Source organism: Paenibacillus antibioticophila (assembly GCF_000455265.1).
GTDB classification, from domain to species: domain Bacteria; phylum Bacillota; class Bacilli; order Paenibacillales; family Paenibacillaceae; genus Fontibacillus; species Fontibacillus antibioticophila.
Genome location: NZ_HG005140.1, coordinates 640,751 through 698,421, shown reverse-complemented (window position 1 = coordinate 698,421; position 57,671 = coordinate 640,751). Strand labels below are relative to the sequence as shown.

Below are 57,671 nucleotides of genomic sequence, written 5' to 3'. Positions count from 1 at the left end.
GTAGCGCTGATTTGGGGATGGTTGCTAAACCAGAATGGGGTCGTGAACTACGTTCTGGCAAGCCTGGGGCTGATGGAAGAGCGGATTACCTGGCTGTCCAACCAGCATACGGCGCTGTGGACACTGATGTTCATTACGATGTGGAAGGGCCTTGGATACTATATGATGATTTATTTGGCCGGCCTGCAATCCATTCCCAAGGATATGGTGGAGGCGGCGATGATCGACGGGGCGAACCGGTGGCAGTCCATTCGCAAGGTGACGATTCCGCTGTTAAAGCCGTATGTCTTCTTCTGCTCGCTCATTTCGTTGATGGCCGCGATCCGCGTCTTTGACGAAGTATTTGTCCTGACGCAAGGCGGGCCGGGCAATGTGACCCTGACGTCCAGTTTATATATCTATCAGCAAGGCTTTCAAAAATTCAATTTCGGCTACTCTTCGGCACTGGGCTTGATCGTCAGCATTTTGATCGCCGCGCTCAGCGTGATCGTGTTCAGATTCAACCGGAAGGGCGGTGTCAATCCATATTGATGGATGCGTGATATGAGAAGAAAATCATTGGGATTCGCAAAATTAACACTGCTGTACGGATGCTTGATTCTGTTCGCCATCTTCATGATGGGACCGTTTCTGTGGCTGCTTAGCGTATCGTTGATGCCCGGCAAGAACGTGTTCAGCTTTCCGCCGGCGATTTTCCCTACCTTCGTTGATTTTGAGAATTACGTTCAGGTGTGGAATTACATGAATTTCCCGCGATATATAGGAAATACGCTCGTGATTGCCTTTATGGGCGTCGTTATGAACATCTTTTTCTCCTGCTTAACCGCTTATCCGCTTGCTGTATTCCGCTTTAAAGGCCGGGATCTCATTTTTACTTTATTGGTGGGGACGATGATCATTCCTGCCGCGGCCGGCATGGTGGTCAACTACTTAACGGTGAAGGGGCTTGGACTGATGGGCGGCTTTCTGGCGGTCGTGCTGCCTTCGGCGATTACGGTGTTCAATGTCTTTTTGATGAGACAGGCATTTATGGGGGTACCGCATGAATTGCGCGATTCCGGCAAAGTAGACGGGGCCAGCGAGTTCCGCATTTGGCTGCAATTGGCGTTGCCGATCGTCAAACCGGCGATTGCCGTTATCGGTTTATTGGAGTTTATGGGGATGTGGAACAGCTTCCTCTGGCCGATGATCGTGCTTAACGATACGAACAAATACCCGATCGCATCCGCCCTTAGCTTTCTGAACGGTCAATTCGCTTACAATTTCGGTTGGATCGCCGCAGGAACCGTCATTTCGGTCATACCGATCATCATCGTGTTTTTATTTACCCAACGCTACTACATGGAAGGCATTTCCGGCGCGGTAAAAGGATAGCGCAACCGGAAGGATAGGAGGATGCTGCGTGAAGAAGATCATTTACATTCCGTTGGACGAACGTCCTTGCAACTACGAGTTTCCGGTAATGCTTGCCGCAGGAACCGAGTATAGCGTTGTGCGTCCCGATTTGAGCATGATGGGGCTTAAAAAGCGTCCCGGAGATGTCGAGAGGCTGTGGGCGTGGTTATTCGAACAGGCACGCGATGCGGATGGAGCGATTATTGCCCTGGACACCTTGTTGTATGGCGGCATTATTCCTTCAAGACTGCACCGGATAACGGCGGAACAATGCAATGAACGATTGGAGAATGTCCGCGAGCTGAAACGAATCAATCCGTCCTTGCAGCTATTCGCGTTTCAACTCGTTATGCGCTGTCCGCGGTATTCCAGCAGCGATGAAGAACCGGATTATTATGCAAATTGGGGCCGGGAGATTTTTCAACGCGGCTATATTCGCCACCGTGTGGAGCTTGGCATTGCGACAGAAGACGAGCATCGGGAGTTGCGGCAGATCGAGGAGGCTTTACCCGAGGAGGTATGGCAGGAATATACGAGCCGTCGTGCCGTGAACCTGGAGGCAAACAAGCGGGCGATCGAATTGGTGAAGGATCGGGTCGTTGATTTTATGGTCATTCCGCAGGACGATTCGGCTCCTTATGGTCTGACCGCGCTCGATCAGCAGGAGATCCGGGAACGCGTCAAGGCATGCCGGCAGCAATTTTCCGTGTATATGTATCCGGGGGCCGATGAAGCCGGCTGTACGCTGCTTGCCCGGATGATCAACCGGTTCGAGCACCGAAAGCCGCGGGTGCACGTTCATTTCTCCAGCGTGCAAGGCCCGCTGATCACGCCGTTATATGAAGACCGCGTGTTATACGAATCCGTCAAATATCACATTATGGCGGCCGGAGGGCTGATGGCGTCTTCATTGCCGGAAGCGGATATGGCCCTTTGCATCAACGCGCCCGGCGACAGCATGATGGAAGCGGTCAACCAGGGGCAGCCTCATTTGAGCTACCAGGTATCCCGCAACCTCGTCGAGCTGGTCGAGATGGCTGACGATATCGTTCGGCGGCTTGGCAAGCCCTGCGTCATTGCGGATACTGCCTACGCCAACGGAGCCGATCTGGAGCTGCTGCAAATGCTTCGCGATAAGAAGCTGCTGTTCGAATTGGCCGGATACGCCGGCTGGAATACAACCTGCAACACGCTCGGAACCTGCATTGCACAGGGCATGATTTATGCCATTTACGGGGACACACCGCAGCACCGCGATTTCCTGTCGTTGCGGTATGTCGAAGACGGGGGTTATTGCGCTTTGGTGCGCAGGGAGGTGTCAGGCCGCATATTGCCTGGGATGGGGCTCGATTATTTTGGCGTCGACGGACAGCGGGGACGCGTAGCCGAGCAAGTTAGAGCGGAATTAAATCTTTTTATCGAAACCTGTTTGCTTGACGGAGAGGACGAATATGAGATCGTGATCGACGATTGCTATATGCCTTGGAGCAGGATGTTCGAGGTTGGTTTGAAAACGCATGTACGCAATAAAAAGAAAGGCAATGGGTAAGGAAAATGGAAAACAAATTGATAAACCGGCAGCAGCTGTTTGACCAAGTCCGCAATGGGCTGATCGTATCCTGCCAAGCGCTTGAGGACGAACCTCTGTACGGAGCGGAGACGATGGCCAAAATGGCAAAATCGGCCGCCATCGGAGGCGCCGTCGCCATTCGCGCCAACGGTTTGCAGGATATCGCTGCGATTAAGAATGTTACGAACCTGCCGATGATCGGGATCATAAAAAGAGAGTATAGCGGCAGCGCCGTTTATATTACGCCCACGCTAAAAGAAATTCATGAACTGATGGAAGCGGGAGTCGACTTGATTGCCTTGGATGCGACCCGACGTTCCCGGCCGAATGGGGAGTCGCTGGAATCGCTGGTCGCCTATATGAAAGAACGGGGCCAGAAGGTAATGGCCGATATTTCGACTTTGGAGGAAGGGCTCTATGCCGCTTCGCTGGGCGTGGACTGTGTTTCGACGACGTTATCCGGCTATACGCCGTATTCGCCCCAGCTGTCCGAACCCGATTATGCCTTAGTGCGGGAGGCGGCCCGGAGATTAACGATTCCGGTCTTTGCGGAAGGGAAAATTCAAGCGCCGGCGCAGGCGGTGCAGATGCTCTTGAGCGGAGCCCATGCCGTTGTTGTCGGCTCAGCCATTACCCGTCCGCAATTGATTACGGAAAGGTATGCGGTTGAGATCAGAAAAGCGGTAGAACAACGGATTTGAAGATTCGAGTCGAAGGGAGCGGGTTCCTATTCACATCATCGGAATTGATATTGGCGGCACTTCGATTAAAGGGATCGTTGTGAACGAACACGGGGACGCTCTGCACGAATCCGGGATTCCGACGGAAGCGGGGCGCGGTAAAGATCATATTGTTCTTCACACGGAAACAGTGATCCGGCAGTTGTTGGAGCGTTATCCGGACACAGCGGGCATCGGCATCGGAACAGCAGGCCGGGTTGATGTCGATAAGGGGCGAGTTATATATGCGACCGATAATTTGCCGGGCTGGATGGGGTTCGAATTGCAGCAATGGTGCGAAGCGAGGTTTAGCCTGCCCGTAGTTGCCGATAACGACGCCAACACAGCGTTGGCCGGGGAAGCTTGGCTCGGGGCGGGCGCGGGTCTGTCCGATTTGACGATGCTCACGCTTGGTACGGGCGTCGGCGGTGCCAATATGATCGGCGGCAGGCTGCATCGAGGGGCCCACTGGAACGGCGGCGAGTGGGGACATGTTGTCTTCGTTCCGCACGGTCGTCCCTGCAATTGCGGCATGCAAGGCTGCATTGAGCAGTACATTTCCGGAACGGCCTTGACGCGGCTCGCCCGGACGGCGGCAGGGCGGGACTATGCTTCAGGACGCGAGTTGTTCGCCGATTATGAACGGGGGAACGAGGCCGTCATTGCCGTCGTCGAGCAATTCGCGGACAATCTGGCGCTTGTGATCCATAACATCCATATCGGCTTGAACCCTCAAGCCATCATCATCGGCGGCGGGGTTGCAGATGCGAGAGCTGTGTGGTGGGACTTATTGGAGCACCGGCTCTCCGTGCTGGATCCCGTCTTGGACGTACGTCCCGCATCACTTGGCAATCGGGCGGGAGCGATCGGTGCGGCTCGTCTGGCGATGAATGCGCTTATAGAGCTATAGAGCGTCAGAATAAAGGTAAAGGAGCTTGCGACATGAATAACGAACGATTAGCGGACATCGTCGTCCTCGGCGGCGGCCTGGGAGGCTGTATGGCGGCGCTGGCCGGGGCCAAAATGGGCCTGCGCGTAATTCTGACGGAGGAGACGGATTGGCTGGGAGGCCAATTGACCAGCCAGGCAGTTCCGCCGGATGAGCATCAATGGATCGAGGAATTCGGCTGCACGCAAACGTATCGCGAGTTCCGCAATCGTGTGCGTGCGTACTATAAACAAAACTATCCGATGACCGGGGAAGCGAGAAGCAACGAGCGGCTTAACCCGGGAAACGGCTGGGTTAGCCGGCTATGCCACGAGCCGAAGGTGGCGTTGCGCGTGATCGAGGATATGCTGGCTCCTTACGTGAGCAGCGGCCGTATCACGGTTCTGTACCAGTTCTGTCCAACCGCTGCCGCCGCCGCTGCGAATGGAGACCGGGTGGAGGCCGTAACGGTTACGCATGTGAGTACGGGCGAGGAAATGGTGTTAAGAGGGGCGTATTTCCTTGACGCGACCGAATGCGGGGATGTGTTGCCGTTAGCGGGGGTGGAGTACGTGACAGGCGCGGAATCCAGGCGCGAGACGGGCGAGCCGCATGCGCCCGAAGAAGCGAATCCGCTTGATATTCAGTCGATCACCCATGTTTTTGCACTCGATTATATAGAGGGCGGCGACTTTACAATTCAGAAGCCGGAGCAGTATGATTTCTGGCGGCAATTTGTGCCGAAGCACACGCATTTTCCGCTGCTGAGCTGGTATGCCAATGACACCGACGATACGACGCAAATGAAGGAGTACGGCCTGTTTCCCGATGGGCGCAAAGACGTCAACGGACGCGATATCCTGCCGCTTTGGACGTATCGGCGCATCGTCGACCCGGCTCTGTTCGAGCCCGGATTCTACGATGGAGATATCACGCTGATTAATTGGCCGCAGAACGATTATTTTCTCGGCCCCACAATCGGCGTCTCTGCGGCCAAGCGGCAAGAGCATTTGAAGAATGCCAGACAGCTGAGCCTTTCGCTCGTCTACTGGCTTCAGACCGAAACGCCCCGTCCCGACGGGGGACGAGGGTTTCCGGGCATTCGGCTACGCACGGACCTGTTAGGAACGGAGGACGGACTGGCAAAATACCCGTATATACGCGAATCGCGGCGAATCCGCGCGTTGTATACAATAACGGAACAGGATGTCAGCAAGGAATTGCGCGGAGCCAAGGGGATCCGCCGTTACGACGACAGCGTCGGGGTCGGCAGCTATCCTCTCGATGTGCATTTGACCACCGTCACGAACCGGACATTTTATATTCCCAACTACCCTTATGAAATTCCGCTCGGCGCATTGCTGCCGGTTCGGGTAACAAATGTGCTGCCGGCCTGCAAAAATATCGGCACCACGCAAATTACGAACGGCTGCTATCGTCTCCATCCCACGGAATGGAATATCGGCGAATCCGCCGGATATTTGGCGGCCTACGCGCTGCAGAACCAAGTAACGCCGCATGAGGTGCGCGCGGATCGGGCACATCTACGCGCCTATCAAGCGTTGCTGCAGCGGCAAGGCGTCCAGCTTCATTGGCCGGATGATCTCGAATGCAATATAGAGTGAACGAAAAACCCCTCCGGGCAGGTTTGTGAGCTGCGGAAGGGTTTCTTTGCCGTGTGCGCCCGACATGGGCGATAACCTGGTGCTGAAAAGCCCTTAGGCTGTCGCCCGCCTCGGCCCTTAAATCTCTTTCCGACGAAAATAAATCAACCCGGCGGCGAAGAAGAGCACGAAGCTGCCGACCACTGTGATCATCAAGCTCTCGATCGGCAGGTTGAAGGCGCCGAAGTTTCGCTCCTGATGGGGCATCATCGCCAGTACGGGCTGGGCCCACGGGTAGAACGGTCCGATCTTAGCCGAGTTAATGATCAGCATGCTGGGAATGGTCAATGACACATTCACGGCAAGCGGAGCAGCGAAGCTGGCCCAGCTCAGCGATACGCCAAGCTGCAGGGCGACCAGAGGCAAGCAAGCCACCCAGCCGCCAAGCAGGTTCGTTGCCAGCAATCCCCATGATACCGGAACGGTGACGTGCTGAATCCAGCCGGCCAAGAGGATTGCACCCAGAAACATGATCTGGCAGAAGGCGAGCAGCAGGGCGGATGTGAGCAGCTTGCCCAAATAGACTGCCGTGCGCGATACCGGCAGCACCAGCAATTGCTTCCATCCGCCGCCGGTATGCTCATACCGGCATAGAAAGGCGGGAAGCAGTCCCGACAGTATGGGCAGGAACAGAAGCGCATGAAGCACGACCATGGAGCCCAGAATATAGGTCCAAGGGTTACCATCCTCAGGGATCTGTGTAAGGACGCCGATGGGAACCGAAATAATCGGACTGGCCAGCAGGATCAACCAGATCCAGGACTTAGACATTTTCAGCCGTTCGGCGGACAATACGCGTAGCAGGCCTCCCATTTTAATCCACATCCTTTCTGTTAAAATGCAGCATACCCATGACCATAATCACAAGACCGCAGAGGGTCCCTGCGACCATAAACCACCAGGCATGAGGGCCGCTAAAGGCGTAAACCGGCCAGTTGAGCGGGAACCACTCCGGCAGCTGAAGCGTGAACGGCGAGATTACCGCGGCACCTACACCCAAAGTTACCGGCATCGACTGATTGCGGAAGGTGAGCGACAGCCATAGCTGCAAGGCCAGCATCGGCAGCACGGCTGCAAACGAAGCGAAGCCCATCCGCAGCAGATCCAGATAAGGCAGCTCAGCTCCGAAGCCGAGCAGCAGGCCAAGCAGTGCCGTACCGATAGGCAGCAGCAGACAGGACACACAGAGGACCAGGAAGCATAGGGTGAATTTGGCGCTAAATACCGAAATCCGCGAAATCGGCAAGGCCAGCAGCTGCTTCCAGGAGCTCATCTGATGCTCGACGCCCGCTACCAGCGAGCTGACGAGCGTTACGCCGAGATAGAGAGAAATCGGAACGAAGAAGGAGATATTTTCGATCAATCCGCCCCACAAGTCATCCGCATACTGCTTCATTAAATAATCCAGCCGAAGACCGAAATTAAGAGCCTGCATGGCGACAAGTCCGATGGGGGCGATGAAGATCAGCAGCCAAATGCCCTTTTTGCGAATTTTGAGAAAATCAGCGGACAAAGCGCGGAGCATCATAGCCGGTCACCGCCCCCGATGACTTGCATGAAGATATCCTCCAGCGATTTCCGGTGCTCCTCGACCCGGTAAATATCATGACCGTTCTCAACGAGCCGTTTAACCAGCAAAGGAACATTCTTGTCCGCCATGCCCGGGAACACGAGCGCCCCCTCTTTCACGGTTCCAGCCACGCCCAGCCCAGTATCTCGAGCCAGCCACAGCGCTGCTTCGGGATCGGAGACAACCAGGGATATCTCGGACGAAGCCTGCTCTTTCAAATTCCGAATCGTATCCTGGAATACCATGCGTCCTTCGCGGATAATACCGACCCGCCCGGCCATTTGCTCTACTTCGCTAAGCAAGTGGCTGGAGACCAGCACGGTAATGCCGTATTGCTCCGGCATGCTCTTGATCAGCTCACGGATCTCATGGATCCCGGAAGGATCCAGCCCGTTGGTCGGCTCGTCCAGAATGAGCAACTCAGGGTTTGCAAGCAAAGATGCTGCGATGCCCAGCCGCTGCTTCATGCCCAGCGAGAAGCCCTTGACCGGGCGCCGTGACTCGCTGGTCAGCGAGACGATCTCCAGCACCTCGTCGATTCTGGATTTGGGCACGCTGAGAATGCGGCGGATAGCTTCAAGATTATCCACAGCGCTCAGATGGCCGTAGTAGGAAGGATACTCAACCAGAGATCCGATTCGGCGCAAAATATCGAGCTTATGCTTGTTAAGCTCCTGTCCAAAGATCGAGATACTGCCTGCCGTCGGCTGAATCAGTCCAAGCAGCATGCGGATGGTTGTTGTTTTCCCGGCCCCGTTCGGGCCAAGGAAGCCGTAGATATCACCTTTTGCAATATTCAGATCCAGTTGATCCACGGCGCTGCGGCCACGGTATTTTTTCGTTAAACCCTTTGTTTCAATAATCCATTCACTCACGTAAAATCACCTCGGTATTGATCATACCGAGGGAAGTTTAAAGGGAAGCTCTGGCCAAGTTTAAATTTTGGTTAAATTATTGCTAGGAGCACACAGTTGCACCGGAAAGACAACCGAAACAAACGAAGATTTTTATCCGGACTCGCAGTCCGATAGCCTGTGGCCCGAAAAGGGTCATGAATGTTTGTTTTTGGATCTGAACAGTAAATAGATGAAAAACGGTACACCGATGATGGAGATGACAATGCCAACCGGCAGCTCGACCGGGGTGAAGAGGGTTCTACCGATCAGGTCTCCCAGCAATACCATGAGCATGCCGATAACGCCGCAAACGGGAATCACGTATTTGTATGGAATGCCGACCAGTCGTCTGGCAATATGGGGGGCAATCAGGCCGATAAAGCTGATGCTCCCTGCTACGGATACGCTGGCACCGATTAATCCAACACAGCACAGAAGCAGAACCATTCTCTCACGAGCCTTGTTTACACCGATTCCGGATAGGGTCACCTCGTCCAGATGGAGCAAGTTGAGAATATGCGCTCTCATCCAGATCAAGGGGACGAGCAGGATTATCCACGGCAGAAGGGCGGCAATTTGCTCCCAACTAGCACCGTAGATACTGCCTGACAGCCAGACTGTGGCCATCTCGAAATCCTGGGGGTCCATCTTCAGAGAGAGGTACAGCGTCAATGCGCCGAAGCCTGAGCTAAAGGCAATCCCCGATAAGATCAGCCTCTGGGGGTCAAGCACGCCCTGCTGGCGGGCGAAAATCAGCAGCAGCAGGGCGGCGATCAGGCCTCCGACCCAGCCAAATAGCGGCATCATCATCGTTGACAGCCAGCCGATTCCCTTTAATGTGCCTTGAAAGAAAAACATGTAGCCTACAATGGCCAGGCCTGCAGCAGACTGGATGCCTAGAATGCCCGGATCGGCAAGCTGGTTCCGCGTGATGCCTTGAAGCACGGCACCGGCAGTTCCCAGTGCAAATCCTACCGAAGCCCCGATGACGATTCGGGGTAAGCGAAAGTCGAATATAATCAGGTCGTATTGCTCGACCGATTGAAGGCGCAGCAGGGTTCGAGCGACATCCAGCGCAGGTATATCGAAGGAGCCGTTCGTGATGCTGATATACATGACTAGTAGAGACAGGGCCATAGCGAACAAAAATACGAGCGAGGCCCGTACCTGCTGTTTCTGCTGCTTCTGCTGGTTCATGCGCTTCTTCCTCCCTTCGTTTTGATCAGGTAGAGAAAGAACGGAACGCCGAATATCGCCGTAACGACACCGACAGGTGTCTCAAAGGGAGCATTCAGGAAGCGGCTGATAATGTCCGACCAGGCCAGGAACAAGGCGCCGAGCACGGCGGAGCAGGGAACGATTTTACGGTAATCCGCTCCGAAGAGCATCCGGGCGATATGCGGAATAATCAGGCCGACAAAAGCAATCTTCCCGGCCATGGCAACCGATACCCCCGTCAGAATGACAACGCTCAGCATAATCAAGGCCTTCATCAACGGAACGCGAACACCCATCCCGCGGGCGATGTCTTCGCCCAAGGATAGGGCGGCCACGGAGCGAAGGACCAAGAAGGCCAGAGCAAGGCCGACGATGGCAAAGGGAATCGTCCATTTGATCAGGACGGGGTCCATTTGATGCAGTCTGGCGTTGTACCAGAAGCTAATGTTCTGGGACACTTGAAAGTAAGAGGCGAGCGCCTGCGCTGTTCCGTTAAGCAAGGTTCCGATGATGGTTCCCAGGATGCTTAGGGTTAGTGGTGTCATGCCTCCTGGCAGCGCACGCGCTATAGCAAATACTAATGCGGCGCCTAGAGCCGAGCCGGTGAGTGAACATATGATCAGTGTTACAGAGGAAGAACCGGGCAGAAAGACCATGCACAGGGTAATGATAAATACGGAGCCGTCGGCAACGCCCAGAATGGAAGGGGAGGCCAGATAATTCCGTGTCATCCCCTGCATCAGAGCGCCGGAGACGGCCATAAAGGCACCGATGAGCAAGGCGCCGATGCCTCTGGGGAGGCGCGAGGTTTGCAGGATCAAGTGATCCATATTCTCCGGGTCAAACTGTACAAAGCTTTGCCATACCGTTTCCAAGGGGATGATCTTGGAGCCCAGGGAGACGGAGGCCATGATGGTAACCATGCATAGGAGAGCAAACAGGCTGATCCGGACTATGGCTCTACCGAACTCCAGCATTCTTTTAGCTCCTATCTATTGCTTTGCCAGCAGATTTTGCACGATTTCCAGAAATTGAATCCGACTGAAGGCAGTGCCGCCCTCCAGCAACGGGTCCAACTCATTGACAAATACCTGATCTTGCTTGAAGGCCTTAATGTTCTGAATGATCGGCTTCTTCTTCAATTCCTCGTAGGCCTTCTCGGCTTCGTTATTCTCACTTGCTGCGAATTCGATGAACAAATAATCCGGATTCATCTCCGCCAGTTGCTCATCGGAAATGGCTTCCTGTGTCTTGGCCGCACTAATCTGTGGAGGAACTTCCAGACCAATTTCGCCATACAGCACCGGGTTCAGGTAGATATCGGCAGGATATACATAAGCCTGTGCTCCGCGAATACGGATAGCCGCGACGGTATTGCCCTGGAGCTTGGCCTTCAATGAAGTATTGGCCGCTTGTGCGTCACGCTTGTACTGAGTCAAGATGCGCTCGGCTTCCTCCTGCTTCCCTGCCAGCTCGCCCATCAGCCGAAGATTGGCCTCCCAGTTGGTCGAGATGTGGGATACGGGTATTGTGGTTGCGATTTTTTGCAGCTTCTCAAGCACTTCAGGCTGGAATTTAGTCGTACCCAGAATGACATCCGGGCTAATCTGAACGATCTTCTCGAAGTCGGGCTGCTGCTTCTCCCCGATGGACTCGGCCTCACGGGTGATTTCTGCGAAGACCTCCGGGAATTGTCCGCCTACAGAGATGGCTCCGGCCAGTTGAACGTCAAGCGCCGCTGCATCCTCCATGGCTTCCATCGCTCCGGTGACGACGATTTTTGTTACATTTTTAGGCAATGTATAGGTTTCGCCAAGGTACTCGATGGTTCTCGTGTCGCTATCAGATGCCGTATCGCTCGTTGCTTGCTTGGTTCCCGCGTCTTCAACTGGTGTATCGTTCGCAGTGGCGGGTGTTGCCGCATTGTTCTGCTGTGCTCCACATCCGGCTATTGCCAGAACAAGGACAAGCAGCATGGCCAGGCCTGTCCACTTCATCTTTGTGTACTGTCTCTTATTCATTTCTTTCGTGATCCCCTTTCGATTCGTTGTAAAAGTAACCTGAAAGCGTGATGAACAGGTCTAAACGATCCCCAAATGTTCGCGGAGGGTGTTGCCCTTGTACTCGCGTCTGAACAAGCCTCTCTCAGCAAGCCGGGGGATCAGTTCCTCGAAAAATAATTGCAGTGACGTTGAAGAGCCGCCCGGCAGTGCGATGAATCCATCCATGGCCCCGGCTTCATGCCATGCGAGAATTTCTTTCAGAGCATCCTCCACCGTCCCAATGACTACCCAGTGTCCGGAATTGACAACCTCCGGCCTTGCGATCAGTTCCTGAACCGTGGGCTGTTCCCGTTCAATCAGCGTGCGGAGCAGGTCGGTATGGGTTCTGCTCCGCACAGCCACAGGCGGATCGGGAAGCAGGCTCAGGGTTATCGGCTGGTCCGGAGCGAAATGCCGCATATCTATACCTAGCAGGGCTTGAATGGATGCATAACGCTGCTCAACAGATAGATGCGCATGTGTCTCCCGGTGCAGGTCCAATGCCTCATTGCGTGTGTGCGCAAGGAAGAAGTGCATGCCCGGCAGCACACGGATCGCTTCCGGTGACCGTCCTATCTTTCTTGCCCGGCTCTGCAAGCTTTGACGCAATTGGAAGCTTGCGGCCATATCGGGCGCTGCTGCAAATATACCATCCGCTGCTGCGGCGGCGAAGTCCAGTCCTGCGGCTGATGCTCCAGCTTGAATCAAGGGAATTTCACCTGCCGGGTAGGTAGGTAAATTCAGAGGCCCCTGAACACGGAAGAAATTCCCTTGGTGATCAATAGGCAATATTCTGGACGGGTCCGCAAACTGTCCGGCGTTGCGATCAACGATCATTGCTTCACCGGGGAAGCTGTTCCAGAGCTGGCGTACCACCTGTGTGAACTCCGTTGCCTTGGCGTACCTCTCCTCTGATGGAGGCATATCACGAAGCCCGAAGTTGGCGGCGCCATCAATCGCAGTTACTATGTTTAAGCCGGCGCGCCCCTGGCTGATCCAATTCAGGGATTGGGCTTGCCTTGCTGCGAGGTAGGGGGGTGTAAATGTTGAGGACACGGTAGTTACCAGACCGATGTGCCTGGTGGACTGCGCAAGCGCTGCGAGCAGCAAGGATGGATCAAGCCCACCGAAGCCTGGAGAGCGCTCCAGTGTTTCTACAGGAAGAGCCATCACATCCGGCTTAAATACGAAATCCAGCTTGGCCCGCTCTGCTTGTCTTGCCAGATCGGTGTAGAAACTGCTTGAGAAGATTTGTTCCGCACGACTGTCCTCCCTGCGCCAGCCTGCTCCTTTGAGCCAGGTTGGCGATAGAGACAATCCAATGCATAGCTGCTTGTCTACATGCAAAGTCAATCAACCCTTCCCTGTTACTATCATTGATAATCATTCTCAATGATAGTAACAGGGAAAGCTCATATGGGGAATGCACGAATCAGAAATAGGACATGCATAATTCTGAAATAAGAGGGGCTTATGGCTCCAGCTGCCGGATATATTCAGAGGGGGAGACACTGAACTTTTTCTTAAATACCCGGCTAAAATACAGCGGGTTGGCGTATCCGACGCTGGCGGCCACATCGCGGACGAGGAAGGTGCCGTTTTTTAGCAGCTCTTTTGCTCTTTCCATACGGTAATGAATCACATAATCAATCGGCCCCCATCCTGTGTATTTACGGAAGTAGTAGGAAAATCGTTGGGGGGGCATGGCGTAGAGGCTGGCCAGCTCATCCAGTGTTAGTGGATTCATATAATATTCATTAATATAGGCCAGTGCCTGTTCAATGGTCTTTTTGTCGGGGGAGCTCCCGCTTGCCCGATATTGGCAGTTAGCCAGCGTCTGGTGCATCAGGCTTAAGAACAGCTCCTTGGCCCGGAGCTTGGCGATGCTTGTCTCTGACATACGAATATTGCGGTGAAGCATAGTGAGCAGCTCGGGGACGGATGGACTTGGCCCTGGCTCAAGCAGGAAATGCTCGCTGGCTTCACCGATGCTCTTGAGCATCTCCGGATGGTCAAGTGTGTAGAAGAGGGAGAAATACTCAAGCTCGGACTCGCCTAGCAGCTGTGCATTCAGTTCCAGTCCTGGGCTGGCATGCAGCACCGTCCCCGGATGCAGGGCGTAATGGGTGCCATTCACCTTCATTTTGGCCTGGCCTCGTATAACAAACAGAAAGCCGTGGTGGGAGGTTCTCCACTTTCTGAGAACGCTCTTGGGCTGAATGATCAAATGGTATACCCCGTGAAGCTCATAGGATCGTCCGGCAAAAATGTCCGCTAGCTTGTCCACGATGCTCATCATGAAAACCTGCCTTCCCGCACTGATAATTATTATCAATAATAATATATGTGTGTTCTATTTGGTACTCCTGCACTCTCTTCCAGCGCAGAATTTCGAAATCGTTCATATTCGTTTTAGGATCAGTTCATTCCAACTTGAACCGGGGTTTGCTACACTGATTGTTGCACTTAAACAGGTTATGCAGAACGAGATTGTGGCCGTTTGATTACTCACTTTAGGAGGACAAATATAAGTGAAAAAAATTGCAATCTATGGCAAGGGAGGCATTGGCAAGTCTACTACCGTTTCCAACATATCCGCAGCCATGGCTGCTATGGGATTAACGGTGCTGCAAATTGGTTGTGACCCCAAGGCCGACTCCTCCCGTACCTTGACCGGTGGGAACAACATTCCAACCGTGCTGGATGTTTTACGAGAGAATGGGGATGCGGAGCTGGAGGAACTGGTGGTGCAGAGCAGTACGGGAGTGCTGTGTGTGGAGTCCGGCGGCCCGGTGCCTGGAGTCGGGTGCGCGGGGCGGGGGATTATTACTGCCTTCGAAAAGCTGGAGGAGTTGGAGGCTTATGAGATCTACAAGCCGGATGTTGTTCTGTACGACGTATTGGGCGATGTGGTATGCGGCGGATTCGCCATGCCTATCCGGGGCGGATATGCGGACGAGGTGTGTATTGTTACCTCCGGCGAGATGATGGCTTTGTATGCCGCCACCAATATTGCGCATGCGGTCAAAAGCTTCGGGAAGCGCGGGTATGCTTCACTGCGAGGGCTGATCCTGAATGCCAAGAACATTGAGCGAGAGGACGAACTGGTGGATCAGGCGGCAGCGGAGATGGACGCCTCGGTTATTTACAGGCTGCCCCGCCATCCCTTGGTTCAGGAAGCTGAAGCGCAGGGCAAGACGGTGGTGGAGGCCTTCCCGGATTCAGACATGGCGGAGCATTATAAGAGATTGGCCTTGCGCCTGCTGGAGGGAAGGGAAGCGGAATGAGCGAGTTGAAGCATGTAAAACGCTTGTCGTCGGTGAGGTCGAATGCCGGTGTTAAATTTTTGACTCCGGCGGCTTTTCCCGGAAACCATTGCCCGATGCATACAGCGCTGGCGATCAGCTCGAATATCAATGGCATGTCCACGCTTGTGGTAGGTACGGCGGAGTGCGGCATTTACAGCCGGAAGGTAGTAGAGCATGCCAGCGGCAAAGAGGGTGTGTACCACTGGATGTATATTCTGGATGCCCATGAGGTGGTGTTTGGCTGCCGCGAAGGGCTTATCGGGGCAATCCGGGAGATGGACCAGACTGGAACCAAGGCCATTATGCTGGTGCTGACCTGTGTGCCGGAGGTGATCGGCGAGGATATCGAAGGGATTGTGCGTGAGATACAGCCGGAGGTCAAGGCGCAGCTGAGCTTTGTTCTGATGGGCCACTTCAAGTGCAACAGTTATCCGTCCGGCTATTGGAAGACCTTGGCTGCCTTTGGCGAACTGGTGGAGCAGGCGGAAACTTGCCCTGATATTGTTAACATTCTGGGGCGCAGTCCAAGGGAGGAGCATGTCCCTGAACCGGAATTGCTTCAAGCGCTCAAGGAGAGAGGCTTCCGGCTGCGTATGCTTGCCCCCAAATCGGACATTGCCGATTTTATTGATGCTGGAGATGCACGGCTGAACCTGGTGCTCTCTCCATATATGAATCCGTTGGCGGAGCTTATGAAAAGGCGCTGCGGAGTGCCTTACATCAGCCTTCACGAAACGTATGATGTACCCGGAATTGATCGTCTCTATGCGGATGTAGCGGAAGCGCTGGATATTCAGTGGAATGACGAGTTTGAAGCAGCGAGGAAGGAGGCTGCCTCATTGCATGAGCGAGCACGCCAGGTATTTCAGGGGATAAGCTATATCGCTACGCATCAAAATGCGCTGACGCCTCTGCCGCTTGCCCTGTATCTGGCCGAGCTTCATATGAAACCGCTTCTTTTGCATGTTGAGGAATTCTATCCGGATGATCGAAAGTGGGCCAAGGCATTGAAGGGTGTCGGCGAAGACCCGTTGATATGCCACATGGTAAATGAGGAAGCGGATGCTAAGGTGCTGGAACGAATGAACCCCGCTCTATCCTTTGGGGAGATTCCGGGCGGAACAGGAGCAATTCCTTGTATATCGCATTTATATGAGCTGTACGGACGAATCGGCTATGAGCGAACCTGTCTGCTAATCAACCGCATGCTGGAGACTTGGCAACAGGCACAGAGGATGCGAATCGGGAGGAATATATATGGGACTGTATAAGCTGAGGCCGCCTATGTCCGGTAGAATGGGAACGCTGCGGACGCTGGCATCTATTCGCGGTGCGGCGCTGGTTGAATACGGATGCATGGGTCATATGCTGTATGGACGGGTATTTCTGGAGCAGGTTGGGGTCGTGGATGCCTGCCGGTTGTATTCCACTCATATCGATGAAACGGATATTTCACTGGGGGATACGGGTCGACTTCACCGCACAATCGCTGAGATTATAGAGCGCGATCATCCCGAGATCGTATTCCTGCTGCCCTCTTCGGTGCCAACGGTAATCGGTACGGATTTGCCTGCAATATGCCGGGAACTGCAATTGGATTTCCCCGAGGTGCCATTGCTGCCATTTGGTGCAGGGGGCTTCGATGTATTCGGATATCAGGGGGTGCGGGAGGCACTTCTATTGCTGGTTCGGACGCTGCCACGACAGGCGGAGAAAACGGTGCAGCCCACCTATAATATTATAGGCTCTTGCGCGGACCTGTTTCGCTTTCAGGCGGATGCGGAGGAGCTTGTGCGTATTATGGAGGGAGCCTTTGGCATGAGACCGCTTTGTATACTTACCTCGGATACCCATGTGCATGATATCGAGCAGATGGGTGGTGCTCATATTAATCTGGTAATCCGCCGCGAGGGGGAGGCGGCAGCACAGCATTTGCGCGAGCAGTTCGGAACCCCCTATTTACCGGCAAGACCTTATGGCATCAAGGGAACGCTTCGTTGGATTGAGCAGATTGCGGAGCTTTGCGGTCGGCAGCCCAATCGGGAATTTGTGCAGGCGGAGACCGAGCGGGCGCAGGGCCTGCTGATCCCGTCCCGCCGCGTCTTTCAACATATCGTTCGTTCTCATCCTGAGGAAGCAACGGTTTCCCTGGGGGGACATGCGGATGTGGTGGAAGGAATATTGGCTTATGCCCGCGAGGAGTTTTCGCTAAGCCCGGGTGTTTGCTGGTGTGATTCTCCTGACATGGCTAGTACAGATATTCCCTATTACACGGAGGATGAGTGGACGCGTGTGGTCGTCGCACATAAGCAGGGGGTGCTAATGGCCTCGGGGGAGGCACTGAAATGGTCGGGGCGCAGTCTTGAGCTTCAAATCGGCACCCCTGACGTAAGATGGCGCTTAAGCCCATATGACCCGCCCTTTGTGGGCTTCCGAGGGGCGAATCATTTAGCGGGACTATGGCTCAATACTCTACTGGAGCAGGATGAGGACTAGACGAGGGCACAGCCTCGGTCTGACGACAGAAATCACATAGAAGGCATGATGAGAATATGAAGATCGAAGATCCATTCAGCGAGAAAAGGAACAAAAAGAGGTGACAGTCAAGATTCTCGATCACACGGCAGGATGGGGTTTCTGTAGTAGGATAGATTATAAGCTATAGATTAAGACATTGAAATTGCCATCAACATCTATACAACAGGGAGGCCGAGGCGATGAAGATTGAAGCTGATTCCGCATACCCTTCCTTCAAAGTCACCGGAGATAGCGGGCTGTTTAGCTCGAATGTGCGCGTCCAGGATGAGGCGGCGGTGAGACGGCGCCCCAAGGAGCGGCACGATGCGAAATACAGAACGGGACTCCGTGAGCAAGGGGGCGTGGGCAGTGAATATGCTACGAGTGAAGCGTGTCTATACTCCGCCTGAGGATACTGATGGGATCAGGGTTCTGGTCGACCGTCTCTGGCCGCGGGGCTTGAGCAAGGAAGCAGCCCGGCTGGATGCCTGGCTGCGCGAGGTGGCCCCATCTCCAGAATTGCGCAAATGGTTTAACCATGAGCCGGACAAATTTGCGGCATTTGCCGAACGCTATGAAGCGGAGCTGGCCAGGGAGCCAGCCGCGGGCGAAATGGCCCGGATCTGGCAGTGGGCGGAATCTGGCCGCCCTGTCACGCTGCTGTATGCAGCGAAGGATGAGCAGCATAACCATGCTGTGGTGTTGCAGGGAGCCCTGATGCGGTGGCGGACGGGCTCTGGCTCAGATGGAAGGGACTCTTCAAGGTAGGCCCTTTCATCTGAGCTTTCTCTTACGGGCAGGCTTGTAAATATGCATGCCCGTGAGAAGTAGCAAAAAACAGCAAGTGCCGGGGAGTTACTCGTGGCACTTGCTGTTTTTGTTGTTGTTGGTGTCTGTGCTGGACCCGGAGGCCAGCCAGACAACGATATTGCATTCGCGGCGGTCAGGCGCGCAATGAGGGATGTACCGGGGGAAGCACATCCCCCGGGATCGGGCAGGCATAGCCTTCGATGCCGCCCCGGCGGCGCAGCTCCTGCGTCGCCTCCAGCACGGCCGAGGGCTCTGCCATCAGGGCTGCTGCGGTGGCCGCCATAACCTTGGCGGCGTGCAGCATGCCCTTATGGGCGGCGCTTGACCGCCCCTGGGCCACCATCTGCCACGAGTGGAACGGCGTGTCACGAGCGAAGCACACGGTCTCGAGCTGGGCTGTGGGAATGATCCAGCTCACGTCGGCCACATCGGTGGAGCCTAGCATGCTGCCTGCCTCCGGCTCGTAGGCATCCAGCGTCTCCGGCAAGGGTAGAGGGGAGGGGGTGTTGACATTCCCCCCTTCCGACTGTTCCACCAGCGTGGCGGAGATAGCCGCGGCGTAACGTTGTTCTCTCTCTGTAAACGTGGGTACGCCAAGCTGCTCGAAGCAGTGCTGCATGATCTGTTCCAGCGTGATGTTCGGAATGAGATTGGAACAGGCCTTCTCAAACCGAATCTGTACCTGTGTTCCGGTCATTAAGGCTGCCCCTTGGGCGATGTCGTTGATCCGGGCATAGACGGCTTCAACATCGCGAACTTCGGGAGCGCGAATGAGGTACACGACCTCCGCCGTGGCTTGGACGACATTGGGGGAGAAGCCGCCGGTGTTGGTCACGGCGTAATGGAAGCGGACGCTGGGCGGGACGTGCTCTCGCAGGTAGTTGGCGCCCACGTTCATAAGCTCCACCGCGTCCAGCGCGCTGCGTCCCGTGTGCGGACTGGCGGCAGCGTGGGAGCTGCGCCCCTCAAAGCGGTAGCGCACCTGGTAGTTCGCCGCCGACGTCATGGACACGACGGCATTGCCGTAGCCCGGGTGCCAGGTCAAGGCGGCATCCACGCCGTCGAAGGCCCCTTCCCGCACGAGGAAGGTTTTGCCGGAGCCGCCTTCCTCGGCGGGACAACCGTAGTACCTGATGGTACCTGGAAGCCCGGTCTCGGCCAGGTACTCCTTCAAGGCGATGGCGGCGGCAAGCGAGCCTGTCCCCAGCAGATGGTGGCCGCAGCCGTGGCCATTCCCATTATCATTGCCGCTGTCGTCTTGCAGCGGCTCCCGCTGAACCACTCCATCTCTCTGGCTCAGCCCAGGCAAGGCATCATATTCCCCTAGCAGGGCGATGACCGGACCATCGCCCTGCCCAAATGAAGCCATAAAAGCGGTCGGCAGCCCGCCGATCCCGTGGCTGACATCAAAGCCCGCTTCCTCCAGCATGCCGGCCAGGAGCCGGGCGGAGCCAAATTCCTCGAATTTGGTCTCTGCCAGCTCCCAGATATGGTCGCTTAGAGCGGTTAGCTGAGGGCTTAGCCGATCAATACTGGCAGCTATTTGCTGTACGCGAGAGTTCTCCTCCTGGGAGGGATGAGCGTTCGCCATCATTGTTAGCGCGTCAGCGCCAGCACTTCTTCGGTCGTCATATTTGCCCCGGTTTGCAGATACTCCATGTTCAGCAGCGCCATATTGTGAGCCTGCCGGCTAGTGCCGATCACCGCATCGGATACGACATGGAAGTGATAATCATGCTGATGAGCGTCTACGGCCGTGAAGCGTACGCAGATATCGGTCATGCCGCCGATCAGGTACAGACGCTTGACGCCCAGGCACCGCAGGAGCAGATCCAAGTCCGTAGCGAAGAACGCGCTATACCGGCGTTTTGTGATAATGTATTCGCCCTCGATTGGAGCAGTCAGCGGATGGAATTCCTCGGCAGGCGTTCCTTCCAGACAGTGGACCTTCTCCACGCCATCGAGCTCGCGGCCGAAGTCGCTATGATCGGCACGGTGCAGCTCGCGAATTTGAATCACGGGCAGTCCCAGCTTGCGAAAATGACCGATGACCTTCGGCGAGTTGAGCATACACGTACCGCCTTCCATGATCGGGATAGCGTCGCTTACCGTTACAAAGTCATTCTGAATATCGATAACTAGCAACGCACTGTGTTCGGGAATTTGGGTCATGGGGAATCTCCTCCTTTTTTATACAAGCTCTTACTGGAACAAATCTTCGACAGAAATGATGGAGCCAGCCTGATGATACTCGATATTGTCCAGTGCTGCCTGGGCCACCTCATCACTGCTTGGCGTGCCGCAGGCTTCCTTGAACACATGAACATGATAGTTGTATTGGTGCGCATCTATAGCGGTGTAATGCACGCAAATATCGGTCATGCCGCCAACCAGGAACAGATGCTCAGCCTTCAGGCCGCGGAGCAGAATCTCCAGATCTGTCCCGAAAAAGGCGCTATATCGGCGCTTATCCACCGTATATTCCCCTTCAATGGGAGCTGTAGGCTCATAGTAGGTCGCTTCGGGCGTGCCCTCCAGGCAGTGAATGTTCTCTGCGCCTTCCAATTCGCGGCCGTAATCGATCAGGTCCTTGCGGTGAATTTCCCGGATATGGACAATGGGCACGTCCCCGCGTTCACGGAAATATTCCGTCACACGCTCGACGTTCTTCAAGTACCGCTCCCGTTTGTCTGAATTGCCGCGAGGCTCCTTCGCCGGGTCTGAGTTCTGCACATCCACCAGAATGTACACGCTGTTTTCAGGAATCGTAATCATCAAAGCATCGCCTCCGTATTAGAAAATAGTAGAGTGTGCCGGACGGAGAGTCCCCGCCCGGTTCAAGTCTGGATTAAGGCATACAGCGAAGTGGCTATGCTACTACCAGAGAATATCTGCTATTACAAGCTGCTTCACGTCAAAGGGTTCTTCAATAATTCCGATGGAATGATAGAATTCAACTACATCCTCCATTGTTCCGTACAACCAGCCGCCTTCATCCATGCCTTCATGGTTATCGGCCAGGGTATAGAGGTGAACGGTCGGGAACATTTCCTTGATTTCTGCGGCGCTCACTTGCAGATCATCTGCTGTCAATTCTGCGGCAGCGGACAGGTCGCTGTTGACGTATTGGGTCGCGTCTTCCACGGCCTTGAGGGTGTTTTGCAGCCAAGCTGGCTTCTCTTCGGCAGTCTTGGCGGAGACAACGATGACGTCGAGAATGGTGTTCTCCAAATCCGCGGTAGAGATGATGATGTTCCCTTTACGGGAAGTGACGCCTTGCGACAAGTAAGGCTCAAACGTCGTAGCGGCATCGACACTACCGGCAACGAAGGCGGCTCCGCCTTTACCTGGACCCATGTCCACCAGATTGACATCATCGATAGTTAAGCCTACGGTATCCAGCGCCTTTGCCAACATATAGTGAGTCACTTCGCCGTATTGTGCGGATACGGTCTTGCCCTTCAGGTCAGCCACCGTCTGAATGCTGGAGTCCGAGACGATTCCGTCCGCTCCGGTGGAGGAATTATGCAGATACACGATCTTTGGCAAGGTCGCGATGTCCGAGCCTTCTTCCATTAATGCATTAATAGAAACGAGATAGGATTGCAGTGTGGTGAACGCAATGTCTACGTCCCCTGTCATGATGCTCATCAGCGGTGAGGTGGAACCGAAGGCTCCAATCTCTACATCCACTCCGTTCGCAAGATCAAATTCCTTGTCGACAAGCGCGTATACGCCAATGCCTCCGATAAAGGGGGCATACGCCGTTTTGACTGGAACTGGAGCGGTCGAGGCTGTCTCATTTCCCCCGGCTCCTGTCGTGTTATTTCCATTTGCCGAGCCTGCTGGATTGGCTCCGCCGTTATTGCCGCAAGCAGCCAGTACGGATAGCATAGCCATCAATAGCAGTAGTGTGACCCCTAGCTTCATCAACCCGCGTTTCTTTTGTTTCATCATGATTTCCCGCCTCCAATGCATTTTTTTGTATTTGATCAAAACCCGGCTTGGACTAGCTGACCAGGTTGCGAATCCATTTATTGCTCCGGATGCGAAGCCGGACGAGTACGTACTTGCATATGTCATCGATGATGACGAACAGGAAGACGATGCCGATTCCCAGGTCCAGAAAGTACCCCGTGAGGAAGGTTAGTGGCAGCGAAATGCACCACAAGGTGACGTTATCGATGATGAAGCACATCCTGGTGTCTCCCCCGGCCCGAAGCGTGCCCATAATGTGCACGAAGTTCATGCCTTTGATGGGCATAATGATCGCCAGGTAGATCAAGAGCAACGTAACCGTGCTGCGCACTTCCTCGGAGATGCCCTGATACATGCTTAGCAGCAGCGGGGAGCCGGCAATGAGCAGAATTCCGGTAAAAATACCGAATAATGCGGTATAAGCTTCCATGCGTTTCACGAGATAGGGTGCCTTGTCCTGCTTGCCTTCCCCGATGGTCTGCCCCAGGATGATGGCGGAGGCTTGTCCAGTACCGATAAAGAAGGCGATCAGCAGCTGCTCCAGCACCTTGGCAATCCCGACGGCAGCACCGACGGTGTAGCCCATATGGTAGAAGACCACGTTGTACAGGGCATAGCCGATGCTCCACACGGTTTCATTAATGATCACCGGGAAGGAGGTTCTGAAGAAGATAGCCAGAAATTTCTTGCGAGCAGCCAGCAGATGACCCAAGCGGGGAGCGTACTCGCCGAACTTGCCGTACAGCATGGAGGCCATAATGACCATCTCAATCAGGCGTGCCACCACGATGGCGTAGGCGGCCCCTTGTACACCGAACTCAGGGAAACCTAGCTTGCCGAAGATGAATCCGTAGCTAAGGATGACATCTACCAGAATGGTCAATACCGTAACCCGCAGCGGGAAGCCGGGCCGGCCGATATTGCGGAACACCATCGTACAGGCCAGCGATATCCCGGTAGGCAGATAACTCAGGCATACAATCTGCAAATAGGGGGCAGCCATGGCAATGACTTCACTTTCTCGTGAGAAAATACCCACTACCTGCTGTGGCCAGAGGAGTCCAATCAAGGTGAACAGGAAGCTGACTGCAAGAATCAGCGCGAAGGCCAGTGCGGAGGCTACATTCAGATGCTGGCGGTCCCCTTTACCGTAGAATTGAGAGACAAAAATAGTTGCCCCGCTGACAATCCCGACGATTATCAGATTAAGGATGAAGAAGACTTGTCCTGCCAGGCTGGTGGCCGATACCGGAAGATCCCCAAGCTGCCCGACCATCAGCGAACTGAAGGTGTTCGTGATGCTGGTAATCATGCTCTGCAAGCCGATCGGCAGCGACAGCAGGAGGAAGCTCTTCAGGAAGGGGGCATCCTGGCGAAAGGTAGAGATCAGACTAGTTGGCTGCATGGAGTTCCATTCCGAAATCTCCGGAGTGCAGAAGTCCGTGAATCTTTTTGCGAATTTGAATGAATTCCGGGGTATCCTTCAGCTCCAAATCGCGCTTGGCGGGTAGGTCGATGGGAATATCGGCGATGATCCGGCCCGGGCGTGCGCTCATGACATACACCCGCTGGGACAGGAATACGGCTTCCTCAATATCGTGGGTGATGAAGATAACGGTGTGCTTCTCCTTCTCCCACAGCTCCCGGAGTTGAAGCTGCATATTGCCCTTGGTGTCGGGGTCCAGAGCGCCGAAGGGTTCGTCCATTAACAGAACCTCCGGGTTGTTGGCCAGCGCCCGGGCGATGGCTACGCGCTGTTTCATCCCCCCGGACAGCTCCTTGGGCAAGCGGTCGCGAAAATCGCTCAGGCCCACAAGGCCCAGGTATTTCTCTACGATCTGGTCGGCTTCGGTCTTGGGCAGGTTCTTGAGCTTGAGCCCGAAACGGATATTGTTCTCCACTGAAAGCCAGGGGAACAGGGTATATGCCTGAAAGACCATGCCGCGGTCGGCTCCCGGCCCGGTCATAATGCGGTCATCCAGCAGAATGTCTCCGGAGGTTGCCTCATCCAGTCCGGCAAAGATGCGCAGGAGCGTGGACTTGCCGCAACCGGAGGGACCTACCACGCAAATGAATTCATTGTCGGCAATGTCCATGTTGATGTCTTGGAGCGCGAACGTTTCCGAACGCTTGGAGCGGTAAATTTTGTTCAGTTGCTTACAGGAAATTTTCGGACCCATCGTGGCTTGCTGCATGGCTAAACCCCTCCTTATTTAAATATCCTCGGCCCAGTGGAACAGGCGCTTATTAATGATGGCGAAGATTCGGTCGAACAACAGCCCGAGCAGACCGATGACGAAGATGCCGCCAAAGATGATATACGTCTTCATGAATCGCTCGGCAATCATGATGCTGTAGCCCAGCCCCGAACTGGAAGCAAGCATCTCCGCCATAATCAGGTAGGTCCAGGCCCAGCCCATGACCATTCGCATGGTATCCATGACGCTGGGCATCATGGCCGGGATGATGACATTCTTGATGACTTGCCCCTGGGAAGCGCCCAGTGTGTAGGCGGTGTTGATCAGGTCAATCTGAATGCCCTTGACGATATCGGCAATCATGGCGGTCATGGAGAACACGGCGCCTACAACGATGATCGTGATTTTGGCGGTTTCACCGACCCCGGTCCATACCATAATCAGTGGAATCAAGGCGGATACCGGCAGGTAACGGAAGAACTCGATCAGCGGCTTCATAATGGCCCCTATGATCTTATAAGCTCCCGAGAGCAGCCCTAGGGGAACGCCGATGACTACGGCAATCAGGAAGCCCATGAGCACGCGGTAGCAACTGATGGCGATGTCTTCCCACAGGCTGCCATTGCTGAGCGCTTGCCCCAAATAGGAGAAGGTCGCCTGAGGCGTTGGCAGAAAGATGGGGTTAATGCCGGAGAAGTTGCTGCCCACGTACCAGAACGCGATGAGCAGCATAAAGGTGACGATCATAATGGTGTTGAACAGCCGCGGATGAATATCCCGCCGGATGCGGAACAGGCTGCGCCGAGTTCGTGGCTTCATGTTTTATTCCCCCTTTAGAATGGTCTTGCGGTTTGCGTTATTCCCCCATCTCATGAATTTTCATGACGATCTGGAGCGTTAAGCGAGCTTCCGGGTCGTCGAAGGAAATGCCGAGCAGGGATTTAATTTTATCGAGACGATAGACGACGGTGTTGTAATGGGTGTACATGGCCCCGGCTGTAAGCCGGATATTGCAGCCGTATTGGAAGTAGAGCTTCAAGGTCTGAACGAGGCTGGCATGATGTGCTTCATCATATTCCACCATGGGTTTCATATAGCGGTTCAGGAATTTATCGACGTTAGCATGCTTGGGAAGCAAGCTCAAAATGGCATAGATTCCAAGCTGCTCCCAAGTAATCACCCGGGAGTCTGTTCTGCTGACGCAGGAAGCGGTGAACAGGTTCTCGGTGTCAATATAGCCCTGATGCACATCAAGGGCGGAGCTGATCTCGCCAATGCATAGGGAGAAGGCGTCCGTGCCGCAAATTTGGGCCAGTTGCCTGATGAACGGTTCGGCATTTTCCGGAGATAACATGTCTTGATCCCGGTCCTTGGCTTGCGGGAGCAGGGCGACGATCTTGCCGCCAATTCCTGTATACAGCCCGCTGCCCGGGGCCAGACGGTTCAGTTCGGCAATCCAGGCGCTATCCGGAGCCGGCGGCGTATCAGTATGGAATTTAAGGATAGCTATGCGGTAATCGCTCGAAGATAGGGCTTCATAGCCGTATAGTCTGCCTTTGATGTCCAATTCTTCGGGTCCGGGTATGACTCCGGCCAGCCAGTCTTTCAGGAAATCATCGAAGTATTTGGCCTTGACCAGCTTATAGGTGTTCTCGCCGCTGATCCGGATATTCAGTAGCGGCAGGATGCGCGAGACCGTAGACAGCACCAGTCCGTCACAGGGGGCGTAGGCCTCGGCCAACAGCACCAGGATGGGGTCGCGCTCCGTTTCCCACAGGTTGAAGATGTGTAGCTGGATGCCTCCGTCCGGGACACCCTCATCTATGAAGTGAAGCTCGCTATGGCCCGGAGAGGAGCGTAAATCAAAGTTGCGCAGACGCTCCGGAAACGGCCGGAAGTAGGCTTCGTGCCTGGGCGAGGCAATCAATTGCCCGAAGGCGTCGAGAATGGCGAGCGGGTTGCCGACCATGTCCTCAATACGCTCAATAATCTGCGTCATATCGTGGCCATGGAGCATCAGCTCGGAGACTTGCTCAAGCCGATGCTGCAGCAGCATGACGGTTCTTGTCTCCAGCGAAATGACTCTCTCCATGACCTCGCGAACGACGTTGGAGAAGATGGTCGATTCGGGAAGCTCGAATAGCGGCAGTCCGCAGGCCTCGGCGCATTCGATAATCTGCCTGGGGACCTCGGTAATGAAGCGCTTGGGCTTAATGCCCAGCGCAGCTACGCCCCGGTCCACGAGCTTCGGAATAATCTCCAGGAACGCATCCATATTGTGGTGATGCGAGTACCCGGTAGTTAAGAGCAGTTCGCTCTCCTGAGCCCAATTCTCAATATCCGGAACCTCCATAATATTGACGCGGCTAATGGTGTTGTTCAGTCCTCTTTCTCCAGCCAGCATTCTCAAGCCCGGAAGAGAAGTCATTTGGAACAGATCGTTGCAGCGAAAAGAAAGTGCGGCTGATTCCAGGGAATGTTCGGTCTTGTCCATCGCGTTCGCTTCCTTCCTATATAGACTGAGTAAGAGCGTAGTTACCCTTTCACCGGGTTCTTGTCTCGTTCTTTGTGCTGCTCTGCAAGAGCCCAACCTCCGTAACGGGTGATGTCCTCGCTCTCTTGCTGGGCATATGGCTCGCAGATGAAGCCGGTCACTTCCGCGCCGCTCTGAAGCTTCACCTTACCCAGTCCCAGCGGGGCCGGCACTTGGCGCAGCAGATCGCCTAGCCGATGCAGCGGAATGCTCCATATTTCCAGGTCAATTGAGCTTCCCGGCTCGGAGCGGATCAGGCCCGGCTTGGGAGGTAAGGTATTCAGTCGAATTAAGCGATAGCATGGCGCTGTCTGGTCGGTACGAACGAAGGAGGCACCGCAGTCCAGCAACTGCTTCTCTAACGGGAATCCGCGCATATGCAGTCCGCAGACGGCCAGTTCTACCGCCTCGGTGTTAAGGAAGGCGGCAGCGGCTCCTTTCAGGAAGTGATCCTGGCCGCGCAGGGAGAACATGGTGATGCCGAAGGGCAAATTCTCGTCTGCGAAGTCAGAAGGCAAAGCGATGGCACTAAGGTCCAGCAGGTTGCAATGATTGGTATAACGTCCCATATCGCTGTTCGTGGATATTGGTGAGGCAGCAACCTGGGCTCGGGTGTAAGTTCCGCCACAGGTTGGTATCACCAGGATGGCATCCTGCATCAAGGCATCCGTCTGTGCTTTGTAGCCCCGCAACTGGTGTAGTGCGGTGAAGACGGAAGCCGCATCATATCCTCGCTCTTGGGAGGAACGCAAAATTTGCTCCGTGACCGGGAAAACCTGTCCCGGGTGCGTCTCCACAAAGCTGCCCAGATCAGCCCAGCGTTCGGCAATCCAGGGGCCGTCGTACAGAATGCTGGAGACTTGGCCGAAAATGCCGGTATCTACGTATTCAACCGGAATGCCTGATCGTTCCAGCCGTTGGACCGCGTGTTCCCATGCCTTACGGTAGGCCTCCCGGTAATCTCCGTAGAAGACTGGCGGCTCCTTCGGCAGCAGCAGCTTTCTCGGGGAATTGGCCGGGATAGTCAACGGAGGAGGCGGGCTCTGGCTTTGAGAGGAATCCCCCTGCTTACCACGAATGACGGAGTCGATCAGGTAAACGTCGTCCAGCGCCGAAGCGAATACCGTAACACAGTCCAGACTGGCACAAGCGGGAATGACGCCGTCTACGGGCCAATCGCCAATGGAAGCCTTGTAGCCAATCAGATTGTTAAGCGCGGCGGGCACACGGCCCGAGCCTGCGGTGTCGGTGCCCAGGGAGAAGATGGCCTGCCCGCGGGCCACAGCCACCGCCGAGCCACTGCTGGAGCCGCCGCTAATCAGCTCAGGCTTCAGTGAGTTATGCGTTTCGCCGTAGGGGCTCCGCGTGCCCACAAGCCCGGTGGCGAACTGATCCAGGTTCGTCTTGCCTACCGGAATAGCACCGGCTGCAATCAGTCTGGCGACAGCTTCTGCACTTTTCTTCGGCTTGTAGGTATAGGAGGGACAAGCTGCTGTCGTAGGCAGGCCCTCCAGGTCAATGTTGTCTTTGACGGAGAAGGGAATCCCCCATAACGGATATTGCTCCGGGGTCTTCTCTGCCAATCGGTCGAGGTAAGGCTGAATAAAGGAAAGAGAAGGAGGGACAATCCAGATGTTCATGGCTTGGTCACGCTCTGCCCGTTCGATAATGGTATGGATCAGCTTTTGCGGCGTCATGGTTCCGTTCTGGTACATGACCTTTAATGTTGCGATAGTCATTTTCTCCAAGTGGCAACCCCTCTCTGTCAAAACCTATACATGGGTTTCTCAAACTGTAGTAGCATCTCAATAATTTCAAGGAATTAACTAACCTTAAATGTAATGTATATGTTAGTTATTCTAAGATTACATTCCTTTTGTGTCATGTAATATAACATTAAAATTTATGATTCTAATTATCCTTCCGTTTGTCGAAAGCTGTCAAGATGCCGAAGAGGCTTGGATTTATTTTCATGAATGCTCACTAGAATGAGAGGGTATTCCTGTTCTGTTTTTGTGAACTCTTCACAAAATGGAGGGCTGTTTATTGTGGAGATGCTTGATAAATCAAAGGAATTTCTTTTAATCAGGGGCTGTAAACAAATGTTTATCTTCTATATAATAACGCTTTCAAATTATGAAATAGTGTCGTGAAAATAGATAAAATGAAAGAAGAAAAAACTCCTTCTTTATTTTTCTGTTTGACAAGATTAAAAATTTGACGTTATATTATCTAACATAAAAGCTTCGACAACTGAATAACTTTGGAGTTTACTAGGGTTCCGTCTGGCAACAGAGTCTGGTCCGAGAGTAAACGGTCCCGCACGCCGGGGACTACACGGAAGGATAAAAACCTGGGAGATGTCGTAGAGTTGCACCTAATAGGGTGCGCCCTGAGATATCTCCTTCTGTTATATCTTCCTGACAGCAGGCGAATACAAAGGGAACAGGAGTGAACGGCCATGAATATTCTCTGGAGCGAAACGATGCATCCAGGAGGCAAGTGGTCCGGTGTGATTGGTAAGGGAAAGCTGATCCGCCTGACAGCGATGGAAGAAGGGGCTAACGTGACGATGCTGCTATATCACGCCGCAGATTTGACGGAGCGGTACAATATGCCCGATACCTTGAAGGCGCAGCATACCGCTCATTTGACCAAGGGGCATGTGCTGATGAGCGACAATGGCCGGGCACTGGCCAGTATTGTTCAGGATGATCTGGGCTGGCATGACCCGCTGGGCGCTTACACGACACGGGAGTCGACGGATGAGAAGTACGGTGTCAGCCGCTATCAGGAGCAGCGTAATGATTGGCTGCGCAGCGGGCAGGAGAATTTGGCCGTAGAACTGACCCGTTGTGGTCTGGGCAATCGTGATTTGTCTCCCGCCATTAACTGGTTCTCCAAGGTCTACTGTGACGCGGAGGGCAATATGCATTTTGCCGAGGGTCATTGCAAGGCGGGACAAGTAGTTACACTACGTACGGAAATGGATATCTTGCTCGTTCTGTCTAATACACCGCATTTGCTCGATCCACGCAAGAAGTATCCATCGGTACCGGTGAAGCTGGAGGTGCTGCCGGCCTTGCCTGTTGATTCGCAGGATTATTGTGTGAATTACCGTCCCGAGAATCGGCGGGCGTTCAACAATACCTGGAACTATTACGCGCTGCAAAGCTGAAATACACATACTTGAAGGAGGTTGAAGACGATGGTAAAGGCATTTAATCACGTGGAAAGCCCGAGATCTGCCGATACGGCGGTCTATGACCGGGTTGTTCCGGCCGGAGAGGGCTGGATGCATGAGTTGAAGCCGGGACAAGTGCTTCGTATTGTCGATATGGAGGGGAATCAGGCGGCCGATACGCTATTTTATGATGCAGACAACCCGGAGGATCACTATAGTGCCGTACGGACGATTCATGAGCAGAACAACCTGTATTTGACCACGGGCTCCAGGCTGCTGGCGGAATCCGGCAAAGAGCTGGTGAAGATTGTTGCCGACACCTGCGGCCGTCACGATACGGTGGGCGGGTCCTGTTCATCCCAGAGCAACACGGTCCGCTATGCGCATGAGAAGGGGTACATGCACAATTGCCGGGATACCTTCATGCTGGAATTGACCAAGCATCCCGAAGGACATTTGTATAGCAAAAGGGATTTATCGCCCAATATCAATTTCTTCATGAACGTGCCAGTTACTCCGGAGGGGGGCCTAACCTTCGAGGACGGCGTGTCGGCGCCGGAGCGTTATGTCGAGGTTCAGTCCAGCTGCCGGTCGATGGTACTGATCAGCAATTGCCCTCAATTGAACAATCCGTGCAACGCCTATAATCCGACGCCGATTCGTGTTTTGATCTGGAACGAGTAGCGCTGTCCCTTGCCGTCTTGCGGGGGAGGGAACATCATGATGAACAATCAAGAGCATCGCGAGGCCGTGGAAACGGTCAGTCATTTGATTAAAGGGATTGAGATTGCCATGCTGATAACGGTGACGGAAGAGGGGCCTGTGTCGCGTCCCATGGAGATACAAGAGGTTGAATTTGCCGAAAATCCCTTGTTCCCCACCAAGTCGGACACAGATAAGTGTGGTCATTTGCAGCAGCATCCCGAAGTGAAATCTACAGCAGCACGCGATTGAACTTGAAGACTTCCCCCCAGTCGGCGGGCGAATTCGCCGGGACGTTCTGCCAACAAGGACGTAGCGAGCGGGGTGCTTCCTGGTGGGTCTTTATGATTTGCGGAGAGTAAAGCTTCCGCCCCTGACTTCAGCGTGGTAAGTGCGTACACCATTGATATAGGTGCAGGTATCTTCTTTCTGAATGAGGGGGAAGTCACTCTGAAGTCGACCAGAGCGTTTTTTGAATTGTAAAACAAACCCGTCATTCTCCGGCAGGGTTACAGTTACACTTGCACCTGTAGAGATAGAGTTGATCTGAGCGGGAGCTGTGGAAGAAGGGATCGCTACGTTGCTTCCCGTGGCTATTAAGTTTAAGGATGAAAACTGCCCGGCAAGTTTTATCTTGGAGGAGATAGCTCGCAGCTCCAGCTTCCCGATCTCTAATTCATAACCCGTTACATGGCTGCCTGTAGCATGAAGTATGAGCTCTTCCATATAGCCGGAAAGCTTTGCTTGACCGGATGTAGTGCTGCAATGGAGCTTCTTCGTATGCAGTTGTTGGGCCGTTACTTGCCCGCCTACATGACGGATGGATATCGAATGAAATTGCATTTTGGGAAGTTGGATTTTTAAAATCGTTTTGCGCAAGTTGAAGCCAATGTTAACAAATGATTTGCGTCCATCCACAATAGACAGCATCTCTTTCTCCGCTTGCTGAAATTGAAAGAGCTTTTTTTCCGGGAATTTACGATCCGCCAACTGTGTAAGCACGATATGATCGCTATCACTAGGCTCGATATGGATGTCGCCTGTCAGCCAGTCCAGCATGATGTTAGTGGCTGTACAGGGAATAGGTTCCGTTTTTCGCACGATTAGTGACATTTATTGATAGCCCCCTATGATTGAGTGATGCTCTGCCACCTTCTGGAGGAGCTGATCAGTGATAATGTCGGCCCCCAAGCTTCTCATCATTTGCTGTAAAAAAGTTAACCGTGATATCGTTTCAGCGCGATTTCGTCTAAACAGTGTCGGATTGATCCATATATTGATGAGCAGCATAAATACCTCGGCGCACTCATAGGGGAATTCTGTCGTAATCGATCCATCCTCTTGGCCTTGAATCATAATCTGAGCAATGATCGGAGCATCCTTCTCCACCCCGTTCTTCATGCCAGTCAGGACAAACTGTGGATTTTTGATCTGATGACTTAGCACCTTATCCAGGGTATGGGCCTTCGGGTCAGACAATACATTCTCCAGGATCTGAATGAGCTTTAATCTGGCATTGGGTGCTTCTGTGTTTACAATCAGGTGGTTGAGCATTTCGGCTGCATAGCTGAACTGTTGGTCCATCACAGCCTCCAGGATTTCCTCTTTTGACTTGAAGTGATGATAAATTGCCCCCTTGGACATTCCCAAAGCATCGATAATATCCTGTATGCTCGTCTTCTCATAGCTCTTCTCTGTAAATAATTTCGCTGACACAGACAAAATTTGCTCCAGTGTCTGCTCGGGATGTTTGTTTCTGGCCATTATATTGCCCTCCCCTCTTTTAATACCGACCGTTGGTATCTATAGTATTATGCGAGATTTATTTTTGTCAACAATGAAGTCGCAATCTGCTATAAAGCAGATGGGCGATGCTTTTTGTGCGCAAATAGATATTTTTTTGCAGGAGGATATTAACCGATATGGTAAAATAATGATTGCTTACTTGTCTGAATAAATGTTATGGAGGCTCAGTATGAACCAAAATGAAATCTTGAGGCAGCCGGAAACTGAACAGGATAATAGCTGGGGTGCTGTTCAGCAGAATAGGGGGAGAAGAAAAGTCTCATATGGTCTGCATTATACAATCATGATACTAGCTATTCTTCTGATTGTGGTTATTCAGGGAGTGCCGCTCATTCAGGGACTGCTCATGTCATTAAAGGATTTTCATCCCGTTCGCGGGTTATTGAGCAGCCCCTGGGCCGGTCTGCGTAATTATGCTGATTTGTTTACCAATCACGAATTTCTCAAGGCGATGGGATTAACGTTGGGAATGAATGTGGAATATTTACTGCTCTCGAGTGTAATAGTCTTTGGAGCAGCACTTGCCATCAGTGGCATTTCATCGGCTCGTGTGAAGGAATGGATTGTCTCCCTGTTGGTGCTGCCGTTCTTTATTCCGACTGCGGTGCTTGCGATACTGGCTCTGAATGTATGGGACTCGGCTTCACATTCAAGTGTTTTAGATGCCTTAGCTAATCCGGGGTCCTTCACCTTGACAGTTCTGCTGCTGAGGCTTATTCAGTATGGAGGAATTCCGCTGCTGGTCGCTTTAATCGCCATATCAGCCAGACAATCAGCCATCCGGCAGGACATGCCTCATGGTTCTGTCAGCTATTGGACCTCCACGGTGGCTCCGGCAGCGAGGGCTGTTGCGGCTACTACTGTGCTGCAGCTTGCCTATCTCTTGTCTAGTAATCCGGAGCTAATATTCGTTCTTGCTAGTCCATTAATGGAACGAGCGCATGGGGGAATTGATTTCTTTATCATTATTGAAGGGGTAGTTGGAGTGGATTTCAGCCTGTCTTCAGCCGCTTGGATCATTCGGTTCATTTTACAACTGCTATTGATGGTTGCTGTCTATTTTCTAATCCGTGGCTTGCTTGTGAAGGATCTGTTCCCCCAACAGGAAGACGGTGTAGGGAGAACCTTTGGCGGTTCTCGCCTGGCGGGAGTAATCGTTGCTTCTACTGGTGTGGCTAGTGTACTGGCAATCCTCTATCTAATGTACCTTCGACCTCATTTGTCCGCGCTTCCGGGAGAGATGACCGTTGGGAATGCTTTACCCTTACCTTCCTTTGCCACTTATCTGTTCGGAGCCATGCTGCTTAGCGTGATTACTGCCATGATTGCAGCTGTGCTTGCTTATCCGCTGACGGTCAAGCGCCTACATGGAGGGATGCTTTACAGATTGGCGCTCATCTTTGCCTTGTGTGCATCGGGCGGGATCAGCATTCATCAATATTATGCGTTCCAACAGCTGGGGCTCATTAATACGATGATTCCGATCCTGATTACCGGGCTGAATCCAGTTGCTGCTGCTTTTGTATTGAAAAGTCTCTTTAATAGCCGATATGCGCCTTTGAAGAAGCAGGCGGAGCTAGAGGGAAGGGGAGAGCTTGAGACATTCTTCACCTTGTTTATCCCCAAAACCTGGAAATCAATCATTGCATTGAGTGTATTGCAGTTTGTCAGTGTATGGAATACAGTTCTCCCCTCGTGGCTGTATTCATCTAGGCCTATATATTGGAGTCCCGTGGGAAATATGCTTATGTTCCAGCAAGCCTGGACGGGAGGCTCACCCTTTATCTACCTGCTGAGCGGAATTGTTGCGCTACCACCGCTCATTTTATTTTTCATCTTCCGCAAGTGGCTCGTCCGTAGTGTATTATCGAAGGGACTGGTGAAGAGCTAAAAAGAGCGGATATTCATACGTTTTATCTTGGCACATATTAAATGGTATATAAAAGTAGGAGGAAGTCGATTGTGAACGAAGAGCTGCGAGAGCAATTATTGGCCTTCCGGGAGGAACGTAATTGGGGGCAGTTTCATAATCCAAAGGACTTGGCGATTTCGCTAAGTCTGGAGGCTTCAGAACTGCTGGAAAATTTTCAATGGAAGTCTTCGGAAGAGACGGTGGCTGCGAAAGGACAAGAGTTGGCGGATGAACTGGCCGATGTGCTGATTTATGCCTTTTTTCTGGCCGAAGCCTTGGATCTGAACATGGAAGAGATCATTCGGAACAAGATGAAGAAGAACGCTGCCAAATATCCGGTGGACAAGTCCTTCGGGACAATGACTAAGTATACGGAGTTGTAGGGAATGATCGTTTGGTAGTGCAACTCCTATTCGCAGGCTGTAGTGAAGAAAATTACTCTACATTTAGGGGAATTGGTGGAAATGCGGATATAGTGAAATTTTTTCGCTTAAAGTTGGCTAAAGCATGGATTTGGCTAGTTTTTGGAGATTTAAGGTGTTTTTTTCACTAGAAGTCAGTTTTGGCGTTGGATGGAGAATGTAATGGAAAAAACTTCACTAAATCGTGAAGGGGCGGGAAAGGAAGCAGGCTCAGGCAACTATTAAGACTCTTAAGCAACTTCTAAGCAACTCTCAAGTAAAGGTTCCCTCAGATTTATCCTTTCTCCGTCCTCATTTAAATGCCCTTAAAACCTCTTGATTCACCCGCCGCAAGGTCTCAATCTGTTCCTCGGTCAATCCCTCTGTGCTCACAACAAAGTGATCGATGGCTTCCCAACGGGGCGAATCCTCTCGGATTTGCTCAGTATTGAAGTAGGCCACCTCGCGAAGCGAGACCTGCAGAGCTGCCAGCACTTTCTCCAAAGTATCAATGGTAAAGTTCCGTTCTCCCCGTTCAATAGCTCCGATATATCTATAGTCCAGACCGGATAAATCCGCCAAATTTTGTTGCGTGAGGCCCTTAGCATTTCGTATAGCCCGGATTCGATTTCCTAGAAAATTGCGCAATGCGGCCATTTCATCACCTCAATATAAGCTTAGGTGACTTGGAAAATATTATGCAGGGCACCAAATTTAGTTTTTTATATACAAAATACTATTTATACGTAGTATAATGAAGGGGGAAGTAGGGAAATATGGAAATTTAGTCTTGGCAGTTTTGTATATATCAAGGAGGGGCTTCCATGGAACCTGAACCTACGGTTAGTCAGCAGCTAAAGGAGTACCTGAGCGTGACAGGGATGACTTTGAAGCAGTTCTCTGATATTTGCGGAATTAATGCAGGGACCCTCAGCGCGATGCTAAATGAACAACGCCGGATTTCCATGCACAATTTAGATCGTTTAACGAGGGGTATGGGCTTAGCAGAGGGCTCTCTTTATGAAGCCTACCTGAAAGGCTGCCTGCTCAACTCGCCTCCGGACTGGAGACGGATGGGGCCATTTATCCATCGTTGCGCCGAGCTAGACAAGCTGGATTGCCTTGAACGCCTTGTTCATGCTTTGGCTGATCATTTGGCCTATATTCCTCTTTTATTTGATATGGCAGAATTGCTCTGGAATGAGGGGAAGATGGATGCTGCCGCTGTGTTATATTTGTGCGTTGCACAATGTGAGAAGTATCAGCACTCCGAACGATTGGCGCTGAGCCGATATCGACTATTTACCATTGAGCTTGGCAATGATCAGGAGAGTAATTTGCGTGCCGCAGCCTGGTTCGAGGAATATGTTGATCGTCTGGACGAGTCAAATCAGCTGGATGCGCTTAAGGATTTGGCTGATGTATATGCGTCGTTGCATCGTTGGGATCGGGTTCAGTTTTTTGCCGAGAAGTTAGAGCATAAATCTTTAATACAGTATCGTCATCGTCTGAAGCGCAAGCGTAAGGAGGCAGTGGAGGACGGGCCATCCAGAGAGCTGTTGTTTTACCTGCTTTATGCCTATTTACTAATGGCTAATGTCTGTGATGCTTACCAGGAGTATGATAAGGCTTTACAGTATGTGAATTTATATAGCAATGTGAAGCTCCTGGGAGTCGAGAAGTTAAGTGAGGCAGAGCAGCAAGTAGTGCGGCAGTTTCGGCAGTGGGGGGATGGCAATGCCTATTTGTACCGCCTGATGTCGGGTGAGGTTGAGATATTAGCGAATTACGCAGAATATGTCGTGCATCGTGCGGAGGAGAGAATCCCGGCCATGTATCGCATTTTACAGGCAGCGAATCGGTTTGGCTTAAATGTGGATCATCTACTTGAACCCCGCAGAATAAATCTGTTGTTTGAGAAACGAAGCTCTCTTCTGGGAATCTATAATGCGCAAATTGTTGCGAATCAATATATTCGGTATCTTTCCGAGCTGTCGCTTTATCATTTGAGAGCCCAGCGGTATGAAACGGGGTTTCGGTATTTGCTTGAGGGCTTGGAATGGGCCATGCGTTATAACCATGAGTCCATGTTGATCCAGTGTGTTCGACTATTTGAACAATATAGGCAAGAGGCATCTGAAAGTCGACGCGAGCAATACAAAAATTTGATATGCGGGGTGAAAAAGGATGAAGAGACGAAGCTTCTTGTTGATGAGCGCGTTCAGCTTGGCAGTAGCTGTTGGACTGCTGGCTGATTCGGGCATCATTAAACCGTTGATTCATGGGCTGGGAGGCTAGGCCCGGGGAATTCTGTTTTTCTTGGAAAGCTGCGAGGTGAAAAGAACATCAAAAACACCCTTCTGAATATCAGGAGGGTGTTTTTGGTTTTCGTGGGTAGATGCCCGGAGAATGAGCAGGTGAGAAATAGCAGCACCTTTTCAATGTTCTCCGAAGGTATCTTTATATTGTTCAAGTAGATGAATCTGCAATTTTTCAAAGTCTTGGATATTAGAAATCTCCTCTTTTTCCATTAGATCCTTAAATAATTTATCTATATAAAGAACACTTTCATATTCTTTATGCACGAAGTCACTTTTCCAAAAATCCTCCTCAGAAAGCCCCGTTAATTTAATTCTTTGCTTCATTATTTCTTGAATAAGGGCTTGATTTTCAATATCTAAATTACTACTGTTAAGGATGCTTTTCTCCCGATTTACAACTTCAATAATTTCATCTTCATCAACAGTAATACCTGAATTTCTGGCATACTGTACTGAAAGTCGCTTTTTCAGCATTTCATCGACTAATTCTTGATCAGATGGGATACCGGTTTGAAATGAGAAATTGCCTTCCGCTTCATTTAATTGGTTTATGAGCTTGATATTTGCTTTATAGAATTCGAATTCGGATTCACTTATTTCAATATCTCCCGCCATAGTAATCAGCCTTTTTTGTTCACTCGCGCCTGTATTTTTATCGGTAGCTGAGGCATATAAAGATGAACTAACAGCTAAAAGCAATACTATAAAGGAGATTATAAATAATCTTTTTCTGGTCATTTTCACTACCTCCCTATATTAATTATATCATGTGAAATAACCACCCGTGTCCCATTCTCGTATACCGCTTGACGCACCAATCCCATTTCCCGGAGCAGCAGGTCTACGACCTGGAGGCCGAGCCCTGCCCCCTTTGCGGGCGACTCCGCGCTCATACCGGGTCCATGATCGGTGATCACGAGTGCAGTCTTACCAGCTTCGCCAAGGAGGACTGAAATACCGATGTAGCCCCCGGATCGGGCATGCCGAATCGTGTTTTGGAACAAATTGTCGAGCACTCTTCGGAAGCCTTGCTCATCGATACGCCAGATCAGCGGCTCCTCCGGCAGTTCTATGTGGATTTCCATGCCTGCCTTTTCCCATAGCGGATACCAGGCTGCCGCACTCATTCGCACAATGCGCAGCACATCCAGCTCCTCAGGCTTCATGGAGTATCTTCCGCTGGTAAGCAGGTTATAAGAGAGCAGGTGGTCGATCAGACCGCCAAGATCATTGATCTTCCCCTCCATCAGCTCAAGCGTTTCCTTCCCTGCAGGAGACAAAGGCTCCTTGCGGAAGGAATATAACTGTCCGCCTAAGACGGTAAGCGGGGTTCTCAGATCATGTGACAGGTTGCTGATCAGGTTTTTCCGCAGTGCTTCTTCCTCTTGCTCCTTCCGGCGGCTGTCATGCAGCACATCTACCATATGATTGAACGCCTGCTCCAGCCGGCCGATCTCATCCGGCCGCCCTTCGATAATCCGTGCAGGCAGACCGTCCTTCCCGGTGACCGTCATCCCGAACTCGAGCAAGCGCAGCCGCTTCTGAATATCGCGGAAGAACCAGTAGGCGAGAAGCAGGAAGAGTCCGAAAATCACCATGAAGAAATACATACCATAGAACCGGCCGTCATTATTGTTGGAAGACGGAGTATGGTTCATATATTTTCTTGGTAATTCCAACACCATAAAACCTTCATCCGTCGGCTGTTCGCCGCCTCCAATAATGGCAACCGTCGTAAATGGATCGGAATCAAGGGCTTGCTTCATATAAGCAACCACTTTTTCCGTGGACCAGTATTCAGGCACCTCAGAGGCTTGAGGCAGCTTCAATTGAGTCTGGCCGTCGGAGTCGACCCAGAACAGAGTGGCCTCGGGATATTTCTCATGAATCCTTTGCAGTACCTGGTCCTTATCGGCAGAGGATTTTCCTTGCAGTGCCAGTGCTTCCTGATGCCACATTCGTTCAATTGCTATCCCGGAGCCGTAACTGGGCAGCTCTGTTTCGGCTGATTCCTTCTGGGGCGAATGAAACAGCAGGCTGCTGATGGCCAAGGAGGCTAAAAAGGTCAGGGGAAGCACGATCGGGAGCAGGACCATGGCAATGACGACAATAATCACAAATCGGGAGAGCAGTGAATTTCGAAAGCGAGGGCCTTTTCTGAATCCGGAAGATGCTTGCTTATAGCTTGGTATTTGTTTCTTCCTCATGACTTCACCCGGTATCCGATACCGCGGATCGTCTCAATAATAGAAGGTTCCGCCGGATTGATCTCCAGCTTCTCGCGGAGGTGACGGATGTGAACCATCAGCGTCTTGTCCCCATCCAGATACGGTTCGCCCCAGACCGCCTCGTAGATCTGCTCCTTGGTCAGGATTTGACCGAGATGGCGAAGCAGGAAGTGAAAAATGTAGAACTGCTTGCCGGTCAGCACGACTTCCTCTCCAGTAGGTTCAACAACAATCCGGTTCTCCCGTTCAAAGATCAGCAGATGACCCAGACGCAGCGGTTCATTCTCAAGGGCAACCGTACCGCCCCGGCGAAGCAGAACCTCCAGCCTGGCAGCCAGCTCGTCCGGGTGGAAGGGCTTGGTCAGATAATCATCGGCGAATTCCAGTCCCTGGAGCTTATCGTCGATGGAAGTCCGGGCAGAGAGCATCAGGATGGGCAGGCTCGGGTATTGCTTCTTCAGCCGCTGTCCCACCGTGAACCCGTCCAGCCCGGGCAGCATGACATCAAGGATCGCCAGACGGCAGTCCTTTGCTTCCTCGACCGCCTGTTCGCCGCTGGTTAGCCAGGTCACGCGGTACCCGCGCTCCTTGAGGTCCGCACAGACCCATTCCCCAATCTCGCGATCATCTTCAATATATAGCACTTGCGTTTGCACCTTATTCACGATCAACCATTCCTTTCGAACCCTATTGTTGCAAATTTCAGGGAAAAAGAAAACCGCCCAAAGTCCAGGACGAGAAACCGTCAAACAATCGGGATTTGTTTTGTGATTCCAGTCACAAAATCTCTAGTCGGCCTATGATACGTTCTAAGCATGAGAACCATTCTCAACGACACATTCGAAAAGGGAATAACGACTACGACATTATAGATTAATAGTTGAAGGAGGAACAAGCATGAGCGAATTTATCAATAATCGTGAGCATCAGGCTCAGGAGCAGACGCACAGACAAGAAATGCTCAAGGAGATCATCAAGGAGCTGCATCAAGGGAAGAGCGTAGAGGAAGTAAAGGCACGCTTTGAGGAAGCTGTCGGTGATGTAACCGTATCGGAGATCTCTGCGCTGGAGCATGCTTTAATGGAAGAAGAGGGGATTCCGGTCAGTGAGGTGCAGCGGCTTTGTTCCGTGCATACCGCTATTTTCAAAGGATCCATTGAAGATATCATGCTACCCGTTCTGTGAAGCCGGAGGAGCAGCCCGGACATCCGGTGTATACCTTCAAGCTGGAGAACAGAGAAATTGAGAAGCTGACCAACTTCAAAATTCGCCTGCACCTGGATAAGCTCCGCAAAGAGGATACAGACGAGATCCGATACAAGCTGCTGGAGGATCTGAGCCTGCTGCTTGATCTTGATAAGCACTACAGCCGGAAGGAAAATCTGCTGTTCCCTTATTTGGAGAAGTACGGAATTTTCGGTCCGACCAAGGTCATGTGGGGAGTGGATGACGGCATCCGCCTAATGATCAAAGAGGTCAAGGCCAAGCTGGTTCCCGGGCAAGGCGACCAAGAGACGCTCTGCATGGATCTGGAGCGGGTTATTCAAGAAGTGAACGAGATGATATTTAAGGAAGAACATATTTTGCTGCCGATGGCGCTGGAGAAGCTGACTGAGGATGAGTGGTTGAAAATTGCCCAGGAGAGTGAGCAAATCGGCTTCTGTCTGACGGCTCCCGACAAGGAATGGATTCCGGAACGTGTTCCGCTTCCTGCCGAGGCAGCAGCGGAGACAGCTGAAGGAGAGGAAGAGCAAGCTACACCGCAAGGCTTCGTACGGTTCGAGACAGGTACGGTGTCTGTGGCTCAATTGGAGGGCATTATGAACCATCTGCCGGTTGACCTGACGTTTATCGATGAGAACGATGTTGTCCGGTATTTCTCCCACGGCAAGGAACGGATCTTCGCCCGGACGAAGGCGGTGATCGGCCGGACCGTGCAGAACTGCCATCCTCCGCAAAGCGTGCACATCGTTGAGCAGCTGCTGGCTGATTTCAAATCCGGAAAGAAAGATGTTGAGGACTTCTGGATCCCGTTCAAAGACAAGTTCGTCTATATCCGCTACTTCGCTGTAAGAGCAGAGGACGGAACTTACATGGGCACCCTCGAATTCACTCAGAACATTGCTCCGATTCGTGCGCTGGAAGGACAGAAACGGATCATGTCATAAGGAAATTGTACGGCTCCCGCGGGAACTGCTCATGGTCATCGAGCGGTCTACGCGGGTGCTTTTTTTCAGAGGCTATGATGCATGTCATACTCCCCGTAATCCCTTGACCTTCCTGCATTTCCAGACGCAGTCCACTTCTCTTGACCGAATGTAAGGGTTCGCTTATAGTGGGTACGTAGGAGTATGGAATAGATTGATTTTAATTAATTTTATAAAGGTGGCTTGTGAAATGTCTGAAAAAATTTACATTGGCGTGGATCTTGGCGGCACAGCGATCAAGGTCGGCATCTGCAGTGAGGAAGGACAATTGCTTCATACGTATGAAGGACCTACGGAAAAGGAGAAGGGTCCGGATACCGTGGTGGGCAATATTGAGAAATACGTCCGGCTCGTAGTCGAGCAATCTCCGTTCGAATGGGATCAGGTTGCCGGAGTAGGTGCCGGAGTAGCCGGCTTCACCAATGTAAAGGAAGGCATTATTATCCTTGCGCCCAATGTTGGACTCAAGGATCTGCACATTCGCGAAATTCTTGAGGGACGCCTTGGCAAGCCGGTTAAGATCGACAATGATGCTAATGTAGCAGCCTTGGGCGAAGCTTGGGGCGGCGCAGGCAAGGGTGTCGAGAACTGCGTATGCTATACGCTTGGAACCGGCGTTGGCGGCGGTATTATTATTAACGGGAAAATCTATCAAGGCTTCTCTGGTATGGCGGGCGAGCTGGGACACGTATCGGTTGTCCCGGACCTGGAGGCGATTCAGTGCGGCTGCGGGAAGATGGGCTGCCTGGAGACAGTCTCCTCGGCAACCGGTATTATCAAGATGGCCAAGGATGCAGTAGCTCGAGGCGAACGTACTTCGCTAGCCCAAGTGGAGAACATTATGGCGAAGGATGTATTTGATGCAGCGAAGTTGGGTGATGAAGCGGCGATTCGAATCGTTAACCGTGCGGCATTCTATCTCGGTAAATCGATGGCGGCTACAGCGGTCATTCTGAATCCGGAGCTGTTTATCATCGGCGGCGGTGTTTCCTATGCGGGAGATATTCTGTTCGATGAGATCCGCAGCGTATTTGCCAAGCTGACACCGGAGCCCGTGCAAAAAGGCCTGCGAATCGTGCCTGCTACTTTGGGCAATGATGCGGGTACGGTCGGCGCAGCCGGCTTGTTCTTGTAATAATTCAGCATTCCTGTTTCTACCGAAAATAACCAATAAGAGAAATCTGTGAGCAACAGCGATCGTAGGGACACCTCTACTCGCAACGGTATCTCCAAGGCAAATCTAATTTAGGTAAATTTATATAGACCAGGAATTTCTGGGGGAATTGTTAGGAGGGAGCAGAATGCCTAAAAAAGAGGAAGCTTCTGTCGCGAATCTGATCATTATTACCGGGATGTCCGGGGCAGGCAAATCGGTTGCCGTAAAAAGTCTGGAGGATCTCGGCTTTTTCTGCGTCGATAATTTGCCGCCGGTTCTGATCCCCAAATTCGCCGAGCTCATTGAACAGTCGAAGGGTAGAATTGCCAAGGTAGCGCTGGTCATCGACTTGCGGGGCCGGGAGTTTTTCACTGCGCTGTCGGAATCGCTGAATTATATCAAGGATCATTTCACGATCAAGAGTGATATTCTGTTCCTGGATGCAACGGATGCTGTCCTGGTGCAGCGCTACAAGGAGAGCCGCCGTCGCCACCCCCTTGCGCCGGACGGGATGCCGTTAGACGGGATCAAGCTGGAGCGTAAAATGCTGGATGAGCTAAGAATGTCGGCAAATCAAGTCATCGACACGAGCAACATGAAGCCGGCCCAGCTGAAGGAGAAGATCATTTCCCGCTTTTCCCACTTAGAAAGCAATCACCTGTCTGTGAATATCACTTCCTTTGGCTTTAAATACGGAATACCGATTGATGCCGATTTGGTATTCGATGTCCGATTCCTGCCGAACCCTCATTATATTGACCAGCTTCGTCCACACACGGGACAAGACAGCGATGTATATGATTATGTTATGAAGTGGCCGGAAACCCAGGAGTTTCTGACCAAGCTGCTTGATATGCTCCATTTCTTGCTGCCCCAGTATCATAAAGAGGGCAAGAGCCAGGTCATTATCGGAATCGGCTGTACCGGCGGCAAGCATCGTTCAGTCGCCATCGCCGAGTATCTGGGCCGAATGCTTGGAGCGAGCGAGACCGAATCCGTTCGCGTCAGCCATCGGGATGAGGGCCGGGACCGGAATTAGTTGCTGCTCAGAAAGACAGAGGTGAGTTTGGTGATCCATCGGATCAAGAATGAAAGAGTGCCGCGGATTGTCGTGATGGGCGGGGGAACCGGCTTGTCAGTCATGCTGCGAGGGTTGAAAGAGAAGCCGCTCGACATTACGGCTATTGTTACCGTTGCCGATGACGGAGGGAGCTCCGGTATTCTCCGCAGCGAGCTGCAAATGCCGCCGCCCGGAGACATCCGCAACGTATTGACAGCATTGGCCGATGTGGAACCGCTGTTATCGGATATGCTCAGTTATCGCTTTTCGAATGGTTCCGGCTTGGCCGGCCACAGTCTTGGCAATCTGATTCTTGCTGCGATCACGGATATCTCCGGAGATTTCGTGACAGCAGTCCGGGAACTGAGCCGGGTGTTCGCTGTTCGCGGGCGGGTTCTGCCGGCCGCAGGTCAGGCTGTGATCTTGAAGGCGGAAATGGAGGACGGCTCGATTGTGACGGGGGAATCGAAGATTCCTGAAGCAGGCGGCAAGATCAGCAGGATCTTCATTGAGCCGGAAGAAGTGGAGCCGCTTCCTGAAGCCGTCGAGGCGATTCGTGAAGCGGATGCCATACTGATCGGTCCGGGAAGCCTTTATACCAGCATTATTCCAAATCTGCTCGTGCCCAAGCTGGCCGAAGCCGTTCTGGAGAATGAAAATGCCATTAAAATATTTGTCTGCAATGTTATGACCCAGCCCGGGGAGACCGATAATTATACGGTAAGCGATCATTTAGAGGCGATTTACAAGCATGTAGGGCATCATTTGTTTGATTATGTCATTGTGAATGACGGTGAAATTCCGGCTCAGGTACAGGACTTCTACGCCGAGAAGGGCGCCAAGCCCGTCCAGGTGGATTGGGATGTCGTGACCGGCAGGGGCTACAAGATGATCGCCGATACGTTGGTCCTGTTCCGCCGTTACCTGCGGCATGACGCTGACAAGCTGAGTCAACACATTTATCAGCTGGTGCAAGACTGGATTAGCAGAAAGAGGTGAATCCGTTGTCGTTTGCGGCGCAAACCAAAAAAGAACTGACCATGATCGAAGCTGACGCTTGCTGTGAACAAGCGGAGCTCTCCGCGCTGATCCGGATGAACGGGTCGGTACAGCTGACGAACAAGAAGGTCGTGCTCGATATCTCTACGGAGAACGCTGCGATAGCAAGGCGGATCTATTCTCTCCTGAAGAAGCATTTTCAGGTGCATACCGAGCTCTTGGTCCGTAAGAAAATGCGGCTCAAGAAAAATAATGTATATATCGTGAGAATACCTGCCCGTGTTCAGGAAATCCTAAAAGAGCTGCACATTGTCTCCGAAGGCTTTGTCTTTACGCCGGGGATTCATGAAGAGCTCACCCGGAAAAATTGCTGCAAGCGCGCATACCTGCGGGGAGCGTTCCTTGCCGGCGGCTCGGTCAACAATCCGGAAGGCTCCTCATACCATCTGGAAATTTCGTCGATGTACGAAGAGCATTGCCAAGCCCTCGTGACCCTGGCCAATGAATTTCATCTGAACGCGCGCTGCATTGAGCGGAAGAAGGGCTTTATTTTTTACATCAAGGAAGGCGAAAAGATTATCGAGCTGCTGAACATTATCGGAGCGCATCAAGCACTGTTCAAGTTTGAGGATGTACGAATTATGCGGGATATGCGCAACTCGGTCAACCGCATCGTCAATTGCGAGACCGCCAACCTGAACAAGACGATTGGGGCGGCCGTCCGGCAGATCGATAATATCAAGCTGCTGCAGAAGGAAATGGGCTTGGAAAATCTGCCCGATAAGCTGCGTGAGGTGGCTGAAATTCGTCTGGCGCATCCGGATATGAACCTGAAGGAAGTCGGAGAGATGTTAAAAAACCCGGTAAGCAAGTCCGGCGTCAATCATCGACTGCGAAAAATCGACGAGCTGGCGGAAAAAATCCGGGGCAGTTAAAGTTGTTTTCGGTTTTGCTAGTGTGCCGATGTCGGTGTATGATATAATGGATTTAATTATAAATGTTCACAAATGGTGGACACGTGGTGGATCAAGTATTAGGGGGTAAGGATAGATGGTAAGAAACCCGGTAACCGTTCGTCTTAAGACGGGGCTTCATGCCCGGCCGGCAGCGCTTTTTGTTCAGGAAGCCAACAAATATTCTTCTGAGATTTTTGTTGAGAAGGATGATAAAAAAGTGAATGCCAAAAGTATCATGGGAATTATGAGCCTTGCGATCAGCACGGGCACCGAGATTTACATAAGCGCAGAGGGTGCGGATGCCGAGCAGGCCGCAAGCGCTTTAATCAATCTTGTCAGCAAGGAAGAGCTTGAGAATCAATAAAATCCTTTAGACGGTTATGACCCGGGTAAAGGGACGAGAATGGGAATGGATCGGAATTTACGATTCATTCCCATTTTTTTTGTTTGCCTGCAACTATCAATCTCTTTTTTGCGTTAAGAAGATAAAATCACCAATATTATGAAGGAAAATGGAGGTCATTGGAATGAATAAATGGGTCAAGTCTGTTAGTGCATTTGCAATCGCCGGCACATTGTTGACTGGAGCGGCTCTGCTGACCAATACAGCAGGTCCGGCACAGCAGGTCCAGGCTGCAGAGGGTGATGTATTGCGCAATGTCGTTAATGTTGCGGGATCAGGAGAGCTGTCCGTCAAGCCAGATATTGTCACGCTTACGATTGGCGTAGAGACGGAAGCCGCAACCGCGAAGGAAGCACAGAGCGCCAACAGCGCCAAAATGGCAAAAATCCAAAGCGTTCTGAAGGATACCTGGAAGGTCGATGCCAAGGATCTTCAAACCGGACAATTCTATGTACAGCCGAACTATAGCTATTCTGAAAAGGAAGGCCAGAAAGTGAAGGGCTATACAGCGTATCATTCATTGAACGTTACTTACCGTGATCTGACCAAGGTTGGACAGCTGCTGGACGCCGCTTCGGAGGCCGGAGCAAACCGGATTTCCGATGTACGCTTCAGTACGGAAAACACCGATCAATATCAGGAGCAAGTGATTGACAAGGCGATGAGCAATGCCAAGCTCAAGGCCTCCGCCATTGCGAAGTCGGCTGGCCGTTCGCTGGGCGTGGTCGTTAATGTAACCTTGTCCGGCGGAGGCGAGACTCCGGTCTATATGCAAAATGAAATGCTGATGAGCAAAGCCGCAGCCGATACCGGCGGCTCCACCTCGCTTGAAGCTGGTGAAGTGACGCTGAAGGCGAACGTCAGTGTTACTTATGAATTGAAATAACAGCATGACGGTTTAGACACACCCGGAAATGGCGAGCTTGGATTCGCTGTTTCCGGGTGTTGTCATGTGGTGGTTTCTTCCTATTATAGGCGCCCGGAACAGGATTCAATGAAAGGGTATTGTATCCTCCGCCAAAACAAGGTATAGTGAATATGCAAAAAAATGAATCGATCGACCTGAAAAGCCATACCAATGGATATGGCTTTTTTTTCTTAAAGACACCCTATTGAAGGAGTTGATGCTACGATGATTGAATTGTCCGGCGTTGAGAAGCAATTTGCGGGACAAGTCGTTGTGCATCCGCTTTCGCTCACCATTAAGGAAGGGGAATTCCTAACCTTGCTGGGCCCGAGCGGCTGCGGCAAGACGACGATTTTGCGCATGATTGCCGGATTCGAGCAACCGACCAGCGGACAGATTCTGCTGGATGGCACCGATCTGACAAGCCTTCCGCCCAATCGCCGGGACCTGAACCTGGTATTTCAGCACTATGCCTTGTTTCCCCATATGACCGTTGAAGATAATATTGCATTCGGCCTGAAGATGAAGAAGCTGCCGCCCAAGGAGCAGCGTAAGCGTATTGATGAAGCTGTAGCTATGACTCAGCTTACCGCACTGGTAAAGCGATATCCGCACCAGCTATCCGGCGGACAACAGCAGCGGGTTGCGATTGCCCGCGCTATTGCCAACAAGCCCAAGGTGCTGCTGTTGGACGAGCCGCTTGGTGCGCTTGACCTGCAGCTTCGCAAAAACCTGCAATCCGAGCTCAAGCATCTGCAACGGAGTCTCGGGATCACGTTCGTCTATGTGACCCACGATCAAGAGGAAGCGATGATGCTGTCCGACCGGATTGTCATTATGAATAGTGGAAAAGTCGAGCAGATCGGCACGCCGCGCGAGATTTATGCCACGCCAAAGACCTTGTTTTCCGCTACATTTGTGGGAGAGAATAACATTTTCTCGCTGGATGGGCGGCTGTTTGCCGTGCGTCCCGAGAAGCTATCGGTCGAGCGGAACCCGGAGGGCTGCAAGCGCGTCGGTGAAGTGATGGATGTGCTCTATCTGGGCAGCATTCACAAGCTGATCGTACAGCTGGAGGACGAGCCGATGACCGTATCCATTATTCTGGACATTTCTGATGAGCGCCCATGGACGATCGGCGAGAAGGTAGGCGTGAATTGGAAGACCGGGGATGAGGTGGTAATCGGACCATGAGACGGTGGAGATCTGGCCTGGGGCTGCTGCCGGTCCTGTTCTGGCTGAGCTTGTTTCTCGTTGTTCCGATGCTGATTGTTGTCGTGATCTCCTTTATGGGCCGCGATGAATTGGGTAATGTCGTATTTACATTCCAGGCCAGCAGCTATGCTACCTTTTTTGATTCGCTGTACCTGGGTATTTACTGGGATACCATCGTATTATCTGTGGTAACGACGGTTCTGTGTTTGCTGTTCAGCTACCCGCTGGCCTACTACATTGCCAATGCCGGGCCGCGGATGCAGACATGGGGGCTTGCGTTAATCACGATTCCGTTCTGGATCAACTTTCTGATCCGGACCTATGCCTGGGTGCTGTTGCTGCGGACGCAGGGCGTGGTGAATAATCTGTTGATTCAATTCGGATGGATCCATGAGCCTCTGCAGCTGCTATATACTAAGGGAGCCGTATTGTTGGGGATGGTGTATACCTTTATTCCGTTCATGGTGCTCCCGATCTACGTGGCGCTCGAACAAATGGACAAGCGGCTGCTGGAGGCGGCAGACGACTTGGGTGCGACCAGATGGAAATCGTTCTGGCATATCACCTTGCCGCAGACCAAGTCGGGCATCATGACGGGCTCCGTGCTTGTCTATGTGTCCACCAGCGGCATGTTCGTAGTCACCGATATTCTTGGCGGAGCCAAGTCGGCGATGATCAGTAACATCATTCAGAGCCAGTTCTTAGGTGCACGCAACTGGCCGTTCGGTGCGGCGCTCTCCGTCATCTTTGTGATTACCTCGCTGGTGCTGATTGCCCTGTTCAACAGGGCGATGACATCCAGGCATCTCGCTGCAAAGGAGGGACGCTGATGCATACGAAGCGAAAAAACCATCCGCTGCTGGGAATTCACTCCCTGCTGGTGATGATCTTCATCTATGTGCCGATCGGCTTTATCATTGCCTATTCTTTCAACAGCTCGCGTCTGGCTGCCGATTGGAGCGGATTTACGCTGGATTGGTACGTTTCCCTGTTCCACAACCGGCGGGTGATGGAGGCGCTGGGCAATACGTTAACGGTTGCAATAGCTGCTACGGTAGTATCCACCTTGCTGGGCACGCTGGCTGCATTGTCGATCGGTAAAGTAGGACGCAAGACCAAGGCCGGAATGGGCGGACTGCTGTATTTGCCGATTATTATTCCGGATATCATTATGGGCTTGTCCCTGCTGGTGCTATTCACGCAATTCCATATTCCGCTTGGGAAGCTGACGATCATTATCGCGCATATTACATTCTGTATCTCGTATGTCTATGTGATTGTCTCGACGCGCCTTGCGGGTATGGGCGGGCAGTTAGAGGAAGCGGCGCAGGATCTGGGCGCGAACGCTTGGCAAACCTTCCGGCATGTGACGCTGCCGCAGATTACGCCGGGGATCATTTCCGGGGCTTTGATCGCTTTCACCATGTCCCTGGATGATTTCATGGTCAGCTTCTTTGTCAGCGGTCCGAGCTCCACGACACTGCCGATTTACATTTACGGACAAGTCAAACGGGGTATTTCCCCGGAAATTAACGCCTTGTGTACCCTATTGATTCTTGTGAGTGTTACCTTGATTTTCTTGGCTCAATTTGTATTAAATAGAGGTAAAGGCCAGAAAAAACAATCGGTGCTTCCGTTTTAAGGGCACGCTATAACTATATAAACTGCGTAGAAAGGGCATAAGAGTGAAGGGCTAAAAGCTTTCTTACAGAAAGCTGCTTCGAAAGCATAAAGCGTAAGCCCATGCCCATTTAAAAATGTACTGGCAAAGAAGTAAATGCTCTTTCTCAGAGCACTTACGGACTTCATTTGCGGAAAGAGAGGAGATCCTAAATTGAAAAAAATGAAATGGGCCGGCATCGTGCTGGCTGCTGGACTGGCACTGTCCGTATTGTCGGGCTGCGGCGGTTCTTCCAAGGAAACATTGAACATCTACAGCTGGGCGGACAACTTTGACGCCGATGTGCTGGCGGCATTTGAACAGGAATTCGACGTCAGAATCAACTATGATGTATTTGCGAACAACGAGGACCTGCTGGCGAAGATTAACGCCGGCGGCAGCGGCTATGACCTGATTCAGCCGTCCGATTATATGGTGGCAACGATGATTAAGCAGGATTTGCTGGCACCGATCAACAAAGACAACATTCCGAACTTTGAATATGTTTCTGATTCGTATAAGGATCCTTCTTATGATCCGGGGAACCAGTATTCTATCGTCTATACTTCAGGTGTAACGGGGATTGCCTACAACACCAAGTATGTGAAGGATGAGATCGACAGCTGGGAAGACCTCTGGAATCCGGAATATGAAGGTAAAGTATTGCTGCTGGACGACAACCGGGAAGTGATCGGAATGGCACTCAAAAAGGCAGGACACTCCAACAGTTCTACGGAGGAATCCGAGATTACTGCAGCGGTTGACGATCTGAAGGCCCTGCTTCCAAGCGTGCTGGCTTTTGATACAGACAACATTAAGCAAAAGATGATTCAGGAAGAAGGCTGGATCGGAACGGTTTGGTCCGGCGACGCTTCTTATATCGCGAAGGATAACCCGGATGTCGCATTCGTGGTGCCTAAGGAAGGCGGAACGATCTGGTCCGATAACTATGCGATTCCAAAGGGTGCTAAAAATCAGGAGCTGGCGGAGAAGTTCATCAACTTCATGCTGGATCCGGAGAACAGTGCCAAGAACTATGAATCAATCGGTTACAGTGACCCGAACACCAAGGCACAGGAGTTCCACAGCGAGGAGTACAACAATGACAAGATGATCAATCTGTCGGAGGATGAGTTGTCCCGCACGGAATGGCTTGGCGATGTTGGCGACAAGCTGCAGCTTTACGACCGCTTCTGGACGGAGCTGAAGAGCGGACGCTAACAGAACTAAAGATAAGTGATAAGAGAGTGATATGTCCCTGTTGCAGGCTGCAGCGCGGGTATATCACTCTTTTTAATTGTCGGGGACAGCAAGGAGACGTTAGCGATATAGGGATAAGCCTAAAGGAAGAGAAGGCAAATACAAGAGAGCAGGAGTAAGAGCAAGAGTAAGAGTGAGAGCAAGAGTGAGAGCAAGAGCAAGAGTGAGAGTGAGAGTAAGAGCAGGCAGTATTAAAGAGTAACGTGTTCGGCGGCTGGAGGGGTAGCCTTTCTAGCTGGCTGAGGCATTCATATACTACTAGAACCCAAGGACTCCGAGCGAATAGGTGCATTTATACACCTATTTCTGGTTATTCAAGCTCAATAAGAGGATTTAGTTGCTCGAAACACACTTAGAATCGTCGTTCGATCCAAAACGCAGTGAAGCAAGGTGGAATAGCTGTAATTTGGGCAACTAATTGTACCGGATGATAGGTTAACTGGAGGAATAAATACTTTTTGTACAACTATTTTGGAGGCAGATGAAACGATGGTAAGATAGAATGCTGGAGAGTAAGGGGAAGCGGTATGCAGCGTACGATAGCGTAGCGTCCCTCTTGCGCAATTTTGGAGGGTAGGAGCATGATTTGATAGCCGATGGGAGATAATTGGGGTAACTCCAAGAAGAGGTGATCAGGATCATGAAGAAATGGATAGTCATCACAGGTTCGCTGCTGCTGGCGGCGAGCGTGCTGAACACAGGCGCACTCGCGGCAACGGCGGATAACCTTCAGACTGCGGCTGTGACAGGATCAAAGCTTGCAGGATATGAATCGAATATGGTTACGCTGACCCAGGCTCCGGCTCAGACACAGCAGCAAACCCCCAAGCTCAATCCGGGGCAGGCCGTCAAGCTAACCGTCAAGGATAAGGCTGTACGCTGGCAAGGCCGGCAGGGAGAAGAGGATGTGCTGGTTCCCTTGGAATTTATTCAGAAGAGTCTGAAAATTCCAGTGAAGCATGATCCGTCCGCTGGTGTGTACACGCTGACCCGCCGTCATGTAGTGGTGGAGCTTAAGCCGGGAGAGAATGGCGCCGAGGCGGTGGTGAACGGCAGCAAACAGCTTCTGCCCTATGAATGGAAGGTGATCGACGGCAAGCCATATGTATCGGTGAATGTGGTAGTCGACCACCTGGGGGTAACGTCGAATTGGAATCAAGCCAAAGATGCGTTGAACCTGGTTCCGCATAAGCTGAATGATGTCAAGATCACTACCCAGCGGCTGGAAAAGGTCATTCCGGAAGCCTCGATCAAGGTAGAGTATCCTCAAATCAGCGGTTTGCGCAATAAGACGGCTGAAACTTCGATCAATGCGCTGCTGCAGGAACGAGCGAATTCTTTTGTAGAGCGGGCGCTTAAGGAAACCAAGGAGAATCAGCCATCTCCGAACGGCAGCCCTTACGAATATCTGGGGAATTATACGGTGACCTTTAACCGGGGAGGACTGCTGAGCATTCTGGAGCAGACCTATGCTTATACAGGAGGGGCGCACGGAATCAGCGTGCGGGAAGGGTTGACCTTCCGCCTGAGTGACGGCAAGCTGCTGACGCTGGATGAGGTGCTGCGGAAGAATCCTGATTTCCGGAAAATCGTCGACCCGTCGATCGCCAAGCAGCTGAAGCAGATCGAGGGTTACTTTGGCGGCTTCAAGACGATCGGCAGCAACCCGGATTACTATTTGAAAAATAACGGGGTGGTCATCTTCTTCCAGCTCTATGACTACCTGCCGTATGCCTACGGGTTCCCGGAATTTTATTTCCCGTTCCCGGAGTTATACAAGTCGAATTAATAATTGTACGCGCTGGGGCAACGTGTGAAGTGTGCTTAAGATCGCTGTTGTTCACAGATTTCCATGATTAAATTAACCCATAGATGGGTAGAAATCCGTTCACAAAGGCGAACGCTGACGCTTCATCAGCACACTTCACCCTTATGTCCTTTCTGCGCAGCTACTTAGTTCAACTTATATCAGGTTAAATAAAACCGCAAAAGCCTCCCGCATGGCATCAGCGTCTCCTTGACGGAGATAGCCGATACAGCGGGAGGCTTCTTTATGGATTACTCTATGGAACTCTATGGATTACTCTGTCCCCAGCTCCAATGGAACGAGACGGAACTGGTCGACATCGGCGAGCCCGCGGTTGGTGATCCGCAGCTCGGGAATCACCGGCAGGGCGATCAGGGAGAAGGTCATGAACGGCGCGTTCAAGGTGCAGCCGAGCGTCTTCCAGGCCTGCTCCAGCTCCTGAACCTGCCGGGCGACGGTAGGGAGCGGCTGATCGGACATCAGGCCGGCAATGACCATCGGCACTGCCGCCAGCACCTGGCCGTCCAGCACGGCGATCATGCCGCCTCCGAGCTTCGCCAGCTCATTGGCGGCGAAGGCCATCTCCTCGTGGCTGGCGCCCATGACGAGGAGGTTGTGGCTGTCGTGGGCGACCGTCGACGCCACGGCACCGCGCTTAAGGCCGAAGCCTTGCGCGAAGGCCAACGAGATTTGACCGCTCCCATGGTGGCGGTCAATGCACGCGAGCGTGAGCACATCCTGCTCCACGCTCGGCTGGATGTACCCGCCCGCCACCTCGAGGCGGGCGGTTCCGCGTCCGGTTCGCGCGCTATTTTCAATCGCGCGAATGACGCGGACCTCGGTGCCGCCGCTGGCTGCGCCAAGCGTGCTCGGCACCGCGAAGTCGCCCGGTACCAGCGGCCGGGCGAGGCGTACCGAATCCCGTGCATGCGCCGGGTATTCGTACACCGGGAAGCCGGCGCGAAGCTCGCCGTCTTCCCACACGATCTCGCCGTCCGCAATGACCGTGGACGGCTCCATCCGGCCCAGATCGCCGATCAGCAGCACATCGGCGCATTTGCCGGGGGCGATGCCCCCGACATCACCGTCGACCCGGAAGTAACGGGCCGTATTGATCGAGCCCATCTGAATCGCCTTGACGGGATCTACGCCTTCTTCGATGGCCCGGCGTACGACATGATTCATATGGCCTTTCTCAATCAAGGTCTGCGGGTATACATCGTCCGTGATCAGCAGAACCTGGGCGGAATCCGCCCCGTCCTCTGTAACGACCTTGATCACTTCCTTGACATCATGCCAGGCAGAGCCTTCGCGCACCATCAGATACATGCCCAGCTCCAGCTTGCGCAGACCCTGTTCCCGGGTTACGGTCTCGTGACAGGACGATACTCCGGAGGCGATATAAGCTTGCAGCTCGGAATCTGAGTCACTAGGGAAATGCCCGGTCACGGTCTTGCCAGCGTTAATCGTAGCGGCAATTTCTCCAGCCATTTTTGGATCACCGTGCACGACGCCGGGGAAATTCATCACTTCGCCCAGTCCGGCCACGCCTTCCCAGGTCATACCCTCCTCAATGTCGGAGACATGCAAGCAGGCTCCGGCATCCTCCAGATCATCGGTGGAAGGAACACAAGACGGAAAGGTGGTGTAGACCTTCAGCGGCAGCTGCTGGCCCTCTTCGTGCATCCAGCGGACGCCCTCCGAGCCGAAGACGTTGGCAATCTCGTGCGGGTCCATAAATACCCCGGTCGTTCCTTTTGCCAAGGCAGCCTTGGCGAATTCCGTTACAGACAGCATGGTGCTCTCTACGTGCATGTGTCCATCCAGCAAGCCTGGAACGATGTATCTGCTCTTCGCATGGACGAGAACGGTATCAGGGCCGGCCAGATGAGCGGCTGAGCCGATATAGGCAATGCGGCCAGCCGCAATTGCCACATCTGTATGGGGCTGCAGCTTGCCCGTGTACACATTGACCAGCGTACCGTCCAGAATAATTAAATCTGCTTTTCTACTGCCGGTAGCAACCTCTGCCAGCACCCGGCTGACTTCTGGAAGCTTCTTTCTTCGGCTTGCACACATCCTGCTTCACTCCTTGAATTTTCAGTATTCAGAATATTTCGGAATGCTTCATATATTTTCATTATTTTTTCACTGATTGCCTTGAAATGCAAGCAAAAAGACTGCGCCCCCAGATCAAAAACAATCCGGGAACAGCAGTCCTGTAGTTGATTTTATAAAAATTACTTGTTGTCCGGCATCGGTGTCTTCTCGATAACACGATCGATCAGGCCGTAGTCCTTCGCTTCAGCAGCACTCATGAAATAGTCGCGGTCGGTATCCTTCTCGATCCGATCCAGCGGCTGTCCTGTCCGTTCAGCGAGGATCTTGTTCAGCTTGTCGCGCATCTTGAGAATCCGGCGGGCACGAATCTCAATATCCGTTGCCTGGCCTTCTGCTCCGCCGAGCGGCTGGTGAATCATAATTTCACTGTTCGGTAGCGCGTAACGCTTGCCTGGTGCGCCTGCATTCAGCAGGAAAGCGCCCATAGAAGCCGCGAGTCCTACGCAGATGGTAGATACATCGGACTTAATGAATTGCATCGTATCAAAAATGGCCATCCCAGCCGTAATGGAACCGCCAGGGCTATTAATGTACAGATGGATATCCTTTCCAGGGTCTTCCGCATCCAGAAACAGCATCTGTGCGATAATCGCGTTGGCCACAACATCATTTACCTGCGAACCGAGGAAAATGATCCGGTCTTTCAGCAGTCTGGAATAGATGTCATAAGCGCGTTCGCCCCGGTTACTTTGTTCAACGACCATAGGTATATAGCTCACCGAAAAAACCTCCCTGTTTTATCCAATAGTTTATAACTCCATGCTTCTCGAGTCTGCCAACTTTATAAGGGTTCGATCATTGGCACAAGGGTGGGCAATAGTATGAAAGGATAATTCATACGGTGACTCGACAATGTGCAAATGTTCCTCAACTCTATAAGAATTGACGGAATCGAGAAATATTAACCTCATCATAATCAATTTCAAACAGAAAGTCAAAGATAGTCAAACTCTGGGTAACAAAAAAGCCCAACCGGGCATTCAACCTGAAAAGCATTATGCATTGTAAAAGATAAAATGGCGCGCCCGCGAGGAATCGAACCTCGATCTCAGGCTCCGGAGGCCTACGTCATATCCATTGGACCACGGGCGCATGTTTTGAATAGCAGCTTTTTTAACGTGCAGAAATGATTATATGCCATCCACTAATAAATTGCAAGCTAAATTCCCGAAGCTGAAATCCCCGAAGCCTGTTGTTGTTCTGAGATCATACTGTGAGACACCGCGCGCTTGGATCCGGGGTCGGTGCGAAATGTACACATGCGTACTTCGCCGCATCTTGCAGAATCTGCTGAATAGCCAGCGGTGGTGCATACTTACATGAAAATGTGCAATAGCACAAAGGACAGTTAAACATCGGAGGGCGAGTTAGAGGGGCAGCCGTGTGAAATGTTCCTACAATCGCTGTTGTTCGCGGACTTCTATGATCGGACTAATTTCTCACAAGGGGGAAATCTGCTCACAAAGGCGAACGCTCCGAGTCTATGCTCCCGATGCAGCTTTCTTACAGAAAGATTTTATTTCAAAACCTTTCACACTCTTGCCCTAACTATCGCGCTTATTGAGTTCAACTGCACTGCTATTAACTTACCTCCTTGCGGCATTCAAGCAGGAGACTAAGCACGGCCTTGGGCTAAGCCCGAACGGCAGCCTGCGCGATAGCTTATGCACGACGTCAATGACCTGCCGCGCCTAAAGTTGCACCTCCGCCTCATGATAAATACGCCTTTGCACCGAAACTTTGCCTCTGCCTATCCTGCCAGTACTGAAGTTTTTCTCCAAAATTAACTTGTCCTACTGGCATTCCAATCTTGCTCCGAACTTCAATCGCCTACAAGACGATATGAGCAACTCATTCTTCTGCTCATGCACATCCGGTCGCGATTTAGTGAAATTACTTCCCTTAAAATCTTCATTCGACGCACGAACCCACTTTTAGTGAAAAAACTTACCTTAGATCGCCAGTAACTAGCCAAACCCGTGTTTTAGTCCACTTTAAGTACAAAAATTTCACTATATTT

At 52.3% G+C, this 57,671-nt stretch carries 53 protein-coding genes, 1 tRNA gene, 1 pseudogene and 1 riboswitch (1 of these 56 cut by a window edge); of the genes and pseudogenes, 29 read left to right on the top strand and 26 right to left on the bottom strand.

Going from position 1 to position 57,671, the window contains the following annotated elements:
• The 6 genes in view from TX85_RS16970 to TX85_RS16945 are tightly spaced (at most 32 nt apart) and all read left to right on the top strand, a layout consistent with a single transcriptional unit that may run on beyond the window.
• Positions 1-531: the 3' portion of a carbohydrate ABC transporter permease gene (locus TX85_RS16970; protein ID WP_233500776.1), read on the top strand. The gene continues 369 nt to the left of window position 1, outside the view; the window shows 531 of its 900 coding nt (coding positions 370-900); the start codon falls outside the window, past its left edge; its stop codon occupies positions 529-531.
• Positions 532-534: 3 nt separating this feature from the next.
• Complete coding sequence (locus TX85_RS16965; protein ID WP_044480720.1) at positions 535-1,374, top strand: carbohydrate ABC transporter permease; 840 nt, start codon at positions 535-537, stop codon at positions 1,372-1,374.
• A gap of 28 nt (positions 1,375-1,402) precedes the next feature.
• Positions 1,403-2,944 (top strand): DUF4127 family protein, encoded by a 1,542-nt coding sequence (locus TX85_RS16960; RefSeq protein ID WP_044480719.1) that lies wholly within the window; start codon positions 1,403-1,405, stop codon positions 2,942-2,944.
• A 5-nt stretch (positions 2,945-2,949) separates the two neighbouring features.
• Positions 2,950-3,666 carry an N-acetylmannosamine-6-phosphate 2-epimerase gene (locus TX85_RS16955; protein ID WP_081671784.1) on the top strand — a complete coding sequence of 239 codons (717 nt, stop codon included), beginning with the start codon at positions 2,950-2,952 and terminating at the stop codon, positions 3,664-3,666.
• Between the two features lie 28 nt (positions 3,667-3,694).
• The gene (locus tag TX85_RS16950) at positions 3,695-4,594 is read left to right on the top strand and encodes an ROK family protein (RefSeq protein ID WP_044480718.1); all 900 of its coding nucleotides are present in this window, start codon (positions 3,695-3,697) and stop codon (positions 4,592-4,594) included.
• A gap of 32 nt (positions 4,595-4,626) precedes the next feature.
• A complete protein-coding gene (locus TX85_RS16945; RefSeq protein ID WP_044480717.1) occupies positions 4,627-6,237 on the top strand; it encodes an FAD-dependent oxidoreductase in 1,611 nt (536 codons plus the stop codon).
• Between the two features lie 117 nt (positions 6,238-6,354).
• Here the strand turns inward: TX85_RS16945 and TX85_RS16940 are convergent, their stop codons facing one another.
• From TX85_RS16940 to TX85_RS16905, 8 genes are all read right to left on the bottom strand, one after another.
• On the bottom strand, positions 6,355-7,089 hold the full coding sequence (locus TX85_RS16940) for an ABC transporter permease (RefSeq protein ID WP_044480716.1): 735 nt from the start codon (positions 7,087-7,089) through the stop codon (positions 6,355-6,357).
• Between the two features lies 1 nt (position 7,090).
• On the bottom strand, positions 7,091-7,804 hold the full coding sequence (locus TX85_RS16935; protein WP_044480715.1) for an ABC transporter permease: 714 nt from the start codon (positions 7,802-7,804) through the stop codon (positions 7,091-7,093).
• Positions 7,801-8,721: an ABC transporter ATP-binding protein gene (locus TX85_RS16930; protein WP_044480714.1), complete on the bottom strand. Its 921-nt coding sequence runs from the start codon at positions 8,719-8,721 to the stop codon at positions 7,801-7,803. The genes TX85_RS16935 and TX85_RS16930 overlap by 4 nt, the downstream gene beginning before the upstream one ends.
• Positions 8,722-8,895: 174 nt before the next feature.
• Positions 8,896-9,939, bottom strand: a complete 1,044-nt coding sequence (locus tag TX85_RS16925; protein ID WP_081671783.1) for a FecCD family ABC transporter permease — start codon at positions 9,937-9,939, stop codon at positions 8,896-8,898.
• Positions 9,936-10,937 (bottom strand): FecCD family ABC transporter permease, encoded by a 1,002-nt coding sequence (locus TX85_RS16920; protein ID WP_101781177.1) that lies wholly within the window; start codon positions 10,935-10,937, stop codon positions 9,936-9,938. The genes TX85_RS16925 and TX85_RS16920 overlap by 4 nt, the downstream gene beginning before the upstream one ends.
• 15 nt (positions 10,938-10,952) lie before the next feature.
• Positions 10,953-11,981: an ABC transporter substrate-binding protein gene (locus TX85_RS16915; protein ID WP_081671782.1), complete on the bottom strand. Its 1,029-nt coding sequence runs from the start codon at positions 11,979-11,981 to the stop codon at positions 10,953-10,955.
• Between the two features lie 60 nt (positions 11,982-12,041).
• On the bottom strand, positions 12,042-13,349 hold the full coding sequence (locus TX85_RS16910) for an NtaA/DmoA family FMN-dependent monooxygenase (RefSeq protein ID WP_044480712.1): 1,308 nt from the start codon (positions 13,347-13,349) through the stop codon (positions 12,042-12,044).
• A gap of 124 nt (positions 13,350-13,473) precedes the next feature.
• Positions 13,474-14,298, bottom strand: a complete 825-nt coding sequence (locus TX85_RS16905) for a helix-turn-helix transcriptional regulator (protein WP_044480905.1) — start codon at positions 14,296-14,298, stop codon at positions 13,474-13,476.
• Between the two features lie 235 nt (positions 14,299-14,533).
• On the opposite strand from TX85_RS16905, the gene TX85_RS16895 reads away from it, so the two are divergent.
• From TX85_RS16895 to TX85_RS16875, 5 genes are all read left to right on the top strand, one after another.
• Complete coding sequence (locus TX85_RS16895; protein ID WP_044480710.1) at positions 14,534-15,289, top strand: nucleotide-binding protein; 756 nt, start codon at positions 14,534-14,536, stop codon at positions 15,287-15,289.
• A complete protein-coding gene (locus tag TX85_RS16890) occupies positions 15,286-16,581 on the top strand; it encodes a nitrogenase component 1 (protein ID WP_044480708.1) in 1,296 nt (431 codons plus the stop codon). Before TX85_RS16895 ends, TX85_RS16890 begins: the two co-directional genes overlap by 4 nt.
• Entirely contained in the window at positions 16,568-17,806 is a 1,239-nt protein-coding gene (locus tag TX85_RS16885; protein ID WP_044480707.1) for a nitrogenase component 1, read from the top strand. Before TX85_RS16890 ends, TX85_RS16885 begins: the two co-directional genes overlap by 14 nt.
• A 221-nt stretch (positions 17,807-18,027) precedes the next feature.
• Positions 18,028-18,237, top strand: a complete 210-nt coding sequence (locus tag TX85_RS16880) for a hypothetical protein (RefSeq protein WP_044480706.1) — start codon at positions 18,028-18,030, stop codon at positions 18,235-18,237.
• Positions 18,203-18,595 carry a DUF488 domain-containing protein gene (locus TX85_RS16875; protein ID WP_044480705.1) on the top strand — a complete coding sequence of 131 codons (393 nt, stop codon included), beginning with the start codon at positions 18,203-18,205 and terminating at the stop codon, positions 18,593-18,595. The genes TX85_RS16880 and TX85_RS16875 overlap by 35 nt, the downstream gene beginning before the upstream one ends.
• A gap of 175 nt (positions 18,596-18,770) precedes the next feature.
• Here TX85_RS16875 and TX85_RS16870 read toward each other — a convergent pair whose 3' ends face one another.
• The 9 genes from TX85_RS16870 to atzF form a co-directional block, all read right to left on the bottom strand.
• Positions 18,771-20,231: a M20 family metallopeptidase gene (locus tag TX85_RS16870; protein WP_081671780.1), complete on the bottom strand. Its 1,461-nt coding sequence runs from the start codon at positions 20,229-20,231 to the stop codon at positions 18,771-18,773.
• A 2-nt stretch (positions 20,232-20,233) separates the two neighbouring features.
• On the bottom strand, positions 20,234-20,809 hold the full coding sequence (locus tag TX85_RS16865; protein ID WP_044480704.1) for a cysteine hydrolase family protein: 576 nt from the start codon (positions 20,807-20,809) through the stop codon (positions 20,234-20,236).
• A gap of 30 nt (positions 20,810-20,839) precedes the next feature.
• Entirely contained in the window at positions 20,840-21,412 is a 573-nt protein-coding gene (locus tag TX85_RS16860; protein WP_044480703.1) for a cysteine hydrolase family protein, read from the bottom strand.
• A gap of 102 nt (positions 21,413-21,514) precedes the next feature.
• Positions 21,515-22,594 carry an ABC transporter substrate-binding protein gene (locus TX85_RS16855; protein WP_044480701.1) on the bottom strand — a complete coding sequence of 360 codons (1,080 nt, stop codon included), beginning with the start codon at positions 22,592-22,594 and terminating at the stop codon, positions 21,515-21,517.
• Positions 22,595-22,646: 52 nt separating this feature from the next.
• A complete protein-coding gene (locus TX85_RS16850) occupies positions 22,647-24,020 on the bottom strand; it encodes an MATE family efflux transporter (RefSeq protein ID WP_044480700.1) in 1,374 nt (457 codons plus the stop codon).
• Positions 24,007-24,810 carry an ABC transporter ATP-binding protein gene (locus TX85_RS16845; protein ID WP_044480699.1) on the bottom strand — a complete coding sequence of 268 codons (804 nt, stop codon included), beginning with the start codon at positions 24,808-24,810 and terminating at the stop codon, positions 24,007-24,009. Before TX85_RS16845 ends, TX85_RS16850 begins: the two co-directional genes overlap by 14 nt.
• A gap of 18 nt (positions 24,811-24,828) precedes the next feature.
• Entirely contained in the window at positions 24,829-25,632 is an 804-nt protein-coding gene (locus tag TX85_RS16840; RefSeq protein ID WP_044480698.1) for an ABC transporter permease, read from the bottom strand.
• Between the two features lie 37 nt (positions 25,633-25,669).
• Entirely contained in the window at positions 25,670-27,307 is a 1,638-nt protein-coding gene (locus TX85_RS16835) for a PucR family transcriptional regulator (protein ID WP_044480696.1), read from the bottom strand.
• A 41-nt stretch (positions 27,308-27,348) separates the two neighbouring features.
• Positions 27,349-29,085 (bottom strand): allophanate hydrolase, encoded by a 1,737-nt coding sequence (gene atzF / locus TX85_RS16830; RefSeq protein ID WP_044480902.1) that lies wholly within the window; start codon positions 29,083-29,085, stop codon positions 27,349-27,351.
• A 523-nt stretch (positions 29,086-29,608) separates the two neighbouring features.
• A riboswitch (guanidine-I (ykkC/yxkD leader) is annotated at positions 29,609-29,708 on the top strand.
• A gap of 99 nt (positions 29,709-29,807) precedes the next feature.
• Here atzF and TX85_RS16825 point away from each other — a divergent pair.
• The 3 genes from TX85_RS16825 to TX85_RS16815 are packed head-to-tail and all read left to right on the top strand — an operon-like array spanning position 29,808 to position 31,484.
• Positions 29,808-30,524, top strand: coding sequence for an urea amidolyase associated protein UAAP1 (locus TX85_RS16825; protein WP_044480694.1), 717 nt, complete (start codon positions 29,808-29,810; stop codon positions 30,522-30,524).
• 30 nt (positions 30,525-30,554) lie between these two features.
• A complete protein-coding gene (locus tag TX85_RS16820) occupies positions 30,555-31,214 on the top strand; it encodes an urea amidolyase associated protein UAAP2 (protein WP_044480693.1) in 660 nt (219 codons plus the stop codon).
• A 36-nt stretch (positions 31,215-31,250) separates the two neighbouring features.
• Positions 31,251-31,484 (top strand): pyridoxamine 5'-phosphate oxidase family protein, encoded by a 234-nt coding sequence (locus TX85_RS16815; protein WP_081671778.1) that lies wholly within the window; start codon positions 31,251-31,253, stop codon positions 31,482-31,484.
• Positions 31,485-31,574: 90 nt separating this feature from the next.
• Here TX85_RS16815 and TX85_RS16810 read toward each other — a convergent pair whose 3' ends face one another.
• Together TX85_RS16810 and TX85_RS16805 are read right to left on the bottom strand one after the other, a co-directional pair.
• Complete coding sequence (locus TX85_RS16810) at positions 31,575-32,291, bottom strand: DUF4097 family beta strand repeat-containing protein (RefSeq protein ID WP_158297350.1); 717 nt, start codon at positions 32,289-32,291, stop codon at positions 31,575-31,577.
• Positions 32,292-32,345: 54 nt separating this feature from the next.
• Complete coding sequence (locus TX85_RS16805) at positions 32,346-32,996, bottom strand: TetR/AcrR family transcriptional regulator (RefSeq protein WP_044480691.1); 651 nt, start codon at positions 32,994-32,996, stop codon at positions 32,346-32,348.
• A gap of 211 nt (positions 32,997-33,207) precedes the next feature.
• On the opposite strand from TX85_RS16805, the gene TX85_RS16800 reads away from it, so the two are divergent.
• On the top strand, positions 33,208-34,929 hold the full coding sequence (locus TX85_RS16800) for a hypothetical protein (protein WP_044480690.1): 1,722 nt from the start codon (positions 33,208-33,210) through the stop codon (positions 34,927-34,929).
• Between the two features lie 71 nt (positions 34,930-35,000).
• The gene (locus TX85_RS16795; RefSeq protein ID WP_044480688.1) at positions 35,001-35,333 is read left to right on the top strand and encodes a nucleotide pyrophosphohydrolase; all 333 of its coding nucleotides are present in this window, start codon (positions 35,001-35,003) and stop codon (positions 35,331-35,333) included.
• Positions 35,334-35,663: 330 nt separating this feature from the next.
• Here the strand turns inward: TX85_RS16795 and TX85_RS16790 are convergent, their stop codons facing one another.
• Positions 35,664-36,008, bottom strand: a complete 345-nt coding sequence (locus TX85_RS16790; RefSeq protein WP_044480687.1) for a helix-turn-helix domain-containing protein — start codon at positions 36,006-36,008, stop codon at positions 35,664-35,666.
• 167 nt (positions 36,009-36,175) lie between these two features.
• Between TX85_RS16790 and TX85_RS16785 the strand changes: the two genes are divergently transcribed.
• A complete protein-coding gene (locus tag TX85_RS16785; RefSeq protein ID WP_044480686.1) occupies positions 36,176-37,606 on the top strand; it encodes a helix-turn-helix domain-containing protein in 1,431 nt (476 codons plus the stop codon).
• Between the two features lie 183 nt (positions 37,607-37,789).
• On the opposite strand, the gene TX85_RS16780 is transcribed toward TX85_RS16785, so the two are convergent.
• Genes TX85_RS16780 through TX85_RS16770 form a run of 3 tightly spaced genes read right to left on the bottom strand, consistent with a single transcriptional unit; the run spans position 37,790 to position 40,556 of the window.
• Positions 37,790-38,410 (bottom strand): SurA N-terminal domain-containing protein, encoded by a 621-nt coding sequence (locus TX85_RS16780; protein WP_044480685.1) that lies wholly within the window; start codon positions 38,408-38,410, stop codon positions 37,790-37,792.
• 5 nt (positions 38,411-38,415) lie between these two features.
• A complete protein-coding gene (locus TX85_RS16775) occupies positions 38,416-39,879 on the bottom strand; it encodes a sensor histidine kinase (protein WP_044480684.1) in 1,464 nt (487 codons plus the stop codon).
• Positions 39,876-40,556: a response regulator transcription factor gene (locus TX85_RS16770; protein WP_044480900.1), complete on the bottom strand. Its 681-nt coding sequence runs from the start codon at positions 40,554-40,556 to the stop codon at positions 39,876-39,878. The genes TX85_RS16775 and TX85_RS16770 overlap by 4 nt, the downstream gene beginning before the upstream one ends.
• A 241-nt stretch (positions 40,557-40,797) precedes the next feature.
• Here TX85_RS16770 and TX85_RS16765 point away from each other — a divergent pair.
• The 12 genes and pseudogenes from TX85_RS16765 (at position 40,798) to TX85_RS27655 (ending at position 53,512) form a co-directional block, all read left to right on the top strand.
• Positions 40,798-42,068, top strand: a pseudogene (locus tag TX85_RS16765) (DUF438 domain-containing protein).
• Between the two features lie 229 nt (positions 42,069-42,297).
• Positions 42,298-43,242, top strand: coding sequence for an ROK family glucokinase (locus TX85_RS16760; protein ID WP_044480683.1), 945 nt, complete (start codon positions 42,298-42,300; stop codon positions 43,240-43,242).
• Between the two features lie 166 nt (positions 43,243-43,408).
• Positions 43,409-44,302 (top strand): RNase adapter RapZ, encoded by an 894-nt coding sequence (rapZ, locus tag TX85_RS16755; protein WP_044480682.1) that lies wholly within the window; start codon positions 43,409-43,411, stop codon positions 44,300-44,302.
• 75 nt (positions 44,303-44,377) lie between these two features.
• Entirely contained in the window at positions 44,378-45,322 is a 945-nt protein-coding gene (locus tag TX85_RS16750; RefSeq protein WP_044480899.1) for a gluconeogenesis factor YvcK family protein, read from the top strand.
• A 5-nt stretch (positions 45,323-45,327) separates the two neighbouring features.
• On the top strand, positions 45,328-46,257 hold the full coding sequence (whiA, locus tag TX85_RS16745; RefSeq protein ID WP_044480681.1) for a DNA-binding protein WhiA: 930 nt from the start codon (positions 45,328-45,330) through the stop codon (positions 46,255-46,257).
• Positions 46,258-46,372: 115 nt separating this feature from the next.
• Positions 46,373-46,642, top strand: a complete 270-nt coding sequence (locus TX85_RS16740; RefSeq protein WP_044480680.1) for an HPr family phosphocarrier protein — start codon at positions 46,373-46,375, stop codon at positions 46,640-46,642.
• 163 nt (positions 46,643-46,805) lie between these two features.
• A complete protein-coding gene (locus tag TX85_RS16735; protein WP_044480679.1) occupies positions 46,806-47,567 on the top strand; it encodes an SIMPL domain-containing protein in 762 nt (253 codons plus the stop codon).
• A gap of 246 nt (positions 47,568-47,813) precedes the next feature.
• Positions 47,814-48,782 (top strand): ABC transporter ATP-binding protein, encoded by a 969-nt coding sequence (locus tag TX85_RS16730; RefSeq protein ID WP_044480677.1) that lies wholly within the window; start codon positions 47,814-47,816, stop codon positions 48,780-48,782.
• Complete coding sequence (locus tag TX85_RS16725) at positions 48,779-49,633, top strand: ABC transporter permease (protein ID WP_044480675.1); 855 nt, start codon at positions 48,779-48,781, stop codon at positions 49,631-49,633. Before TX85_RS16730 ends, TX85_RS16725 begins: the two co-directional genes overlap by 4 nt.
• Positions 49,633-50,445, top strand: a complete 813-nt coding sequence (locus TX85_RS16720; protein WP_044480674.1) for an ABC transporter permease — start codon at positions 49,633-49,635, stop codon at positions 50,443-50,445. Before TX85_RS16725 ends, TX85_RS16720 begins: the two co-directional genes overlap by 1 nt.
• A 192-nt stretch (positions 50,446-50,637) precedes the next feature.
• Positions 50,638-51,684 (top strand): ABC transporter substrate-binding protein, encoded by a 1,047-nt coding sequence (locus tag TX85_RS16715; RefSeq protein ID WP_044480672.1) that lies wholly within the window; start codon positions 50,638-50,640, stop codon positions 51,682-51,684.
• A gap of 679 nt (positions 51,685-52,363) precedes the next feature.
• A complete protein-coding gene (locus TX85_RS27655; protein ID WP_049895013.1) occupies positions 52,364-53,512 on the top strand; it encodes a PdaC/SigV domain-containing protein in 1,149 nt (382 codons plus the stop codon).
• A gap of 291 nt (positions 53,513-53,803) precedes the next feature.
• On the opposite strand, the gene ade is transcribed toward TX85_RS27655, so the two are convergent.
• The 3 genes from ade to TX85_RS16695 all read right to left on the bottom strand — a co-directional run bounded on the left by ade (position 53,804) and on the right by TX85_RS16695 (position 56,743).
• The gene (ade, locus tag TX85_RS16705) at positions 53,804-55,609 is read right to left on the bottom strand and encodes an adenine deaminase (protein WP_044480671.1); all 1,806 of its coding nucleotides are present in this window, start codon (positions 55,607-55,609) and stop codon (positions 53,804-53,806) included.
• A gap of 161 nt (positions 55,610-55,770) precedes the next feature.
• Entirely contained in the window at positions 55,771-56,370 is a 600-nt protein-coding gene (gene clpP, locus TX85_RS16700; protein ID WP_044480670.1) for an ATP-dependent Clp endopeptidase proteolytic subunit ClpP, read from the bottom strand.
• A gap of 298 nt (positions 56,371-56,668) precedes the next feature.
• Positions 56,669-56,743 (bottom strand) — tRNA-Arg (locus tag TX85_RS16695).
• Positions 56,744-57,671 lie beyond the last annotated feature (928 nt).

Excerpts from the sequence above, each read along its gene's own strand:
- TX85_RS16965 (WP_044480720.1), top strand. The coding sequence starts at position 535 with ATGCGTGATATGAGAAGAAAATCATTGGGATTCGCAAAATTAACACTG.
- TX85_RS16955 (WP_081671784.1), top strand. The coding sequence starts at position 2,950 with ATGGAAAACAAATTGATAAACCGGCAGCAGCTGTTTGACCAAGTCCGC.
- TX85_RS16945 (WP_044480717.1), top strand. The coding sequence starts at position 4,627 with ATGAATAACGAACGATTAGCGGACATCGTCGTCCTCGGCGGCGGCCTG.
- TX85_RS16940 (WP_044480716.1), bottom strand. The coding sequence starts at position 7,089 with ATGGGAGGCCTGCTACGCGTATTGTCCGCCGAACGGCTGAAAATGTCT.
- TX85_RS16935 (WP_044480715.1), bottom strand. The coding sequence starts at position 7,804 with ATGATGCTCCGCGCTTTGTCCGCTGATTTTCTCAAAATTCGCAAAAAG.
- TX85_RS16925 (WP_081671783.1), bottom strand. The coding sequence starts at position 9,939 with ATGAACCAGCAGAAGCAGCAGAAACAGCAGGTACGGGCCTCGCTCGTA.
- TX85_RS16920 (WP_101781177.1), bottom strand. The coding sequence starts at position 10,937 with ATGCTGGAGTTCGGTAGAGCCATAGTCCGGATCAGCCTGTTTGCTCTC.
- TX85_RS16915 (WP_081671782.1), bottom strand. The coding sequence starts at position 11,981 with ATGAATAAGAGACAGTACACAAAGATGAAGTGGACAGGCCTGGCCATG.
- TX85_RS16905 (WP_044480905.1), bottom strand. The coding sequence starts at position 14,298 with ATGAGCATCGTGGACAAGCTAGCGGACATTTTTGCCGGACGATCCTAT.
- TX85_RS16890 (WP_044480708.1), top strand. The coding sequence starts at position 15,286 with ATGAGCGAGTTGAAGCATGTAAAACGCTTGTCGTCGGTGAGGTCGAAT.
- TX85_RS16885 (WP_044480707.1), top strand. The coding sequence starts at position 16,568 with ATGGGACTGTATAAGCTGAGGCCGCCTATGTCCGGTAGAATGGGAACG.
- TX85_RS16880 (WP_044480706.1), top strand. The coding sequence starts at position 18,028 with ATGAAGATTGAAGCTGATTCCGCATACCCTTCCTTCAAAGTCACCGGA.
- TX85_RS16875 (WP_044480705.1), top strand. The coding sequence starts at position 18,203 with ATGCTACGAGTGAAGCGTGTCTATACTCCGCCTGAGGATACTGATGGG.
- TX85_RS16870 (WP_081671780.1), bottom strand. The coding sequence starts at position 20,231 with ATGATGGCGAACGCTCATCCCTCCCAGGAGGAGAACTCTCGCGTACAG.
- TX85_RS16865 (WP_044480704.1), bottom strand. The coding sequence starts at position 20,809 with ATGACCCAAATTCCCGAACACAGTGCGTTGCTAGTTATCGATATTCAG.
- TX85_RS16860 (WP_044480703.1), bottom strand. The coding sequence starts at position 21,412 with ATGATTACGATTCCTGAAAACAGCGTGTACATTCTGGTGGATGTGCAG.
- TX85_RS16855 (WP_044480701.1), bottom strand. The coding sequence starts at position 22,594 with ATGATGAAACAAAAGAAACGCGGGTTGATGAAGCTAGGGGTCACACTA.
- TX85_RS16850 (WP_044480700.1), bottom strand. The coding sequence starts at position 24,020 with ATGCAGCCAACTAGTCTGATCTCTACCTTTCGCCAGGATGCCCCCTTC.
- TX85_RS16845 (WP_044480699.1), bottom strand. The coding sequence starts at position 24,810 with ATGCAGCAAGCCACGATGGGTCCGAAAATTTCCTGTAAGCAACTGAAC.
- TX85_RS16840 (WP_044480698.1), bottom strand. The coding sequence starts at position 25,632 with ATGAAGCCACGAACTCGGCGCAGCCTGTTCCGCATCCGGCGGGATATT.
- TX85_RS16835 (WP_044480696.1), bottom strand. The coding sequence starts at position 27,307 with ATGGACAAGACCGAACATTCCCTGGAATCAGCCGCACTTTCTTTTCGC.
- atzF (WP_044480902.1), bottom strand. The coding sequence starts at position 29,085 with ATGACTATCGCAACATTAAAGGTCATGTACCAGAACGGAACCATGACG.
- TX85_RS16825 (WP_044480694.1), top strand. The coding sequence starts at position 29,808 with ATGAATATTCTCTGGAGCGAAACGATGCATCCAGGAGGCAAGTGGTCC.
- TX85_RS16820 (WP_044480693.1), top strand. The coding sequence starts at position 30,555 with ATGGTAAAGGCATTTAATCACGTGGAAAGCCCGAGATCTGCCGATACG.
- TX85_RS16815 (WP_081671778.1), top strand. The coding sequence starts at position 31,251 with ATGATGAACAATCAAGAGCATCGCGAGGCCGTGGAAACGGTCAGTCAT.
- TX85_RS16810 (WP_158297350.1), bottom strand. The coding sequence starts at position 32,291 with ATGCTGGACTGGCTGACAGGCGACATCCATATCGAGCCTAGTGATAGC.
- TX85_RS16805 (WP_044480691.1), bottom strand. The coding sequence starts at position 32,996 with ATGGCCAGAAACAAACATCCCGAGCAGACACTGGAGCAAATTTTGTCT.
- TX85_RS16800 (WP_044480690.1), top strand. The coding sequence starts at position 33,208 with ATGAACCAAAATGAAATCTTGAGGCAGCCGGAAACTGAACAGGATAAT.
- TX85_RS16790 (WP_044480687.1), bottom strand. The coding sequence starts at position 36,008 with ATGGCCGCATTGCGCAATTTTCTAGGAAATCGAATCCGGGCTATACGA.
- TX85_RS16785 (WP_044480686.1), top strand. The coding sequence starts at position 36,176 with ATGGAACCTGAACCTACGGTTAGTCAGCAGCTAAAGGAGTACCTGAGC.
- TX85_RS16780 (WP_044480685.1), bottom strand. The coding sequence starts at position 38,410 with ATGACCAGAAAAAGATTATTTATAATCTCCTTTATAGTATTGCTTTTA.
- TX85_RS16775 (WP_044480684.1), bottom strand. The coding sequence starts at position 39,879 with ATGAGGAAGAAACAAATACCAAGCTATAAGCAAGCATCTTCCGGATTC.
- TX85_RS16760 (WP_044480683.1), top strand. The coding sequence starts at position 42,298 with ATGTCTGAAAAAATTTACATTGGCGTGGATCTTGGCGGCACAGCGATC.
- rapZ (WP_044480682.1), top strand. The coding sequence starts at position 43,409 with ATGCCTAAAAAAGAGGAAGCTTCTGTCGCGAATCTGATCATTATTACC.
- TX85_RS16750 (WP_044480899.1), top strand. The coding sequence starts at position 44,378 with ATGGGCGGGGGAACCGGCTTGTCAGTCATGCTGCGAGGGTTGAAAGAG.
- TX85_RS16740 (WP_044480680.1), top strand. The coding sequence starts at position 46,373 with ATGGTAAGAAACCCGGTAACCGTTCGTCTTAAGACGGGGCTTCATGCC.
- TX85_RS16735 (WP_044480679.1), top strand. The coding sequence starts at position 46,806 with ATGAATAAATGGGTCAAGTCTGTTAGTGCATTTGCAATCGCCGGCACA.
- TX85_RS16730 (WP_044480677.1), top strand. The coding sequence starts at position 47,814 with ATGATTGAATTGTCCGGCGTTGAGAAGCAATTTGCGGGACAAGTCGTT.
- TX85_RS16725 (WP_044480675.1), top strand. The coding sequence starts at position 48,779 with ATGAGACGGTGGAGATCTGGCCTGGGGCTGCTGCCGGTCCTGTTCTGG.
- TX85_RS16720 (WP_044480674.1), top strand. The coding sequence starts at position 49,633 with ATGCATACGAAGCGAAAAAACCATCCGCTGCTGGGAATTCACTCCCTG.
- TX85_RS27655 (WP_049895013.1), top strand. The coding sequence starts at position 52,364 with ATGAAGAAATGGATAGTCATCACAGGTTCGCTGCTGCTGGCGGCGAGC.
- ade (WP_044480671.1), bottom strand. The coding sequence starts at position 55,609 with ATGTGTGCAAGCCGAAGAAAGAAGCTTCCAGAAGTCAGCCGGGTGCTG.